A 57,011-nucleotide genomic window follows, 5' to 3' on the forward strand; every position below is an offset into this window, starting at 1 on the left:
TAATCAGGCTTTCTGCGCACCGACGAGTCAGAATCAGCATACCTTTCTCCTCACGCAATTCTTCAGGGACAACAGTCTGCAAAAAAAAGGCACCCGACCTACAACCGGAGCGATCGTAGCCCTACATGCCTGAGTATTGACCAGCGCGAGCAAAAGAACAGTTCAGGGCTCGCGCCATTCAAAAAATAAAGGGCGCGGTCAGACCGCGCCCTTCAGGTGACCGGATTACTCGCCCTGACGGGCGGGAGCGTCCAGTTCGAAAGCCGTGTGCAGGGCGCGCACGGCCAGTTCCAGGTACTTCTCTTCGATCACCACGGAAACCTTGATTTCCGAAGTCGAGATCATCTGGATGTTGATGCTTTCCTTGGCCAGGGATTCGAACATGCGGCTGGCCACGCCTGCGTGGGAACGCATGCCGACGCCGACGATCGAGACCTTGGCAATCTTGGTATCGCCTACGACTTCACGGGCACCGATCTCGCGAGCGGTGTTTTCCAGCACGGTCTGTGCGGCCTGGTAGTCGTTGCGGTGCACGGTGAAGGTGAAGTCAGTGGTGTTATCGTGCGCAACGTTCTGCACGATCATGTCGACTTCGATGTTCGCGGCACTGATCGGGCCGAGAATCTTGAACGCCACGCCCGGGGTGTCTGGCACGCCACGGATGGTCAGCTTGGCTTCATCGCGGTTGAAAGCGATGCCGGAGATGATCGGCTGTTCCATGGTTTCCTCTTCATCAATAGTAATGAGGGTGCCCGGACCCTCCTTGAAGCTGTGCAGTACGCGCAGCGGAACGTTGTACTTGCCGGCGAATTCCACCGCACGGATCTGCAGCACCTTGGAACCGAGGCTGGCCATTTCCAGCATCTCTTCGAAGGTGATCTTGTCCAGACGCTGAGCGACCGGCACCACACGCGGGTCAGTGGTGTACACACCATCGACGTCGGTGTAGATCTGGCACTCATCAGCCTTCAGCGCCGCAGCCAGTGCCACGCCCGTGGTGTCGGAACCGCCACGGCCGAGGGTGGTGATGTTGCCGTGCTCGTCGACGCCCTGGAAACCGGCGACAACCACCACGCGACCTGCTTTCAGATCACCGCGAATCTTCTGGTCATCAATCTGCAAGATACGCGCTTTATTGTGCGCACTGTCCGTCAGGATCCGCACCTGATTACCGGTATACGACACCGCTGGCACACCGCGCTTGATCAGCGCCATGGCCAACAGGGCAATCGTCACCTGCTCACCAGTGGAAACGATCACGTCCAGTTCACGCGGAACCGGCTGCACGTCACCACTGATTTGCTTGGCCAGATCGATCAGACGGTTGGTTTCGCCGCTCATTGCAGACAGCACAACCACCAGGTCATCGCCGGCATCGCGGAATTTCTTAACCTTGTCGGCGACCTGCTCGATTCTCTCGACAGTACCGACCGAGGTGCCTCCAAATTTCTGTACGATCAAAGCCATTTCAAAGCCGCCTCTGCCCATGAAGGGCGCCCAATAATCACTCGAACAGCCGCCGGGCCCGCCACTAGACTGCGGGCCCGACGGGCCGTCTTATAAACCCTGCTCGACGAATGGAACGGTCAGCGCCAGTGCGCCATCCAGTGCGCCGGCGTCGACACCGCCGCCCTGCGCCATGTCCGGACGACCACCGCCCTTCCCGCCCACTGCCGCAGCAGCCTGTTTCATCAAATCACCGGCTTTGAGTTGGCCAGTCAGGTCCTTGGTTACACCTGCAACCAGTACGACCTTTTCCTCATGGACACTGCCGAGCAGGATCACTGCGCGGCCGAGTTTGTTTTTCAGCTGATCGACCAGCGCCAGCAGCGCCTTGCCGTCCTGACCCTCCAGACGTGCAGCCAGAACCTTCACGCCTTTGACGTCCACTGCCGAGTTCGACAGATCGTCGCCCGCGGCGCTGGCAGCCTTGGCTTGCAACTGCTCGAGCTGTTTTTCCAGTGCGCGGTTGCGCTCCAGCACTGCCGACAGCTTGTCGATCAGGTTGTCGCGGCTGCCCTTGACCAGGCTGGCCGCTTCCTTGAGTTGTTCTTCAGCGGCGTTCAAGTAGGCCAGTGCCGCAGCACCGGTGACTGCCTCGATACGACGCACGCCCGATGCCACACCGCCTTCGCTGATGATTTTCAGCAGGCCGATGTCGCCGGTACGGTTGGCGTGGATACCGCCACACAGCTCGACGGAGAAATCGCCACCCATGCTCAGCACGCGCACGTTGTCACCGTACTTCTCGCCGAACAGCGCCATCGCGCCTTTCTGCTTGGCGGTCTCGATATCGGTTTCTTCGGTTTCAACTGCCGAGTTCTTGCGGATCTCGGCGTTGACGATGTCTTCCAGTGCCTTGATTTGCTCAGGCTTGATCGCTTCAAAGTGGCTGAAGTCGAATCGCAGACGCTGGCTGTCCACCAACGAACCTTTCTGCTGAACGTGCTCACCCAGGACCTGACGCAGGGCAGCGTGCAGCAAGTGAGTAGCAGAGTGGTTCAACGAAGTCGCATGACGCACGTCGGCATCGACGTGGGTTTCCACCGGAGCGCCGATGGTCAGGCTGCCCGAGTCCAGCACACCGTGGTGCAGGAATGCGCCGCCGGTCTTGGTGGTGTCGCGAACGTCGAAACGTGCGCTGCCTGCCTGAAGGAAACCGCAGTCGCCGATCTGGCCGCCGGATTCAGCGTAGAACGGCGTCTGGTTCAGAACGATCACCGCCTCTTCGCCTTCATTCAAGACGTCAACCGACTGGCCATCTTTATAGATAGCGACAATTTTCGCCGAACCGCTGGTGTCGGTGTAACCGGTGAACTCGGTGGCCACATCCACCTTGACCAGGGTGTTGTAGTCCAGACCGAACGAACTGGCCGAACGCGCACGAACGCGCTGGGCTTCCATTTCACGCTCGAAACCGACTTCATCGACAGTCAGGCCGCGCTCACGAGCGATGTCAGCGGTCAGGTCCATCGGGAAACCGTAGGTGTCGTAGAGTTTGAACACCACGTCGCCAGGCACCACGGTGCCTTTGAGTTCCAGCAGATCCTGCTCGAGAATCTTCAGGCCATGCTCCAGGGTCTTGGAGAACTGCTCTTCTTCGGCCTTGAGTACGCGCTCGATGTTGCTCTGCTGCTTCTTCAGTTCCGGGAAGGCTTCGCCCATCTCGGCGACCAGCGCGGCAACGATCTTGTAGAAGAAGCTGCCGGTGGCGCCCAGTTTGTTGCCATGACGGCAGGCGCGACGAATGATCCGGCGCAGCACATAGCCGCGACCTTCATTGGATGGCAGTACGCCGTCGGCGATCAGGAAGCCGCACGAACGAATGTGGTCGGAAACCACTTTCAGCGAAGACTGATCGCCATTTTCGCAACCGATGGCTTCGGCCGATGCCTTCAGCAGGTTCTTGAACAGGTCGATGTCATAGTTGGAATTGACGTGCTGCATCACCGCACTGATCCGCTCCAGGCCCATGCCGGTGTCGACCGACGGCGCTGGCAACGGATGCAACACGCCATCGGCGGTGCGGTTGAACTGCATGAAAACGTTGTTCCAGATCTCGATGTAACGGTCGCCGTCTTCTTCCGGCGAACCCGGTGGGCCGCCCCAGATGTGGTCGCCGTGATCGTAGAAAATCTCGGTGCATGGGCCGCACGGGCCGGTATCACCCATGGTCCAGAAGTTGTCGGACGCGTAAGGCGCGCCTTTGTTGTCGCCGATGCGGATCATGCGCTCGACCGGCACGCCGATTTGCTGGGTCCAGATGTCATACGCTTCGTCGTCAGAGGCGTACACGGTGACCCAGAGTTTTTCCTTCGGCAGCTTCAACACGCCGGTCAGGAAGGTCCAGGCGAAGGTAATCGCATCGTGCTTGAAATAGTCGCCGAAACTGAAGTTACCGAGCATTTCGAAGAATGTGTGGTGACGAGCGGTATAACCGACGTTTTCCAGGTCGCTGTTCTTGCCACCGGCACGCACGCACTTCTGGCTGCTGGTTGCGCGGGTGTACGCGCGCTTTTCCTGGCCCAGGAAGCAGTCCTTGAACTGGTTCATCCCCGCGTTGGTGAACAGCAGGGTTGGGTCGTTGCCCGGAATCAAAGAGCTGGAGGCTACACGGGTGTGGCCTTGCTCTTCGAAGAAGCGAAGGAAGGCTTCACGGATTTCTGCGCTTTTCATTAGGTTCTTCCACGGAGGCTGCGGCCAAAGGCCTGTACGAAACGTCAACAGACGAAACGACGGCAAAGGGCCGCATTATATCGGCCCTTCGCGCGGGGTACAGCGTGTTTATACGATAGTAACGGTCAATTGGACGGCTAACGCTGTCACTTGCGCGAAAACTCGACGAATGTCGCGATCACCTGCTCGATTTGCGAGCGATTGACGTCCATGTGCGTAACCATGCGCAGACGCGCAGCAGCGCTCAACTTGATCCCGCGCTCGGCGGCAAACGTCTTGAGTGCTTCGGCCTGGTCGCCCATTTGCACGTAAACCATGTTGGTCTGCACCGGTTCAACGCTGAACCCGGCTTCGCGCAAGCCTTCGGCCAGCAATTGCGCATTGGCGTGATCGTCCGCCAGGCGCTTTACGTTGTGCTCCAGCGCATACAGCCCCGCCGCCGCCAGCAATCCGGCCTGCCGCATGCCACCGCCGACCATCTTGCGCAGACGACGAGCCTTGCCGATCAACTCGGCTGAACCGCACAGCACCGAGCCCACCGGCGCACCGAGGCCTTTGGACAGGCACACCGACACCGAATCGAAATGCCGGGTGATCTCCCGGGCATCCACGCCCAGCTTGACCGCCGCGTTGTACAGCCGCGCGCCGTCCAGGTGCAGCGTCAGGCCACGATTCTGAGTGAACTGACGCGCCCGGGCCAGATACTCCAGCGGCAACACCTTGCCTTGCATGGTGTTTTCCAGCGCCAGCAGACGCGTGCGGGCGAAATGGAAGTCGTCCGGCTTGATCGCTGCGGCCACCTGCTCCAGATCCAGCGAACCATCGGCCTGCAACTCCAGCGGCTGCGGCTGGATCGAACCGAGCACCGCCGCGCCACCGCCCTCATACTTATAGGTGTGCGCCTGTTGGCCGACGATGTATTCGTCACCGCGCTCGCAATGGGCCATCAGGCCCAGCAGGTTGCTCATGGTGCCGGTGGGCACGAACAGCGCGTCGGCGAAACCCAGGCGCTTCGCCAGTTCCGCTTCCAGACGATTGACCGTCGGATCTTCGCCGTACACGTCATCACCGGTGGCGGCGGCAGTCATCGCCTCGAGCATGGCGGGAGTCGGTTGGGTGACGGTGTCGCTGCGAAGATCGATAACGCTCATGAACCTGGCCTCAGAGTCAGCAGGGGAAATCCCTTTACGAAGGTCAATTACTGCGGTTCTCGCACCGATTAATCAACCCTTCAGCGCAAAAAGGTCAGGTTACTTCTTGAGAACGCGACATCCATATGGGAGCGAGCCTGCTCGCGAAAGCGGTTTGTCAGTGACACATCTGCTGACTGACACATTGCTTTCGCGAGCAGGCTCGCTCCCACAGGTTCTGTGCAAGCCCTGAAAATATGTGATAAAAACGCTGCGCCGCCCGAGAAAGGGCGGCCAAAACGTTCTCAGGGCGGGGTGCAATTCCCCACCGGCGGTAATTGCGCGCAATGCGCATAGCCCGCGAGCGCTTGGCGACGACACGGCATTTGCGGTGCACGGCGGCAAGGTCAGCAGACCCGGTGTGATTCCGGGGCCGACGGTCATAGTCCGGATGAAGAGAGAACGGGATTAACGCCAAAGGGCCGTCCGCGCGATGTTGTGCGCGCGCGCACCCTTGAATCCCTTTCGATTCATAACGCCCTGTTTTTCACACAAACAGGAGTCAGAACATGCAACCCACCGCTATCGACAGCAAATCCAAACACCCTCACGGCGAGCGCGTCGCGTTCATTCAGGCCTGCTGGCACAAGGAAATCGTCGACCAGAGCCGTAAAGGCTTCGTCGCCGAAATGATTGCCTTGGGCTATCAGGAATCGGACATCGACATCTTCGAAGTCGGCGGCGCCTTTGAAATGCCTCTGCACGCCAAGTTGCTGGCCAAGACCGGTCGTTATGCCGGTATTGTCGCGGCAGCCCTGGTCGTGGACGGCGGCATCTACCGTCACGAGTTCGTCGCCCAGTCAGTGGTCAGTGGCCTGATGCAGGTGCAACTGGAAACCGAAGTGCCGGTGTTCTCGGTATCCCTGACCCCGCATCACTTCCATGCCGGTGACGAGCATCAGAAGTTCTTCTTCGAGCACTTTGTGCACAAGGGTCAGGAAGCGGCGCGCACTTGCGCGGATACGCTGCACAAGGTCCGCGCGCTGCGTCGCAGTGAGCCACGGGCTGTAGCGGTCTGACCCTATACGGATCGAGTGAGGCCCCAAACCTCACTCAAATCCAAATGTGGGAGCGGGCTTGCTCGCGAAAGCCGTGTGTCAGTACACAGATTCGTCACTGAAACACCGCTTTCGCGAGCAAGCCCGCTCCCACATCGGGTCTGAGACGTTCTCAGGATAAGTGTTCGTCAGTGCTCGGCACGATCAGGATGCCGGCGCGCAGGCCGTTCTTGACCTTCGGATTAGGGAAGATGATCCGCGCGCCCTCTTCCTCGATGACCCAGCGGGTATTGGCCAGATCTTCGGCCAGCAGATAACCCACATCCAATTCAGAAAAGTTCTCGATGTCCTGCGGCAGGTTCAGGCGGAAGGCATCGCTGTGCTTGATGATTTCCCGCGCGACGCTGAACAGCTGCAAGCCGTCCAGGCCTTCTTCAGCCATATCAGGCTCAGTGCCTTCGATGATCTGCTTCAGACGGGTTTCCAGCCGCGACACATCCACCCCTTGGTTCTGCCCGAACGGCCGCGCCTTGCCCAGCTCCAGTGTGAAGGCCTCGGCCCCCAGCTTGTCGTAGGTGTAGGCGCTGAACACGATCGAAGGTTTGTTCTGCAGCAGCACCGCCTCCATGCCGGCGGCACGCAAGCGCGCCAGTTCTCGGCGCGAATGCTGGCGACCTTCCTTCCACGGATACAAAGCGAACTGCTCGATCTTCGAGCCGCGAATCGCCGTGTGCAGGTCGTAGTGCAGACGCTGACGATCCGGCAGGTTGAAGAAGCTCGCTGCCAGGCGCTCCAGCTCACAGGCACGTATGGCTTCGGAACCGCTGGTTTGTTCATGACGGCCGTTGAACAGCCGATTGACGTCCTGCTCGACGAAGCGTTCGCCCTTGCGAATCGCCTCCGGGTTGCCGAACAGGAACAGAATGCGTGCACGCGGTTTCAGATCGCCGCGAGCGATGTCATGCAGCAGTCGATCGAGCAATTCGATCGGCGCTGTTTCATTGCCGTGGATGCCTGCCGAGAGCAGCAGATCCAGGCCATTGTCACGCGCTTCGGGTGGCCGGACTTCCAGCGCACCCTCGCTCAACCAGCGCATGCGCACGCCTTCGACAGTCAGTTGAGTCTTCTCCGCCGGTTCGCGGCCGGCGAGGGTCAGTTCAAGCAGTTTGCCGAGGGCGAGCATAGAGCGGTTTCCTTAGTGGTCGTGGTTGCAATCCGGGCCGTGCACGTGGTCTTCGTCGTCGCCGACGTCAGCCGGTTCCATTTCCAGTTGCAGACTTACCAGATTAGTTGCCAATGGGCGCAGCAGCAGGTTGGCGTACTCTTCGTCACCCTCTTCGACGTCCACGCCGATCAGCAACTGGCCGCGACCGTCCTGCTGGATCCACAGTTCTTTGCCTTGCCACATGACCGCGACGCGGGTGCAGGAAGTTTCCAGTTGCTTGCCGTCGGTGTCTTCAAGGATCAGCCGCAGGGAATCGCTCATGTCTTTTTTACGCTCTGTCAGGGAGAAAAGCCGCGCGTCGCGTTCAGGCGACGCGCTGGCCATCAATTGATCTGGAATGGATAAACCGAGCCCAGTTTAAGGATTTGCGTCAGTTCATCCAGTGCCGTCCGGCATTCAAGCAGCAATTGCGGGTCCGCCAGATCGGTTTCGCTCAGGCGGTCGCGGTAGTGCTTTTCAACCCATGCGGTCAATGAACCGTACAACGGTGCGGTCATGATAACCCCTGGGTTGACTGCCGCCAGCTCGGTTTCGTTGAGCGCGACGCGCAGTCGCAGGCATGCCGGGCCACCGCCGTTCTGCATGCTCTGCTTGAGGTCGAAGACTTTCACTTCACGGATCAGGCCGCCGGAGCTGGTCAGGCTTTGCAGGTAAGCCCACACGCGCTCGTTGGCCTGGCACTCTTGCGGCACGATCAGCAACATCGAGCCATCAGGGCGCGACAGCAACTGGCTGTTGAACAGGTAGGAGCGCACCGCGTCATCCACGGTGACCGCCGAACGCGGCACGCAGATCGACTGGAAGTTGCCGCCAACCTTGGCGAGCTTGCCTTGCAGCTCTGCCAGCATCTGTTCGGTGTCGAGGAACGCGTCCTCGTGATAGAACAGCGCCTCGCCGTTACCCACGGCAATCACGTCATTGTGGAACACGCCCTGATCGATCACGTTCGGATTCTGCTGGGCGTACACCACGCCGTCGTCACGCAGACCATGCAGACGCGCAACAGCTTGCGACGCTTCCAGAGTCTGGCGTGCCGGGTACTTTTGCGGCGCCGGGTAACGGGTGTCGAACGCGCTGCGACCGAACACGAAGAACTCGACACCGGCTTCGCCGTATTCACGGCAGAAACGCGTGTGGTTGGCCGCGCCTTCGTCGCCGAACTGCGCCACCGCCGGCAATGCGGCGTGATGGGCGAAGTGCTGTTGATTGGCGAACATCGCGCCGAGCACGCGACTGGTCGTCGGATGCTCGATGCTGCGGTGGTATTTGCAGTTGAGGTTGGCGGCGGTGAAATGCACGCGACCGTCAGCGGTGTCGGCACTCGGGCTGACCGTGGCGGCGTTGGCCACCCACATGCTCGACGCCGAGCAACTGGCAACCAACAACGGCAAGGCTTCTTTCGCAGCCCGCTCGATCACTTGCGCGTCGGTGCCACTGAAACCCAGACGGCGCAACGCGGCTACGTCCGGACGTTCCTGCGGCGCCAGTACGCCTTGCTGAAAGCCCATGTCCATCAGCGCTTTCATTTTCGCCAGGCCTTGCAGCGCCGCTTCCTTCGGGTTCGAGGATTGCTGGCTGTTGCTCTGGGACGCAACGTTGCCGTAGGACAGACCACCGTAGTTATGGGTCGGCCCCACTAGACCGTCAAAATTGACTTCATAGGATTTCATCAGCGAGGCTCCACGAGAATCTGTTGTTATAGGCTTCAAGTAACAATTCAGTCAGACCGAGGCGCGGCCTTCGCGAGCAGGCTCGCTCCCACAGGGAAATGCATTCCAGTGTGGGAGCGAGCCTGCTCGCGAATGGGCGTTACGCCATTTTCACGCCTGGGGTCAGAGCGGCTGGCAACACCAGGCTCGGCGTTTCCAGCGAGGCCACCGGGTACGCGCAGTAATCCGCCGCGTAGTAGGCGCTGGCGCGATGGTTGCCCGAACCCCCGACACCGCCGAACGGCGCGCTGCTCGCAGCACCGGTCAGCTGCTTGTTCCAGTTGACGATCCCGGCACGGCTTTCCAGCCAGAATTGCTGATAACGCGCCTCGGAATCGGACAGCAAACCAGCCGCCAGGCCATAAGCCGTGTCGTTGGCCTCACTGATCGCTGCGGCAAAATCGGCGTAGCGGATCACTTGCAGCAATGGACCGAACAATTCTTCGTCCGCACGCTCGGCCACTGCGGTCACATCGACAATGCCTGGGGTCAGCAAGGCCGATTGCGCTTGCGGCTGAGTCATTTCCAGCAACGACACAGCGCCGTTGGCCAACAGATGTTCCTGAGCTTCCATCAACGCTTTCGCCGCGCCGAGGGAAATCACCGACCCCATGAACGGTGCAGGCTGCTGATCGAACGCACCGACTTCAATCGTCGAACAGACTTCAACCAGTCGTTTGAGCAGGCTGTCGCCCCATGCGCCTTGCGGCACCAACAGACGACGGGCGCAGGTGCAACGTTGGCCGGCGGAGATGAAGGCCGACTGAATGATCGTGTACACCGCTGCGTCCAGATCAGCGACCTGATCGACTACCAGCGGGTTGTTGCCGCCCATTTCCAACGCAAGAATCTTGTCCGGACGCCCGGCGAACTGCTGATGCAGGTGATTGCCAGTACGGCTCGAACCGGTGAAGAACAGGCCGTCGATGCCCGGGTTCGCCGCCAGTGCGATACCGGTTTCGCGAGCGCCTTGCAGCAAGCTCAGAACGCCTGCCGGCAGACCGGCTTCGATCCAGCACTTGACCGTCAGTTCGGCGACTTTCGGGGTCAGTTCGCTTGGCTTGAACAGCACGCTGTTACCGGCCAGCAACGCCGGGACGATGTGCCCGTTCGGCAGGTGACCGGGGAAATTGTAAGGGCCGAACACCGCGACCACGCCGTGTGGCTTGTGGCGCAGCACAGCGGTGGCGTCGCCCAATGGGCCGCTCTTCTCGCCGGTACGTTCGCGGTAGCTCTGCACCGAGATCGCAATCTTGTTGACCATGCTGGTGACTTCGGTCGCGGCCTCCCACAGTGGCTTGCCGGTTTCCTCACCGATGGTGCGAGCCAGTTCGTCGCTGTGGTTTTTCAGCGCAGCGGCGAAGGCTTCAAGGACGCTGATGCGCTCGTCCAGCGAACGCCGCGCCCACCCCGGGAATGCCTGACGTGCAGCCTGCACAGCGGACTCGACCTGAGCAGCGGTAGCGCCCTCCCCCGACCACAGCACTTGCTGGGTTACCGGGTTCAGCGACTGAAAGGCTTCGCCTTGACCGGCCAGCCATTCACCTGCGATGTATAGCGAATTCATTATTTCGACTCCCGAGCAGCAGACAACGCCACGGCGCGCACTTGATCGCCAGCGTTGAGTTGAAGACGTTTGGCGGTCAGCGGATCGACCACCAGTGTGCCGGCGGCCAGACGGGCCGGCGCAGCCGTGATGCGGCAGTCTTCGCGCTTGCGGTTATGAATGATGAACGGCGTGGCGTCATCGCCCGGCGTACCGATGGCCAGCACCAGCGCTTCGCTGTCACGCACCGCACGGATCTTGCTGGTTTCGCATTCAATGGCAGGACCGGCGTCGAAGATGTCGACGTAGCCCTGATAGCTGAAACCTTCGCTCTTGAGCATCGCCAGCGCCGGCTCGGTGTCCGGGTGAACCTGGCCGATCACGTTGCGCGCGTCTTCCGAAAGGAAGCAGGTGTACAGCGGGAATTTCGGCATCAGTTCGGCGATGAACGCCTTGTTGCCAACCCCGGTCAGGTAGTCGGCCTGGCTGAATTCCATCTTGAAGAAATGCCGCCCCAGACTTTCCCAGAACGGCGAACGGCCAGCTTCGTCGGACACGCCGCGCATCTCGGCGATGATCTTGTTGCCGAACAGCTCAGGGAACTCGGCGATGAACAGCATGCGCGCCTTGGACAGCATGCGGCCATTGAGCCCCGTGCGGTAATCGGCATGCAGGAACAACGAGCACAGCTCGGAGTTGCCAGTCAGGTCGTTGGCGAGGAACAGCGTCGGGATCTCGCGATAGATGTTCAGCTCCTGCGAGGCGCTGACGGTCAGACCGACGCGAAAGTTGTACCACGGCTCACGCAGACCGACGGCACCGGCGATGGCGGAAATCCCCACCACACGGCCGTTGTCGTCTTCGAGCACGAACAGGTAGTCCGCATCGCCACGGCCGGCTTCGCCGCGAAAGGTCTTCTCGGCCCAGCCGACCCGATGGGTCAGGCGTTCTTCGTTGGCCGGCAAAGTGGTCAGGCCGGTGCCGGTGCTGCGGGCCAGGTCGATCAGCGCGGATAAATCGCTGCTGCGTACGGGACGAACAATCATGCTATCTCCTCAAACGGGCCGCCTTCGCCACCCGTGAAACTCGCTAAGGCGTTAAACCGCCACCAGGCGCACGCTGGCACCTTCACCGACGCCCAGGGCTTCGGCTGCTTCCAGATCAAGGGTCACCGGTTTACCCGGCGCGTAGTCCAGTTCCAGCAACACCGCGCGGTAGTCCTGCAACTGCGCGTTGGCCACCAGGTACTGGCGCCCGGCGCCTTTGACCGGCTCGCCGATCTTCACCGGCACCACACGGCTCTGGGCGATCGAACGGATCCCCGAAACGCGTGCGTGCAGGGTCGGGCCACCGTCGAAAATGTCGATGTAGTGATCGGTCTCGAAGCCTTCGCGCATCAGGATGTCGAAGGTGATCTGCGCACGCGGGTGCACCTGGCCCATCGCTTCCTGAGCGGAGTCCGGCAGCAGCGGCACGTAGATCGGGTAATGCGGCATCAGTTCGGCGAGAAACGTGCGGCTCTTCAGGCCACACAGGCGCTCGGCCTCGGCGTAGTTGAGGTCGAAGAAGTTGCGGCCGATCGCATCCCAGAATGGCGAGTCGCCGTTCTCGTCGCTGTAGCCGACGATCTCGGTCACCACCGAATCAGCGAAACGCTCCGGGTGACTGGCGACGAACAGCAAGCGCCCCCGGGAATTGAGCTCGGCCCAAGGCGACCCCACCAGTTCGCGCTGCACGTAGAAACTGGTCAGCAAACTGTTGCCGGTCAGGTCGTGGCACTGCGAGAGCACGTGGATCTTGTTGTGAATCTTCAACTCGCGGGAGGCGTGAACGAAGGTCTCGTTGCGGAAGCTGTAAAACGGCTCCGAGTAGCCGGCCGAGGCGACGATGGCCGAGCAGCCCACCAGCTTGCCGGTGGCAGTGTCTTCAAGGACGAAGAAGTAGCTCTCTTCACCGTTGAAGCTCACTTCGGCGGCAAACGAGGCTTCGCTCGCGGCGATCTTGTCGCTCAGACGTTCCACGTCATCCGGCAAGGAAGTGACACCAATCGGACTGTCCGCAGCCAGACGCTGTACCTCGCCCAGATCAGCCATTTGCGCAGGGCGCATCACCAGCATGGTGTCACTCCTTTCTCTTATAAAAATTTACTGAAGAAATAGCCGGGCTCGCGCTGCTTGAACAGAGATCAGTGTGGGAGCGGGCTTGCTCGCGTAAGCGCTGTATCAGTCAACATTTCCGTTGTCTGACCCACCGCTTTCGCGAGCAAGCCCGCCCCCACATTTAATCCAGCCCGGCATTAAAATTTTGATCGACGCCCGAAATCCACAGGCGTCGAAAGGTCTATCAGGCTTGCGTCAGTTTTGCTGCAGCGCGTTCGAAGCGGTCCAGACCAGCATCGATATCGGCGTCTTCCACCACCAGGCTCGGGGCGAAACGGATCACGTCCGGGCCAGCCTGCAGAATCATCAGGCCTTCTTTTTCAGCGGCGTTGAAGATGTCCTTGGCCTTGCCTTTCCAGGCGTCGCTCAGCACGCAACCGATCAACAGACCGAGGCCACGCACCTGAGTGAACAGGCCGTACTTCTCGCCAATCTGCTGCAGGCGGGTCTTGAACTTGTCGTGCTTGGCATTGACGCCGTTCAGCACCTCAGGGGTGTTGATCACGTCGATCACCGCTTCGGCTACTGCGCACGCCAGCGGGTTGCCGCCGTAAGTGGTGCCGTGGGTGCCGACGACCAGATGCTTGGCCAGCGCTTCGGTGGTCAGCATTGCAGCGATCGGGAAACCACCGCCCAGACTCTTGGCGCTGGTCAGGATGTCCGGGGTCACACCGTAATGCTGGTAGGCGAACAGATTGCCGGTACGGCCCATGCCGGTTTGCACTTCGTCGAACACCAGCAGCGCGTTGTGCGCGTCGCACAGTTCACGGGCACCTTGCAGGTAAGCCAGTTCGGCCGGCAGCACACCGCCCTCACCCTGGATCGGTTCCAGCACGACCGCGCAGGTCTTGTCGGAAACGGCAGCTTTCAGCGCAGCCAGGTCGTTGTAAGGCACGTGGGTGATGCCGGTGATTTTCGGGCCGAAACCGTCGGAGTACTTCGACTGGCCACCGACGTTGACGGTGAACAGGGTCCGGCCGTGGAAGCTGTTGAGCGCGGCGATGATTTCGTACTTCTCGCTGCCGAAACGATCGAACGCCACGCGACGGGCCAGCTTGAAGGCGGCCTCGTTGGCTTCGGCGCCGGAGTTGCAGAAGAACACGCGCTCGGCGAACGTGGCGTCGATCAGCTTGTGTGCCAGACGCAGGGCCGGCTCGTTGGTGAACACGTTGGAGACGTGCCACAGCTTGTTCGCTTGCTCGGTCAGCGCACCGACCAGCGCCGGATGCGCGTGGCCCAATACGTTGACGGCGATGCCGCCGGCGAAGTCGATCAGCTCGCGGCCGGCCTGGTCCCAGACGCGGGAACCGGCGCCACGCACCGGAATGAAAGCGGCAGGCGCGTAGTTGGGAACCATTACCTGGTCGAAATCGGCGCGTTGTACCGCAGCGTGCTCAACGGACATCGGAGTCTCCTGATGAGGGCCACCCGCCTGAAACTGGCGAGCGATGGGGGGATTGTAAGGACAGTTTTCAGCCCGGCCTTGCCGCCAAGCGACAACTTCTTATAGCGCAAACCCCGGATTTTCCCGGGTTTACGGCAATGCGACATATAGCGTCGCAAAGGCGCAGTTTAACTGGCGGCAAGGGATTGCGGCAGACCTGTTCCTTTGTAACTCATGTCGATTTACGGGGTGCGGTATATATGTACCGCACATCGTCGTTGATCCCGGGTTCTGCTAGAGGCCTTTCAAACACGACGACAAATTTGTACGCATGAATACCGAACCGACTACCACAGACATCCCCGACGTTTTCCGGCCGGATAGCCATTATCAGCATTTGCACAGTGCGATTGCGCCCTGGCTTCGCCAAGCCCTTCCCCACCGACGCGCCGAACTGAGCAAGGTGACGCCAACGTTGCCGGCGACACTCAGGCATGCCCCACCCCATCAACACGCGGCGCTGAACACCCTTGTCACAGCGCATGCCTTGAGCCAGAACCGAACGGATCGACTCCTGGCAAACCTGCGCAATCCTGCCGACTTCGCCGAGCCACTGCTGCAAGCCTTGATAAAAACGCGCTGCGGCCTGGAACTGGACGTTCGCCAAACCTGCCTGCGCCTCTATCTGCCTGATCATGTCCCCTGGTTGCGAATGAAATCGGGGGCGGCGCGCATCTGGACCCTCTCGCTGCTGGACGCAGCGCTGCACAACTTTGAAAACAGCGAAACCGAACAGGATGCGTTCGAACCCGCCTCGACCTACACCACCCCCGCCTCCCCCACCGGACAGTTCGATACGCTGCCGCAGATCCTGCAGAAAATGCCCATTGCGACATTTACCCGCCTGTGCCGGGAACTGGACATTGGCCAGCGCTATAAAGAGTATCTGGAAGACAATCTGGGCATCAGCAATCCGGTGGCGGCAGCCCTCCTGCAGCCTGCCCTCAAAGACAGCCAGCGAGCTGCGCTGACGGCAGCCTTGCACATGGCGCACATGCAGAACTTGTTGGCCGGCGATGCCCACCAACTGATTCTCGGCCTGCTCGACAATCTGCCGCATCTGCGTTTGCGCGGGCAAAACTGGGGGTGTCGTGAGCTGACCCTCATGAATGCCCGCCTGACCGGCATCCTGATGTTTGCACCGGAGCCGGAGCAGGCCCGAGAGGTCGTCAGTGTGGTGGTCTACCTGCCTGACGACCCGGCACACCCGATCAAACAATACCCCTCGTCTGCCGCTTTCGCCGAGGAGCTTGGCCGACGATTGCGCGATCCTGACTATCAGGCTTTTTTCAGCCGATTCATTGACCATCAGGAGCGCGGCCACTTCTTTGCCCAGTTGAATGATCAGCTCGCGCCCATCACCTGGCAGCCCGTGCAGCGAGGTGACCCCCGTCCGACCTGGCGAGAACAACCCAATCGGCGACCCGGCCTGCATTTGAGGTCGGCGGCCATCACTGGCGAGTTATGGACACACCTCTATCAGAGCAAGCTCAACAAGATCCTCAATGATGCGCGGGTGATCGCTGTGCCCACCGCCACGGTCGACCAGCGAGCCCGTTGGGCACTTTGGGACTCGTTCAGCGAAATCGCCTCCACACTCCTGAACATCGCCGCGTTCATCGCCCTGCCGTTCGTGCCCTTTCTGGGGGAATTGATGCTGGGTTACATGGCCTACCAACTGCTCGATGAAACCTTCGAAGGCATCATTGATTGGGCGGAGGGGGAGGCCAAAACGGCCTTCGGACATTTCATGGAAGTGGTTCAATCGGCGGTGCAACTGGGCACCTTCGCAGCAGGCGGGGTCATTGCGGCGGGTGAGTTTCGCGCACTGCTGCCTCGGGAAATCGTTCAGTTCATTGACCGCTTCAATTGGGTGAAACGACCGAGTGGCAAAACCCGTTACTGGAAACCCGATCTGAGCACCTACTCCGTTCTCGAACGCCCCGGCGAGTCAAAGCCCGACACACTCGGCCTGCACTCACACCAAGGCAAAACCCTGCTGGTACTGGACAACAAGTGCTATGTCGTCAGCAAAGATACCGTCACCAGCCAGCACCGTATTGATCATCCCAGCCGACCCGATGCGTACAAACCACTGCTCGAAACCAACGGCGCCGGGGCCTGGCTAACCGAACTCGACCAGCCGCTGAGCTGGGATCAAGCCACCGCGCTGCGCCGTATGGGGCCGGACATGGAGCGTTTTTCGGCCAGTGAACGCGAGCGCATGCTCACCATCAGCGGCTGTGACGCCAACGCTCTGCGCAAAATGCATGTGAACGCCGAGCAGGTACCACCGCTACTGGCCGACACACTCAAGCGCTTCAAGATCGACCGCGACATTCAAACCTTCATTGAGCAGATCGGCAGCGAAACGACGGATGACTACCTGAAGGCCGACCCGGTCCTGCAACTCCAGATACTCAAGGAAAACGGCTATTGGCCGGAAAACAAAAACCTGCAGTTGACCGACGGCAAGGCGCACATCCTTTGGCAAAGTCATCTACGCGACGCACCGGGCATACGGCTCGACACCACTCAACTGCACCAGGGCGACCTGCTCAAAACCTTTCTTCTGGCACTCTCGGACTCTGAAATCAGAGCGATGTCCGGCGAAGCGTTCGGCCATCCCTCTCTCGCGCTTGAAACCCGAACCCGCACCCTGCGTCGCACACTGGCAGAGCTTGCCGAGCGCAGGAGAGCGTCATTATTCGATGAGCGCTATCGCAAATTCGAACGTGGCGCCGACTCGCAGGTACGAGAAATCATGGGCGGCGATCGCAGCCTTCCGATCAGCGTCGCCGAAGCGATCCTCGACTCGACCAGCGCCCAGGAACGGCAACAACTGCAACGCTCCAAGCCGTCCAGACGCCTGGCCGAAATGATCCAGGAAGCCAGAATGCAAGTGCGCATGGCCCGCGCCTATGAAGGACTGGAGTTACAGTCGAGCGCCGGCAACCGCGACACGGAACGGCTGGCTCTGCACTCACTGCCACGATTACCCGGCTGGCCGGAGCAGCTGCGACTGGAGATCCGGCATTACGCCCATGAAGGGCCACTTCTCGACAGCATCGGCCCGAAAAATGCCCCGACCTGCAAGGTATTGGTCCTGACCGAGCTGGGTGAATATCAGGCGTTCGACCATGCAGGGCAGGAGCTCAGCGGTGCGGGCGGGCTTTACCCCAGCCTTCTACGGGCACTGCCGGACGCCGAGCGGCAGGCCTTGAATATTCGCATAGGCGAAGAACAGATACTCAAGCAGCGGATTCGCGACCACGCCTTGAACCGCGACGACCTGCGTTCGTTGCTGGCGCAACATCCAAACATCAAACCTGCTTACGACCCCACCTTCATGCGCTTGCTGGGCGGCACCGATGGCTATCGCCATATCCCCGTGAACACGCCTCCCCTGCAGTTTCATGCGCAACGATTGTTCCCCCAGCTGTCCGCTGAAGAACTGCTCGCCTTTGTCGAAAAACTGCAACGCCATCCGGACGGACCACGGGCAGAACTGAGCCGACTGTTTGCCGAGCACGACCAGCTCAGCAGCATTTTGAATCCCTGGACTGACGATATTCCAGAGATCGACCCCAATACCCGTACCAGACTTACCACCGAACAGTTCGCGATCCAGAGACAAAATCGTCGGTACCTGCGCCGAGAGATATACGATTGCTGGAGGCAGCAAGCAACCTATCCGGACCACTCTGAAAACACGATCGAGTTCAGGTTCTGGCGACCGATACTCGGCGAATTACCCCGCCTGAGCATCAACTTCAACCGGGTGGACTCCCTGATGATGGGTGGCCATAGCGAAACGCGAGGCGTGCATGAGTTCTTGAAGCACTTTTCTGGTCTGCGCCACCTCGATTTGCGTACCTTCAACCTGGGTTTCTTGCCCGAAGCCATCGACCAGTCACCACGACTCAGCGAACTGATTCTGAGCGACTGCGCAATCACCCTCACCGCCGAAAGCCTGATGAAACTGTCTGCACTAGATCAACTGACGACGCTGGACCTGTACAAGAATCCGCTCGGTTTGATGCCGCGACTCGAGCGCATGCCGCGGCTCCATTACGTCGACGTCTCGGCAACGGGGATTTCCGAATTCCCGACCGGCTTGCTGAATCACCCTCGCATTCGAACCGCGCTGCTCAATGACAACCGCCTCGAAGTACTCCCCACCACACTGTTCGAACTTCCCGGCAGCATCACCGAGGGCATTGATCTGGGGGGCAATCCGATTACCGCGTCAGACCATGAACGGATCAAAAGCCATTTCGCCCGGACTCGTCATGATTTTGGAGTTCTGGCCGACCAGGATGACCTCCTTCGCGTTCAAACGCTCTACACACAAATGGATCGAGAGCAGGCCAGTGAGTTCGTTTATCTGTTACCCGGGACATTGGCCGACGGCAAGGTTGAAATCACCCGCCTGGAAAACGAATACAGCGCCCTCAGAGACAGCCTTGCAGCCTGGACCGCGGATGTTCCCGCCATACATCCGATTAGCGGCCAGCCCTTTACCCCGCACCAACTGTCGAACGAACATTTGATCCGGGATGAATTTAGAAACCGTCTGGAACAGTGCTGGCGCCGGGAAAGCGATCCCGAAGATATCGATCCGCCGCAGGCGCCCATCTACGAGTTGAATCTGTCGGCAGGCATAACAGGCGAGTTGCCCGAATTGCCTGCCGACTTTGCTCATGTCACGCACCTGTACATGAGGAGCCGACGGGGCCGGACCTCGGGGGCCACGAGATTTCTGGAGCGCTTCCCCAACCTCAGGAACCTGACGATCTACGAGTACCAGCTCGGCAACATACCCGAAGCGATTTTCCGAATGGCTGACCTGACACACCTGGCGCTTTCAGGCTGCCACATCACCCTGACCGAGCAAACCGCCCTCGAACTCGCGCAAATGGAGCGCCTCGACCTTCTGGATTTGAGCGACAACCCGCTGGGGCGAACACCTGACATCAGCCAAATGACCGATCTCACCGTGCTGCTGCTGGACAGCACCGACATCAGTGAACTGCCCCACGGCCTGCTACAGCTCAAAAATCTGAGAGTCGCTAACCTGAACGACAATGCCATTGCCCATATCCCCAGCGACATTCTGGAATTGCCTCTGGAGTTCGCCGGAAAAATCAATCTGCGGGACAATCCGCTTGACGAGGAAAGCGTGCAGCGGCTGATCGCCTACTTCCGGCGGACCAATATCGACTTTGGTGTGATTGCGGTGATCGATAGTGCAGAAATGGAGGTGTCGACTTCCGAGGACTCTGAAGTCGACGAGTGATTCGCGTCAGGCTCAGCCGCGCTCGGGAGGGACAGAGGACAACTCGAACGGGCTGCTGCTGCGCCGCTGATTGCGATCTTCGCGCGGCGTGGCGCCGAAGAAGTTGCGGTAGGCGCTGGAGAAATGCGGCCCCGAAGAGAAACCGCAGGACAGGCCGATCTGGATGATCGACTTGCTGGTTTGCATCAACATCTGCCGGGCCTTGTTCAGGCGCAGTTCCAGGTAGTACTGGCTCGGCACACGGTTGAGGTATTGCTTGAAGATCCGCTCCAGCTGGCGACGGGACACGCACACGTGCTGGGCGATTTCGTCGGTGGTCAGCGGCTCTTCGATGTTGGCTTCCATCAGCAACACCGCCTGGGTGAGCTTCGGATGGCTGGAGCCGAGGCGGTTCTGCAGCGGAATGCGCTGACGCTCGCCCCCCTCGCGAATGCGCTCGACCACCAGTTCTTCGGAGACTGCACCGGCCAGTTCCGCGCCGTGATCACGGGCCAGCACCGCCAGCAGCAGGTCGAGGACCGACATGCCGCCACACGCGGTCAGGCGATCGCGATCCCAGTCGAACAGATGGCTGGTGGCGATGACTTTCGGGAAACGTTCAGCGAAATCGTCCTGCCAGCGCCAGTGCACGGCGGCGCGATAGCCGTCGAGCAAACCGAGTTGCGCCAGCGGATAGACACCGGCCGACAAACCACCGATCACGCAACCGGCACGTACCAGTTGCTTGAGCGCGCTGCTGAGCGCCGGGGCCAGGGTGGTCGGCGGCTCGTCAGCGAGCAGGAACAGTTTCTGGAAGTTTTCCAGCTTGCCGACCCAGGCCTCGCCGGGCAGTTGCCAGGCACCTGCGGCCGCCGTTTCTGTCACGGCTTCGGCCTGCAGGAACGACAGTTCGTAAACCACCTCCGGGTGTACCCGCTGAGCAACGCGCAAGGCCTCCTCCGCCAGCGCCAGCGTCAGAGCTTTAGTGCTGGGCCAAATCAGGAAACCAATTCGATGGGCAGTCATGGGCGGGCAATCCGAAACGAAGAACGGTGATGAAGGCATGGGCCAATGCTAGCCCGTAATCGAAGCTGTCGCAGATCCATTGTGGGAGCGGGCTTGCTCGCGAATGCGGTAGATCAGACACCAATGATGTCGACTGATACACCGCTTTCGCGAGCAAGCCCGCTCCCACAAGGGGGGATCGAGCCAGTCTTCAGGTCGCGAAGCATGACCTAATTTGGTGCATAACGGCAGCGATTACTTGAGGCTGCCCGACAGGAACTGCTGCAAACGCTCCGATTGCGGATTGACCAGCACTTCGCGCGGGTTGCCGCTTTCTTCCACGACACCTTTGTGCAGGAACACCAACTGGTTCGACACTTCACGGGCGAAGCCCATTTCGTGCGTCACCACCACCATGGTGCGACCTTCCTGAGCCAGCGCTTGCATCACTTTAAGCACGTCGCCGACCAGTTCCGGGTCGAGGGCCGAAGTCGGTTCATCGAACAGCATCACTTCCGGCTCCATCGCCAGCGCACGGGCAATCGCCACACGCTGCTGCTCGCCACCGGACATGTGCCCCGGGAACGCGTCTTTGCGATGCGCCACGCCGACCTTGTTCAGGTAGTGCTCGGCCTTCTCGCGCGCTTCGGCCTTGGACACGCCGAGTACGTGGACCGGCGCTTCCATGATGTTTTCCAGCGCAGTCATGTGCGACCACAGGTTGAAGTGCTGGAACACCATCGACAGGCGCGAACGCATGCGTTGCAGCTGCTTCGGATCAGCAGCTTTCAGCGCGCCGTCCTTGTTTGCCACCAGTTTCAGCTCTTCGTTGTTGAGCAGGATCTTGCCCGCGTGCGGCTGCTCGAGCAGGTTGATGCAGCGCAGGAAAGTACTTTTGCCGGAGCCACTGGAGCCGATGATGCTGATCACATCACCGGCTGCCGCTTTCAGGGACACGCCCTTGAGCACTTCGTGACTGCCATAGCGTTTATGCAGGTCTTGGACTTCAAGTTTGTACATGCGGTCGGTTCTCACAAAAACAGTCAGTCAGTCGTTGAGCAAGCGCCCGTGACGCAGCGCTTCGCGCCCCGCCACCTTGGCCAGCCAGAAACCGGGTTGGGCATAGCGCAGCCGTTCAATGGCAAACAGCACCCCGGAGGTACCAGCACACACCGTGCTGACCCGATCGGACACAGGATCGATCACTTCGAAAATCTCATCACCGGCTTCGACCCACTCGCCGGGTTTACGCAAAAAGCTCACCACACCGGGGTGCGGAGCCAACAGCAATTGAGTGCCCTCGAACGGCATGCCTTCACAGGCTTCATGTGCCGGTTTCGGCCACTCGCCAGTGATCAGGCCCTGCTCGGCAAGGAACGCCAGAATGCCTTCGGCCCACGCCACCGCGTCCGCGCGGTCGGTATTGGCCTGACCGCCCAGCTCGATGGTGGTCGCCAGGCACGCCAGCGGAATCTGCGCGTCCGGGAACTGCCGCGACAGGCGCAGCCACGGCAACGAGCACGCTTCATCGAACGAGCTGCCGCCGGAGTCTTCCGCCAGCAAGCCGACCTTCACATTCAGATGCGCGGCCAGCGAACGCCACTGCGGCCAGTGCTGCGGCAGCGCGTACATGTGCAGCGCGGCTTCAGCGTCGCAATGCAGATCGAGCACCACGTCAGCAGTGCAGGCGTGGCTCAGCAACACGCGCTGCATGCCTTGCAACTGACTGCTCGCCTCAGGCAATGCCGCCAGATGATCGGTCATGGCCTGACGGATCAGGCGAATATTGGCGTGCGGATCGTCACCGAGGCTGTCGGCCAATGCCGTCGCAACCGGCGCGCTCAGCTCGACGAAATCGCGGTTGAAATTCTTGCCGCTGCCCGCCTCGAAACGCCCCTGATGATTGCCTTGCAGCAATTGGCCGAGGCCCAGCGGGTTGGCAACCGGCACCAGCTCGATCACACCGTTGAGCAGGCCTTGGGCTTCGAGTTCGCCAAGGCGCTTCTTCAGCTCCCAGGCGGTGCGCATGCCGGGCAATTCGTCAGCGTGCAGGCTGGCTTGAATGTAAGCCTTGCGCTCGCCGCTACCGAACCGAAACACCGAGATCTTGCGCTCGCTGCCCAAGTGGCTCCACGGCAATACGTGGTCGATGCGTTCCATATCAGTGCTTCCGCGGGGCCAGGTAGCTCAGCCAGCGACGCTCGGCCAGCTTGAACAGCTTCACCAGAATGAAGGTCAGGCACAGGTAGAACACGCCGGCGGTGATGTACGCCTCGAACGGCAGGTAATACTGCGCGTTGACGGTGCGGGCCGCGCCGGTAATGTCGATCAGGGTCACGATGGACGCCAGACTGGTGGTCTGCAGCATCATGATCACTTCGTTGCTGTACTGCGGCAGTGCACGGCGCAGGGCCGATGGCAGCAGGATGCGCTTGTACAGTTTGAAGCGCGACATGCCCATGGCCTTGGCCGCTTCGATCTCGCCGTTTGGCGTGGCCTTGAGGCTACCGGCGATGATTTCGGCGGTGTAGGCGCTGGTGTTGATCGCGAATGCCAGGCACGCACAGAACGTTGCGCTGGACAGCCACGGCCACAAGAAGCTTTCACGTACCGCTTCGAACTGGGCCAGACCGTAGTAGATCAAAAACAGCTGCACCAGCATTGGCGTGCCGCGGATCACGTAGGTGTAGAGCCAGGCAGCGCCGTTGACGATCGGGTTCTTGGAGACGCGCATCAGGCCCAGCGGCAGTGCCGCCAGCAGACCGAACAACAGCGACAGCGCGAGCAGTTTGAGGGTGGTCAGCAGCCCGCCGAGGTACAGCGGCATGGCCTCCCAAATGACGTTGTAGTCGAAGATCATAGATCAGCCGCCCTTACGCCTACCGAGTAGCGCTTCTCAAGGTGACGCAGCGCCAGCAATGAGACGCTGGTGATCACCAGGTACATCGCCGCCACTGCGAGGAAGAAGGTGAAAGGCTCACGAGTGGCATCCGCCGCCTGCTTGGCCTTGAACATCATGTCTTGCAGACCGACCACCGAAATCAGCGCGGTGGCCTTGGTCAGCACCAGCCAGTTGTTGGTGAAGCCGGGAATCGCCAGACGAATCATCTGCGGCACCATCACCCGGAAGAACACCTGAAAACTGCTCATGCCGTACGCCATGCCGGCTTCGGCCTGACCTTTAGGAATCGCCATGAAGGCGCCACGGAAGGTTTCCGACAGGTACGCACCGAAGATGAAACCGAGGGTGCCGATACCGGCGGCCAGCGGGTTCAGGTCGATGTAGTCGTCATAGCCGAGCATCGGGGCCACAAGGTTGAGCAAGTCCTGACCGCCGTAGAAGATCAGCAGGATCAACACCAGGTCGGGAATCCCGCGGATCACCGTGGAGTACAGATCGCCCAGCCACGCTAGCCAACGAATCGGCGACAGGCGCAACGCGACCCCGATCAGCCCGAGAACGATGGCCAGGGCCATGGACGACAAGGCGAGCTGAAGAGTCAGCCATGCGCCATCGAGGATGACAGCCCCGTAGCCTTTCAACATGATTCAGGTCCTCGAAAGTTGGGATGAAAAAATGGCGCAAACCGCAGAGATCCTGTTGCTTGCGCCATTTCTGACTTGTCGCAGAGACGTGTTACTTGCCGTAGATATCGAAGGCGAAGTATTTGTCCTGGATAGCTTTGTATTTGCCGTTTTCGCGGATGGCCGCGATGGCGGAGTTGATCTTGTCTTTCAGCGCGTCGCCTTTGCGCACAGCGATGCCTACGCCGTCGCCGAAGTATTTGACGTCGGTGAACTGCGGACCCACGAAGGCGAAGCCTTTGCCGGAATCAGTGTTCAGGAAGCCGTCCTGCAGCAGGGTGGCGTCAGCCACGGTACCGTCGAGGCGACCGGCGGCCACGTCGAGGTAGATTTCGTTCTGCGAGCCGTATGGCTTGATCTCGGCACCCAGCGGGGCCAGGACTTCGCGGGCGAAGCGCTCGTGGATCGAACCACGTTGCACGCCGATGTTCTTGCCCTTGAGCTCAGACAGGTTGTCGCTGACAACAGTGCCTTGCTTCATGACCAGACGGGCCGGAGTGTTGTAGTACTTGTTGGTGAAGTCCACGGACTTCTTGCGGTCTTCAGTGATCGACATGGACGACAGGATCGCGTCGATCTTGCGCACTTTGAGTGCCGGGATCAGACCGTCGAACTCTTGCTCGACCCACACGCACTTGACCTGCATCTGCTCGCACAGGGCGTTGCCGATGTCGTAGTCGAAACCGACGATGCTGCCATCCGGCGCTTTGGAAGCGAACGGAGGGTAAGCCGCTTCGATACCGATCTTCAGAGGTTTTTCATCAGCGAAGGAATTCAGCGACAGCACGGACAGTGCCAGGGCGCCAAGCAGCACAAGTTTCTTCATCTTGGGACTCCATCGGTAAAGGGCAAAAACGGCAGAGTGAGCGACAGCCCAATATGCGAATGGGTGAATCGGGAAAGCGGCGCAGCATCGGTGGGAAATTTCCCATTGAAACCACCAGGGGTTTCAACGTCAGCCACGATGAGCGAGTGATCGGCATTCTAACGACAGGCCCGAAGCCGATATTTCTTCAATGCGACAACTAATTACAGATGCACAGAGAAACCCGCTTGAGCACATTGACAGCCTTGCAAATTCATGCAAGAGCGAAAGACAGTGAACCGATCTATGCTGCAAATTGCGGGCCTATTATTCGCAAACCCTTCTAATCCGGCAAGCGCAGCGTTGTGTCTTATTTTTCACCGGGGGTTTTGAGGCTCTAAAACGGGGCGTTGCGTTTCCCTTCGCCCCGCCGCGGGGCGGGCGGTTACACATTTGGTTACTCGGATGAGGGCGGGTAACAGCGGGAAAGGCCTTGCGCGAGAAATCGATATTTATTGGCTGGGTCGGTTTGGGTTCCGACAGCGGACTGCACCGGCGCCTGACAGATCGCCTTCGCGAGCAAGCCCGCTCCCACCGTTTTGATCGCGGCCCTTCCGATAAAATGCGATCTCCACTGTGGGAGCGGGCTTGCTCGCGAAGAGGCCAGCACAGCCACCACAAACCACCAGACACAAAAAAGCCCCACCCGGCAAATCACCGAACGGGGCTTCTACGAATCTAACGCTTACGCCACATTCATCGTCTTGTGCGTATCAATCAAATGCTGCACCACACCCGGATCCGCCAGGGTGGAGATATCGCCCAACCCCTCATATTCAGCGGTAGCAATCTTGCGCAGAATCCGGCGCATGATCTTGCCCGAACGGGTCTTCGGCAGCCCCGGCGCCCACTGGATCACGTCCGGCGAAGCAATCGGGCCGATCTCTTTGCGCACCCAGTTCTTCAGTTCCAGGCGCAGTTGCTCGCTCGGCTCTTCGCCGTTTTTCAGAGTGACGTAGACATAAATGCCCTGCCCCTTGATGTCGTGCGGCACACCGACCACCGCCGCTTCGGCGACTTTCGGGTGGGCGACCATCGCGCTTTCGATCTCGGCTGTCCCCATACGGTGGCCGGAGACGTTGAGCACGTCGTCCACGCGCCCGGTGATCCAGTAGTAACCATCAGCGTCACGACGCGCACCGTCACCGGTGAAGTACATGCCGCGGAAGGTCTTGAAGTAGGTATCGACGAAGCGGTCGTGGTCGCCGTACAGCGTACGCGCCTGACCTGGCCACGAATCGAGAATCACCAGATTGCCTTCAGCCTCGCCCTCGATGATGTTGCCGAGGTTGTCGACCAGCGCCGGCACCACACCAAAGAACGGGCGCGCTGCCGAACCGGGCTTGAGCGCGTGAGCACCCGGCAACGGGCTCATCATGTTGCCGCCGGTCTCGGTCTGCCACCAGGTATCGACGATCGGGCAACGCGATTTGCCGACATTTTTGTAGTACCAGTCCCAGGCTTCCGGGTTGATCGGCTCACCCACCGAACCGAGCAGACGCAGGCTGCTGCCATCGGCACCTTCAACGGCGGCTTGCCCCGAGGCCATCATCGCGCGGATTGCGGTCGGTGCGGTGTAGAGAATGTTGACCTTGTGCTTGTCGACAATCTTCGCCACCCGGGTGATGTCCGGATAGTTCGGCACGCCTTCGAACAGCACGGTGGTCGCACCGTTGGCCAGCGGGCCGTAGACGATGTAGCTGTGGCCGGTGACCCAGCCGACGTCGGCGGTGCACCAGTAGATTTCGCCCGGGCGGTAGTCGAACACGCGCTCGTGGGTCATCGCCGCATACAGCAGATAACCGCCGGTGGTGTGCTGCACGCCCTTCGGCTTGCCGGTCGAGCCGGAGGTATAGAGGATGAACAACGCTTCTTCAGCGCCCATCTCTTTCGGTGCACACACGGTGCCCGCCACTTTCATCAGGTCTTCGTACCAGATGTCGCGATGCTGGTTCCACTTGATGTCGCCGCCGGTGCGTTTGCACACGATGACTTTCTGAATACTGCTGGTTTCCGGGTTGGTCAGCGCGTCGTCGACGTTGGCCTTCAGCGGGATCTTCTTGCCGGCGCGCACGCCTTCGTCAGCGGTGATCACCACTTTCGATTTGCAGTCGATGATCCGACCCGCCAAGGCTTCCGGCGAGAAGCCGCCGAACACCACCGAGTGAATCGCGCCGATCCGGGTGCAGGCCAGCATGGCGACCACGGCTTCGGGGATCATCGGCATATAGATAGTCACCACATCGCCACGGTGCACGTCCTGACCACGCAGGGCGTTGGCCAGTTTGCAGACTTGTTCGTGCAGTTCGCGGTAAGTGATGTTGCGGCTGTCAGCCGGGTCGTCGCCTTCCCAGATGATCGCGACTTGATCGCCGCGCTCGGCCAGATGACGGTCGAGGCAGTTGTAGGAAACGTTCAGAGTGCCGTCGGCGAACCATTTGATATCGACATGGTGATCGTCGAAGGAAGTCTGCTTCACCGTGGTGAAAGGCTTGATCCAGTCGAGGCGCTTGGCTTGCTCGCGCCAGAAGCCGTCAGGGTTGACAACCGACTGCTGGTACATGGCTTTGTAGGTCGCCTCGTCAGTCAGCGTATTGGCCAGAACCTCGGGACGAACGGGATACAGAGAAGCCGCACTCATCTTTCTTACCTCGGTGGAATAGTTGTTTTTGTATGACCCCGTTGTAGCCGGGCCGGCCCCATAGAACCATTCGACGATGGTAGTAACAAGCCCCTACAAAATATCCACCTACCCCGCACCCAGGCCCTAAGCCGATCCCCCAAACACCACAGAACCCCTGTGGGAGCTTGCCTGCAAGCGATTCAGACAACTCGGCCCCACAGACAAAACACCCGGTTATCAATCTCCATCTCAAGGGATTGTTACCAAAACTGCGAAAAGTGTTTATCAAAACCCCACCTGTTTACCCCCACCCCACCTCCCTAAAATCCACCTCGCCGACAAGGCAAACCGATTAACAACGTTACAGCCCCCACGAAGGCCGTTAATCCAGCTCTCAAGTAATAACTGCAAACGATGAAGTTCCACACGCAACCCTAAAAAGGTTGCGTGCCCCCACTCGACCTCAAAAAGGTAAATCTGAAATGAAAGCTTTATTGGTTCTGGCCCTCAGCAGTCTGTGCGCAACCGCCATGGCAGACGAGGTCCCGACTGATGTCGCACAGCAACAACCGGCTATCGAGGAATACACTTACTCGACCCACCTGGACATCGCCAACGTCGTTTCCATGAGCGAAGTTCCAAACGTCTGCGAAGTTGTTCCGATGAAAATGGAATACGACGATTCCAAGGGTCAGCGCCACATCCTGCGTTACAGCGTCATGGGTAACGGCTGCACCAATTGATGATTGAGACTGCACCGAATCGGATCACTCAGCGCCTCATTTGAGGGTCGATTCCAGCCCGGCTTCGGTCGGGCTCAGTTGTGTCTGGAGTCGCTCAAAAGGGTTGCAAAACACAAGATATAGTGAAAAACCCGGTTTTTTGCTCATTTCTTGAGCAACCAAAGCCTCGCAAAAAAATTAATGAAAAAAAATTCTCGCGGGCCAACCCCAGCGAAAGCCCTGTAAACCCTCGCTCCGATCGAAATCACCCGGCCGATCGAACGCCCTGCGGTGTTTCGCCCTCCCCCACGCCCGTGTTTTTTTCCCTATAATGCCGCCCTAATCGGGTCAGCAATATTCCCTTACAGGGATCAAAGCCATTCTGAAGCCCCGCAGCAGCGTCAACGCTGATCTGCGCCCGTCAGAGGCTCTCGGAAACCCGTACAAAATTCTGTTTTATTGCCTGCCTTAGCTGCTGCAAAAAACGATTCCTTAAGATCCAACGCGGTCTGTACGACCGTGTGAAAAACCATCCAATCAGGTTTCACACGGGGCGACAGGCCCTCACGCAGGAGACGACACGTCATGCTGAGCTGGGACGAATTCGACAAAGAAGACAGTGAAGTAGCAGCAGTGAAAGGCGCCAACGCCGGCCACGCTACTGAAGCCAACATGGACCGCCTGGACAACGCCGGCGGCGCCGCAGCGCTGGAAGCCCGCGCCGTCACCGCATCTGACTCGGCCGCCGTGGCCCGCGCCAAGGCTGCACTGAACACTCTCGACGTCGCCGAAGGCCTCGCCGAACTCGAAGGCGCCTCCGCCCGTGTCGCCGTTGACGAAAAGCGCATGATCAACTGCCGCGCCGACCTCAACCAACTCGTGCCATTCAAGTACGACTGGGCCTGGCAGAAGTATCTGGACGGTTGCGCAAACCACTGGATGCCGCAAGAAGTCAACATGACCGCCGACATCGCCCTCTGGAAAGACCCGGAAGGCCTGACCGACGACGAGCGCCGCATCGTCATGCGCAACCTCGGCTTCTTCTCCACCGCCGACTCCCTGGTTGCCAACAACCTGGTCCTGGCCGTGTACCGCCTGATCACCAACCCGGAGTGCCGCCAGTACATCCTGCGCCAGGCTTTCGAAGAGGCGATCCACACCCACGCCTACCAGTACTGCATCGAATCGCTGGCCATGGATGAAGGCGAAATCTTCAACATGTACCACGAGATCCCATCGGTCGCGAAAAAAGCCACCTGGGGCCTGAAATACACCCGCTCGATCTCCGATCCGAAGTTCGAAACCGGCACCGTCGAAACCGACAAAGAACTGCTGCGCAACCTGATCGCCTACTACTGCGTTCTGGAAGGCATCTTCTTCTACTGCGGCTTCACCCAGATCCTCTCCATGGGCCGTCGCAACAAAATGACCGGCGTCGCCGAGCAGTTCCAGTACATCCTGCGCGACGAATCCATGCACCTGAACTTCGGCATCGACGTGATCAACCAGATCAAAATCGAAAACCCACACTTGTGGGATGCCGAGATGAAGGAAGAAGCGACCCAGATGATTCTGCAGGGTACGCAGCTGGAGATTGAATACGCGCGTGACACCATGCCTCGTGGGGTATTGGGCATGAACGCGGCGATGATGGAGGACTACCTGAAGTTCATCGCTAACCGTCGTCTGTCGCAGATTGGTTTGAAGGAAGAGTATCCAGGGACGACTAACCCGTTCCCTTGGATGAGCGAGATTATGGACTTGAAGAAAGAGAAGAATTTCTTTGAGACGAGAGTGATTGAGTATCAGACTGGTGGGGCGTTGAGCTGGGATTGATCTTTAAACGCTAAACCCACTGAGTCGAAAGAAAAGGCCCGGAACGCGTAATGCGCCCCGGGCCTTTTGGTCTCTGAAAAGTAGCGTTCCTACACATAGATAACCAATTTAGGCGGCGTCGAGCAAGATGCCCCCCCTAAAACAGGCTGTCCGGGGATTGATGAAAGAGCATGCGTTATGGTGCACAATGGCACAATTTTTACCCTGGTCCCGAGCATATGACTCGCTTCGCCATCGGCCCGACTAGAGAAACTTTCAGGATTCAGGTCGGGCGGATTGAGGACTTCCACTACCAAGTACCAGTTGCTCCAGATACAAATCACTTTTGGTTGGTTAGGATCAACGGCATGGCAATACCACGCTTCTTGGGCGCGGCGTACCAGGGACCACTGCAATTGCTTCTTCGCCTGTCTTCGCGACAAGGATCTGATTCATGAGTAAAGATGTCATTCTTCGTAAACTAGCTCGCCTGCAAACCTCTGAGAAACCACGCGTACTGGATCTTTTTTCCGGCTGTGGCGGAATTTCGCTAGGCTTCGAGTCCGCAGGCTTCGAAATGCGAGGGTCCGTTGAGTTTGACCCTGATGCTGCTAGATCGCATGGACTGAACTTCCATGGCGGAGCAGAGGCTCATAGCCAGCCAATTGACATCACAAAGACCTCTCCAGCCGAATTGTGTCTTAAGCTCGATTTGGGCAACGTTGCCGATGCTTTCGATATCGTTGTAGGTGGCCCTCCGTGCCAAGCATTTGCTCGAGTGGGCAGATCCAAACTCCGCGAGATCGAAGAGCATCCCGAAGCATTCATTCATGATCCGCGTGCTCAGCTTTACAAAAGATATTTGGAATACGTGGACGCATTCCAGCCACTTGCTGTGCTTATGGAAAATGTGCCCGACATCCTGAACCATGGCGGTCAGAACATCGCCGAGGAGACATGTGAGGTCCTGGAGGCTAAGGGCTATGTCTGCGGTTATACCCTGCTCAATGCCGCTTTTTATGGCGTCCCTCAGATGCGGGAGCGTATGTTCCTGATTGCATATCGACGAGAGCTAGAGGTGGAGGTTTCGTTTCCCTCCCCCAGTCATTGGCTGATATTGCCACCTGGATACGAAGGCACTCGATCTGTCGCACTCAAGTCATTGCGTAGTTTGGCCGATCATGCGCATTCCTATATAGAGCCTCCAGTTGCAACGCCCGATCTCCCCCCGGCGGTCACGGCGGAAGACGCACTAAGCGATCTACCATCAATCAATGCTAGGGAGTTGCTTGCTGCTGGAAAAATTACTCGTGGCGCACGCCGCTTTGATAATCCTGTCAGCTACAGCGCAAGAAAACCTACTGCATATGTAAAACTGATGCGTACTTGGCTAGGTCACGAGTCCCCAAAAAACGGTTTGACAGACCATGTCATACGCTATCTCCCGCGAGACTATGAGCTGTTTGCTCGCATGAACCCCGGAGATCAATATCCGGAGGCTTATGCACATGCCATGGATATGTTCCAGGAGCGCTTAGCGGTAGCTCGCGCCAGCGGAGAAACTATCGCTGATGACTCCTCAGAGTACAAAGCTCTGAAGGATTCGATCGTTCCGCCATATGATGCAAGCAAATTTCCAAATAAATGGCGAAAAATGTGGCGTGACCAACCAGCACGTACACTTCTGGCCCATCTGGGTAAGGACGGCTACAGCCACATTCATTACGACAGCAAGCAGGCAAGGACCATTTCGGTGCGCGAGGCTGCACGCTTGCAATCTTTCCCTGATGGTTTTCGCTTCAGTGGAACTATGAATCCCGCATTCAAACAGATCGGCAATGCCGTTCCACCTTTGTTGGCCAAAGCTCTAGCCACTCACATGATGCAAACAATCAAACAGGCAATCACACAAAAGGATATGGCAGATGAGCCTCGTCGAGCGGCAACAGCAGTTTCTTGAAGCCGCCCAAAAAAACTTCGGGACCTCAAAGTCAGTTCGCCCACGAGAACTGTTTGGCGTCTCAAACAGTGCCAAGATTGTTGAGGGGGGGATTCAGCTTGGTGTAGTGAATCTGGACAACGTCAAAGAAGATACCGAAGCTCTGATATTTGGCTGCGTTCTCCGATTCCCGCCGGAAGACGAAGTTTACTTCGCTGTCCTAGTTCGCAAAGACAAAATCAATTTCCTCGAGCGCTTGGCGGAGATGAAGCGTCTAGGTGCTGCTGCAAAGATCGCCGGAGAGGATTCGGAATTTACACTGGAAGCTGCTGCCGAAAACGATGGGCAATCGGAACTCCCTGGAACCACAATCAAGTACAGCGCCAGGAATAATCTCGTGCCGATCTATTTAGCTAGAGACGGGCGGCTGTGGCTACGCAACGCCAAATTCTGGGATAGTCTTGCGTTCGACCTATCACCTTTCGGACCTTCTACTGAACCGGATAAGATAGTTGTTGCATTGTATCCGCCAACAGCTTCCGCAAGGCGAAGCTTGCTAGCTCGCGAATTCATCGGATGGCTAGGCAGCTTGGTCGGTAGGGAAAAAATTCACGAGATTCCCGTCTGGACTGATACGGCTACGCTTAGTCCAGAGATGCTGCGCATGCCCTCAAGCCTTCCCATTGCGAAAATCGAGGAAGCCATCAAGGCTTTGGGAGGCCATTATCCGAACGGAGAGGTTAGGCGGTTTCATGCGGCACTAAATTTTCTTGATCATAAGCACTTTGTGATTCTTTCTGGACTTTCAGGCACAGGAAAAACGCAGCTAGCATTGAAATACGCGCGAGCTGTTCATGGTCTGACGTCGAATACAACCGCTGATCCACTGCTTTTCGAATGCCCGGTACGTCCAGAATGGACAGACCCGACAGGGCTCACTGGTTATTACGACGTATTAACGAACCGCTACGTTGTGCCGACTTTTCTGGAGGCAGTACTCGTCGCTACAGCACACCGAGAATCTCCGGTATTTGTAATTCTTGACGAAATGAATCTCGCTCGGATTGAGTACTATCTCTCCGACATATTGTCAGCAATTGAAACCCAAGGTGCTTTGCAACTGCACTCAAACGGCGTCCCGTTGGAGGGTACCACTGGCGCGTCTGTCCGCGCGGAAATCCCCTTACCTTCTAACCTCTTCATCATCGGCACAATTAACATTGATGAGACAACCAACCCTGTCAGCGATAAAGTTCTTGATCGGGCATCAGTGATCGATATGTCTGCAGTAGATGTATCTGGCTTCATGACTTCACTTACGGAGCGTTACCCCGAACTGCAGAATGCGAAGAGTAACTCCGAAGAGAAACTCACGGAAATCCACAAGCTCTTGGAGCACTACGGCCTAGGGTTTGGTTACCGGATAATTGAAGAGTTTGTTCGGTATCACGCATTCGACGCCGAACACTTGCAAAACCCTACCGATAGCGTGACAGACCATTTATTGGTACAAAAAATTCTGGTCAAACTTCGAGGCTCTGAACGCCAGCGCCCACTACTAAATGCTCTAGATAAAGCCTGCAATGGCCTCCCTAGCGCACAGAAATATGTACGTAGGCTGATGAGTGATCTGGATGAATTCGGCTCTTTCCAGGCGATGCGCTGACAATGTCAACGCTACACATTCAAAGCGAAAGTGGAGGCCCTACTTGGCAGGTATGGCCAACACAGGAAGTAATTCCTAGCGGTTCAATCAAGGAGGCGTCTTCTTATCTATTTGAACTACGAGATAGCGATAATGCCCTTGATGCGGACCTTCTGATCGACGGCATACCCGTCGAGGCTTTACGCTCTCGCCAGCCACGCGTTGCACGCTGGCGATGGATGCCTGGATTCCATGCCGGTGCTGTGGAGGTAACTCTGCACCTCCCTGGCATGGGAGTGCGTCGCTTCGATATCACCACGGACCCTGATCTTCGCAAACTTACCCGTGATGATTTTGACACTATGGTGCGACAGGTTTTGGAAGATACCTTTGCCCTATTCTCACTAAGTGCTTTTCGTAAGGGCATAGCTCACCAGCCAGGCGGTAAACCGCCACCGTTAGCCCGCCTAGAGTTCCTTCGCTCCCGGGCCTTAGAAATTACGCAAACGATTGAGGCGATCAAGCGTTCTCCAAGGCATTTCCTTCGCGCGGAACAGATAACGTTACCCTTTCATCGTGCTGTGCGAGCCACCGGACCAGAAATCATAAAATCATTTCGTGCCGGGCTTATCCGAACCGAGACTAACAGGCCATCCCGATTGCCTACTGCACTTGGTGGACGTTTGCCTGCAAAAATCACGGTGCGACAACGGCGCAATAGTGTTGATATTCCGGAGCACCGGCAGATCAAAGCATGCCTGAAGTCTTGGGCAGCTTGGTTATCTGGCGTTGCAGATGTGCTTGCCAAGACCAATCGTAGCGGCGATTCAGATACAGTTTCTCAGACTGGAAATTGGGCCATACGCACACGGCGGATTGCACGCCTGCTAAACGAAGCAGCAGACTCAGGTTTCATGAGAGAGGTCACTGACAGTCCGCAAATACTGCAGATGTCTTCGCTATTTCGCAATGATCCCGTTTACCACCGTTTTTACCGACTCTGGCAAGATATGAACCTGGGACTCGCCGCTATATTTGGCGATTTCTTACAAATGCCGTTGGCGAGAACATACGAGTTATACGAACTTTGGTGTTTTTTGCGCTTACTTCGCGCAGCTATTGAAGAGTACGGCTCGAGCGGTATGGACCTGACTAATCTGTTTGTAACTGATGCTGCCGGTGGCGTAACGATATCAGCAGGTGCCGTTATCGTCTCAGTCAGTTCCGATAAGGTACTGTGTTTCCAGCGTCAATACCGCGAATATTGGGTGGACCCTAACGGCAACGGTAGCTTCAGCCGGGTCATGGTGCCAGATGTGGTTCTGGCAGGGAGCGGTTTTGGCTCACCCGGCAAGCAGGTCATTGTCCTGGACGCGAAGTACCGTATTAACGACGGTCTAAATGACGCATTGAATTCAATTCACATGTATCGCGACGCCCTGGTGCAAGAGACTAACAGCGGAGATATTGAGGGTATTGTTACAGCGGCCTACTTGCTAACACCGCATGCTCCAACACTCAACACCGACTTTAAGAATACGCCTGTACCGGGTAGGCTTTTCCATCCTCAGTACCGGGAAAAGTTTCGCTTCGGCGCTATTACACTACGCCCGGAAATGAGCATCAACGATCTGCGGAACAGCTTAAGAATCATCGTAGCAGATGCAATAAGTGAAAGCTGATGGTTGATGTACTAAGTCCAGAGCAGCGGAGGCTCAATATGAGCAGGATCCGTGGCAGGGATACTAAGCCTGAAATGCTCATTCGAAGAGGGCTCCATGCGCAAGGGTTTCGATATCGATTACAGGATCGAAAACTACCCGGCCGACCAGACCTTGTTTTCCCACGTCATCATGCGGTGATCTTTGTCCATGGGTGTTTCTGGCACGGGCATAAGTGCTCATTATTTAAGCTTCCAGTAACACGTCAGGAATTTTGGACCACAAAAATTGCGAGCAATCGTTCCAGAGATAAGCGAACGATGCAAGCTCTGCTTAACCTCGGATGGCGGGTCGCGAATGTATGGGAGTGCAGTATCAGAGGAAAAAACAAACTAACTACCGAAGAAGTTATTACAAGATGCCAGAAATTTATTCTCTCAGGCGAAGTCACTCTGCTCGATATTTCAGGAGCGGCAAGAGCAAATGAAAAAAACAACTAACACACCCGACGAAGCTTCGATAAATCTTGCAACCCTTAACGACCTCAAACTCCTAGCATTACGGGCAGAAATCGACCGAGAGGCAAGAAGTCGCGGCTTGAGTTTTAATGTCGGTGAAGTCGGCGAAAAACTAGCTATCGATTTATTTAAGGAACGCCCTGATCTACCTGTCCTGGTTCATGCTCCTCGAGGGACAAAAAATATAGACGCGATTTCCCGAGAAGGAAATCGCTACTCTATCAAAACACTTCAGAGAGCGAAAAAAACCGGAACAATTTACCCAGATCAATTAAATAATGAGCGGCAACTCTTCGAGTTCATCCTCATCGTTATGATTCGAGAAGACTTCACCTTAGAGCGCATCATTGAGCTCGACTGGCAACAATTCTGCGCCGTCCGAAGCTGGGATATCAGAATGAATGCTTGGTACGTTGGGCGCTCAAACCGAGCACTCAGCGTTGGTCGCCAGATCTACCCTAGACCTGCAGGTCAACAGTCAGTACCAGAGTCGTCAACACAATAGGAAAAATCCAACCCACTTCAGTACGGGAATGCCTGACTATCCAACCTTCATGATGGAGGTGAATCGCTGTACCCGCCGTTCAAATCCCGTGCTTCCAGGTCAGGAGGCATGTCATGTCTGAACCACTTCTCCCGACTCGTTTCACCCGCAACAAAACCCACCTGCATGGCATGCACTTCTGGTTGAGAACCAGGCGTGGTTCTGCGTCCAGGAGCTGGGCCGGTTGATGGGCAAACATCTTGATGAGCGCCAGCTGCGCAAACTCGACGCTGATCAGTGGCAGATGATGTGCGTGGAGACCTATGGCGAAGCTGAGGAACACCTGACGGTGAGTGAGTCCGGTGTTCTATCACTACTGTTCTGAGTATCGGCAGCTTCGTGAATGCCTGAAACATCAGGTTGTGCCAGCTCTGCGTGATGCTCGTCCTGCGTGCTCGGTTGAGCGTCCGACGTTGAGTGTTTTGAGTTAGCCGCAGATGTCGCGGAGCACTCTGCACTGGCAGCATGAGCCGTGGATTCGGTTGCGGGATATGCCTTGTTTTCTCGCGGATGATCCGTTTAATCGCCAGGAATCCTGGTGGCGCAGGGCTTCGCGATTACTGCATGGTTGCTGATGGTTTCAAGATCCGCTGCTTTAGGTTCAAGCAGCGGATCTTTGTGGTTCTGAATGCTTGGAGGACAGCTTCGCAGTCCATCGAGGACAAGTCCTCTCATCACAATCAGGATGTGTTGGAGCAATTTGTATATCTGGGATTGTTGACTCCTCCCATTCTGCAAGCTGCTGCAGCCCCCAAAAAATCAAACAGCGAAAACTCCTAACCTAATCCAAGACCCGTCCTACAGCCTCAATGCATCACCTTCGTTAACGTCGCCCGGCTTCTTTCCGGTGTGACCGACAAATGAACGAAAGGATGATCAGTGGCTGGCAAAACGGATATTCCCCGGGTCAGGAACCCACCTTCTGGCGATGGGCATCACGTCACCTACCGGTTCATGAACGCGACCGAACTGGCTGAGCGCGACGCCAGGCAAAGCGCTTATGAGGCCATGCTGGCCCGGCAGGATGCGTTTGAGCGCAGCCGGCAGATCGTTGTCAAAAAAGACGAGGCGGTTCGGGCCGGATGCGTGTTCGCGAAGTCTTGCAAGCTGCCGGACGCGATCATTGATTACTCGAATCCCTCCGGGATGGTGCCGACCGACAGCCTGAGGGATTACGGCGAATTCGCTTTGCTCGGTACCCGTGAGGTCGATGACGCCGGGCTGCGGAACCTGCAAACCATCAGCGGCAATACCGTTTCACTCGGCCTCCGGCGCCTTGCTCTTCGAAGCCCGACACTCGTCACGCCAACACTAGGTCTAGGTGCCACCATCGGCGCTACCGGTGCCGCACTCATAACCGGCATGGTCGCTTTGCTCTGGACGCCCAGCCTGGGTGACAGCGCTCTCTACACCGAGGAACAATTGCGCGCCCTCAAGCAAGCCCGCACCCGTGTTCGCCTGCGCATCGAGCAACAAACCGACGGTGCTCTCAAAGGTTATGCCTTCTACACCGGCAAGAATCGCGACTGGGAAATGGTCGATGTCGTGAAACTGGAAACACGGGACAGCCAGTACGTCGCGAATCTGGGTGAAGGCGTCGAGCTGATCTGGACACCCGCCGTAGACGGCGCCGACATTCTCGGCATTCCTGCTCTCGAAGCCGCCCCACAGGCCCCGCATATCTGGGTTTATCCGCCAACGAAAGCGGCGAACGACATCCTTGTAAATCCAGTTTATCCGCCGGAGTACAAGGATTTCATTCTGGTGTTTCCGGAGAGTTCGGGGGTAAGGCCGGTTTATATTGTGGTGAGTGTTCCTGATCACAAATATCATCCGGCACCGACCGGACTTGCAGCGTTCCCGGATGCGCTCAAGACAGATCGTAAGACCTCCGTTAAAGGAGGTGGCGGGCTTAGAAAGCGGTGGAAAACCAGAAAAGGAGTGATTTTTGAATGGGACTCACAACACGGGACTGTCGAGATGTATGACAAACGAGGTCGCCATCTCGGCGAGTATGACCCAGCAACTGGCGCGCAAACCAAACCAGCGGACGGCACAAGGACAGTAGAACCATGATCTATCTAATCGAGGCATTTGATAAAGAAAGTGGTTTCCTGGCTTTTGAAGAGGAACTCCCAAGTGCCTCAGATCAGGCTATAAAAACCATCATGGGATGGACGGTGGAGCAGGAAGGTTGGGAGGGATACGATCTCTCACACGAACAGCTTGGAGCCCTGGAAAAACTACTGGGGAAAGAAATTTATAACCCTGCATATAAATTCCAGCTCAGCTGCAATGTGTAAAGGATGGTTCTTACACCGGTGAGCAGAACAAACCGGCCTCTCCAAAGAGAAGGATAGAACCATGACTCATGTGATTTATGCGTTTGATCGATCAACCCAATCTCTGGTTTTCGAGGTGCCTATCTCGGCAGAGGATATCGAGCAGCTGCAAGTCATCATGAAATGGAATGACGCAGAAGACGAACTCTACGGTTACGATCTTGATTATCAGCAGCTAGCACAATTGGAAACGTTAACCGGAAGATCCTTCTACGACCCTCAATACGATTACCAACTGGCTAGCTACGGAAATTGAAATGTAGTCATCTATACCGTCATGCGAGGTTGCTGCCGGGATCAACGATTGAGTTGACGCCACCAATCGCCAGCAGGCTGGCTCCTACAGGTTTTGCATCATCCTGAAAACAATCAGTGCAACTCGCCCCGCCCCCCGCTATTAATACCCCTCCCCCACTCAAGGATCCGAGCCCCACCATGAAATTCGATCTCGCCTACTGCCTCAGCCTCGACGACAAACTGTCGATCTATGACGTTCGCGATCTCAATTTCGATGAGACGGTGGCGTTCGATTCGGCCAAGGAACACTTCCAGTGCCCCAACGATGCCTGTCGCTCAGCGTTCGAAGCTTCCAATGAGTTGGGCACGTTCAACGCCAAGAATGTGAACTACGTTCGAACGCCGCACTTCAAGAATCTGCCCACGACGCAGCATGTGGCGGGTTGTCCATATGTGAGTTTGAAGACTTCCGCGTCGGGGATTGAGACGGCGGATGGTGAGGTGGATGACGGGCGGGAGGAGCATTTTCCGTCGGAGTTGTTGCTGGCGCGGCGTGAATATGTGCGCAAGCCTGCTGCGCCTGCGGGGGCGGCGGATGTGTTGCGGGATGATCCGGTGCGGGTGGCGCAGGTGAGTTCCAAGGAGTCGCCGGGGCGTGAGACGGCGCCGGACAAGACCAGTGTGTTTGCGCATCCGGTGGAGTGTTTTGTGTCGAACTTCGCCGACAAGGAGTTGCTCAAGCGTATGCCGCTGAAGATCGGCGAGCACACGGCGCCTTATGGGTCGTTCTTCAAGAAAATCGAGTATCTGACGGACAACAAGGGGCTGATTTACTGGGGCAAGATCAAGGAGATCAAGGATTACACCCAGAGTTTTCGCATCGATTTCGAGCACAAGGTCTGGTTCAAGCAGGCGGATGAGGCGAAGAAGAAGCCGTATTCGGTGAACGTGTACTTGAGCAAGAAGTTGATCGACAACTACCGCAAGCGCAAGGCGTTTCTGGAAGAGATCAAGCACGCGATCGACAGTGACAAGGAGTTGTTCTGTTTCTTCTATGGCGTGACGCCGGAGTTGAAGCAGGTGCCGAGCAAGAAGAACCCCGAACAGACGTTCGGGGTGTTCAGTGCCAACATCGAGAACCTGGATCACTTCATTGTGCGGGAAGCGCCGGGGTTGGCGTGACGCTTAGCCTTTGGGCAATTGCAGTTTCGCTTCACCACGGTGCTGGTTGACCAGCGAGTACGGCAGCACCGACCAATCAGGGTCGTCGCAGTTACGTTGGTAACGGGCGAAGTAAGCCCCCAGGTAAATGCCCTTCGGCGTGAAGTGCCAGTTGGAATAACCCCAGACACTTTCATCGGTGTAATCGCAGCTGCCGTCGTCTTCGGCGGGCTTCTTCATTTCTTCGGGGTACAGCGTGGTGAACTGTTTGACCAGCCAAGGCGCCATGACTTTCATCTGATCGTATTCGGTGGCCGCGCTATTGGGTTCACCAATCCACAGTACATCTTTTAGTTTCAACAACTCGCCAGTGTGGACATCCAGGTTGATCGGCGAGCTGCCGAAGTCCGGATGGGCACCGCCGCAGCTGTAACCGGTGGAGATGTCCAGGCTGACCACGTCGGGCGAGAGAAACTCAGGGGCGGCACCTTGATCGAACTCGGCGTATTCCCCACCATCCATCATGCAGCGGTGATAGTCGATAACCTCCGTCCAGAGTCGTCCGAGCAAGTGGTCGTTGATGCGCTGCTGCTCTTCTTGCGTGTAGCCGGACTCGACACTGAACAACAATATCTTCGACTCAGGCTCCGTCCACCATTGCAGGTCGTAGCCCATGAAGTTTTCTTTCTTCCCCGGTTTGAGCTTGAGCCCCTGTAAGCGCAAATACTCGTAGGGTTCGCTCTTTGGCAAAGTGGCAATAAAGGGCAACGTCGTTGCAGTTGGCGCGGGAAGTTTGGCTTCGGTCAGTTGCACCGGCAGCTTCTTGCCCTTGGGATTTTGCCATTCCCCCTGCCAACCGTTGGCGGTGGACTTAAGTTTCAAAGTCGGCAGCGGCTTGTCATCGCCATAACGGTTGTTACCTTCAACAAGGTTCAACGTGCTGTCTTGCTGCGAGCCGCTGAGTTCCAGGTCGCGGTGATACTTCTCATAGAAGTAGCGGCCGGTGACTTCGTCCTGCTGCGTGGTGTTGAGCTCCAGCACAATCGGCATCTTGCCCAACGTACCGGTGAACACACGCCGGCCATCTTCGGCATGGGCGGTGGAAATCAGTGTGAACAGCGCCGCAGCGTATGGCGCCAGGCGCAGCAGTCCCTTGAGCATGGATCGATCCCTGAGTGAGTCGGAGGTTGCGCCGTTATGTATAGATCGGCGCAGGTCAGTTTCGCGGCGGATTATGGCGGGGACTTTCTCAGGAATCGAGTGCGACACCAAAAACTTCAGCGCTGCAGCGATTCTTCAAAAGCACTAATCTCCTGTTTCGCCTTTCTGCGCCGTTTTAAAGCGGCGCGAATGTCTGCTTCATCCACTGAGCAATACTGACGCAACCAGTGAGCAATCATTTCTTTATCCGGCCAGAAACACTCTTTTTGGCCTTTACTTCTGGGCGTGTCGTTCATCTGCGCATCGAAGCCAATGGCGGCCCGTTCGCCCTGCGGTAAACACCCCCACTCCGCTGCACAATTCTGAAAAAACCAGGCAATCTCATCGATGTGTTTTTGCGCACTGCGATGGCTACGTCGATAAAACCTGTGTTCGCGACGGGCCTCCTCCACTCGCTGCGGCATGATGCCAGCATCGACCCAGTTCATGAGGTCGTGATTGATCGCATCGCGCATTAATCCTTCACGCCAACGGTCAGCAAACCAGGCAACAAAACCTTCAGTGTCAGCCTTCTTGGCATCGGCAAAGATCATGCAATAACGAGTTTCCACGTGGATGACGAACAGTACATGCTTACGCTGCACGGTTATGGCGTGTACCAGCCACTGCTCGACGAAAGGGGCGTGCTCATCATCCTCAATAACTGATGACGGTGGTTCAGGATCTACCGGCGTGAGCTTTTTGCCTTTATGCACATGGCTAAAGAACTTACTGGCGGCCTCGGTACAATTGAAGATCAACATCTGGGCTCTCAGCTAAATACGGGTCAATGACACTCAGAAGTCATATTTGCGTTCTTCGGCCCATTCAATTTCATAAGGCTGGCGAACGGCGCCTGAAATACGATCCCGCATATCTTCACTGAGCGCTGACAATTCCGCGTCGGTCAGCAAGTCATGCGCGACCATCAACATCAGAGGCAGCATTACGTTTGAGCGACTCATCCGACCATCGAATACCGCTGCCATATCCTTGTCTCGACTTCGAATCATGCGATAGAGCGTCAGGTAGCGGGCGTGCGCTGACAGCGTACTGTTTTGAGCGACGATCTGGGTCTCCGCCAGTACGCCTTGGCAAAATCGATCCAGCGCCAACTTGCGCAGCTCCTTGAATGTCTTCCAGTCACTTTCCAAGATCGCCATATTTCCTCCGCGAAGCAATTTTGAGTGGAGCCGGGGAAGGCCTCATCTTATAGACATGCCCAGCAAAACAAGAATCAGCAATCCAATATAGACCCAAGCATGCACCCGATCAGGTATCCGCCCGATCCACGGCGTGGCCAATCGAATCCCGACCAACGACCCCAACGTCAGCACCGCAAACGCTAGCAAATCCACATACCCGACAAACCACGCCCCCAGATTCGTCTCGCTGAAACCGGCCAGCGCCATGTAAGTCAGTGTCCCGGCCACTGCCACCGGCACGCTTAACGGGTTCGCCATGGACGTGGCCTGGGACATGCTCAGCCCGCAACGGCGCAGGAGCGGCACGGTCATGACGCTGCCTCCTACGCCGAGGAACGTGGCGATGGCGCCGATGCCTACACCGCCGCCGGACGTTTCTGTATTTCCGAGTCGACGTGGGATGACGCCTTCCGTGCGTGTGAGGAATCCGCGTCTGATCAAGCAATCGATGATGGTCACGCCAAGGTAGGCGATGAAGGCGTAGCGAATGATGTCACCGCTGACCCACACCGCTGCCATCGCGCCGATGATCGCGCCCAGGGCGATGAAGCCTCCTAACGGCCACAGATAATGGCGGATCAGGTTGCCGGCACGGCGGTGTTTGTCGGTGGCGATCAGGGCGTTGACGATCATCACGCACGTCGAGGTGGCGACGGCGATGTGCATCGCTGATTGGCTGATGGGGTCGTCGGTGCCGTGGCTGGCGGTGAGCATGCGATAAAGCAGCGGCACGACGACAAAGCCGCCGCCGAAACCGAAGAGCACGGCGGTAATGCCGGTCAGGCAGCCGAAGAGAGTCAGCAGGAGGTAGAGCATGGCGCGTCTTCCGGTGGTGGGAAGCTATCGACGATAGAGCGACATGGCTTGGCCTGCTTCAGCAACTCAGCCAATAATGTTCGCGTTCACGCCAACGACCGGGAAACGCTCGATGCGCAATGTCTCAATCAATCTGCTGGATGACACGCCGCGCCCGGTGGTGGCGATCGGTACGGATTATTCCCACGGCCATCTGTTGCCATTTCATACGCATCGACGGGCGCAATTGCTATACGGCGCGACCGGGGTGATGCAGGTTCGCACCCATGACGGTAATTGGGTGGTGCCGCCGCAGCGGGCGGTATGGATTCCGCCGGGGGTGGCGCATGAGGTGTTGATGCTGGGGGTGAGCACGCGCAGCTTGTACATCGAGCCGGGGACGGTGGATTTGGGGCAGCGTTGCCAAGTGATCAGCGTTTCGCCGTTGATGCGGCACTTGTTGATGGAAGCGGTAGAAGTGCCGCTGACCTATGAACTCGCCGGGCGCGACGGCGTGCTGATCGACTTGCTGCTGCATGAACTGGCGCGCAGTGCGCCCCTGCCCTTGCACATTCCGCTGCCGACTGACGGAAAGCTCCTGTCTTTGTGTCAGACCTTTCTGCATCAACCGAACGCCCATCAATCGCCGCAACACTGGGCCGAGCAGTTGCACATAAGCTTGCGCACCTTCAACAGACTGTTTCGGCAACAGACCGGGCTGAGCTTCAGCCAATGGCGGCAGCAGGCCTGCGTGGTGCTGGCACTGGCACGTCTGGCAGCCGGTGAAGCGGTGACGCGGATCGCCCTGGACTTCGGCTACGAAAGCCCGGCGGCGTTCTCGACGATGTTTCGGCGCATCCTCGGGCAGGCACCGTCCGTCTGGTTGGAGGCGGCGAACTAGGGCAAATCAAAAAATGCGTTTGATCCCGGCCGAAAACAACTGTACAAAAACACAGTACATTTTCAATCAGCACTCTTGAGCCCGGAGCACACCATGGCCTCTCTTGCGATGAACCACATCCTCGAACGCATTGCCCTTTTCCAGTTCACCCCGACGCACTGCGTCCAGGCCCGAGCGATGCTGGGCTGGAGCGTGGAACAGCTGTCGCGCGAAGCGGAGGTTGCCGTGGACAACATTCAGCGGTTTGAAGCGCAGCAGGACGTTTCGGATGCGGCGCGGCTGGCGCTGGCTTATCGGTTTGAGGCGCAGGGGCTGGTGTTCTTTCCCGGGTTTGCGCCGGGGCGATCGGTGAGTGCCATGAACTCAGCGTCGGAGCCACTGGGGCATCAGTGAAGCCAAGATGATGGAGTGCCTCTCCCATCTTGGACGAGACGTGCAGATCGTTGTGAAAGCGGCCCCCCGATCACGGAAGGAGGGCCGAATTGAAGTGGTGTTCGCTTAACCTGAAATTCGTTAAGCGTTCTGCACCACCCCTTCACTCTCCCCTTCAACCGCCAACCACCACGCTTCACCACGTTGCGGCTGCATCAGGTTGAACGCCTCCCCCATCTGCGGCGTAGTAATCGAAACACTGCGCTCCCACGCCAGCGACAGAATCCGGTCAAACGGTTCATGCCAGGCGTGCATCGCCAGGTCGAAGGTGCCGTTGTGGATCGGGAATAGCCAGCGGCCCTTGAGGTCGATGTGGGCTTGCAGGGTTTCTTCCGGTTGCATGTGCACGTGTGGCCATTCGACATTGTACGCGCCGGTTTCCATCAGGGTCAGGTCGAACGGGCCGTACTGTTCGCCAATGCGCTTGAAGCCGTCGAAGTAACCGCTGTCGCCGCTGAAGAAGATCCGCGTGTCACCGTCGATCATCACCCACGAGGCCCACAGGGTGCTGTTGCCGTCGAACAGGCCACGACCGGAGAAGTGCTGCGACGGCGTGGCGACGAAGCGGATGCCGGCGATTTCGGTACCTTGCCACCAGTCGTACTGGCGGACTTTGCTGGCGTCGATGCCCCATTTGATCAAGGTGTCGCCGACGCCCAGTGGGGTCAGGAAGTAGTTGGTCTTGGCGGCCAGTTTAAGCACCGCTTCATAATCGAGGTGGTCGTAGTGATTGTGCGACAGGATCACCGCTTCAATCGGCGGTAGCTGGTCGATGCTGATCGGCGGCTGGTGGAAGCGTTTCGGGCCGGCCCATTGCACCGGTGAAGCGCGCTCGGCGAAGACCGGATCGGTGATCCAGAACTTGTCGCGCATCTTCAGCAGCAAGGTCGAGTGCCCGAGGCGGTAGACGCTGTGGTTCGGCGCTGCCAGCAGGTCTTCACGCGTCAACGGTTGCACCGGGATCGCGGCGGCCGGTCGGGTATTGCGCGGCTTGTGGAAGATCATGTTCCACATGATCCGCAGCATCTTGCGAAAACCTTCGCGTTGCACCGGGGCATGGTTACGGAATAGCCCTTGATCCTGGCGAGAGGCTTCAGGCGTGGAAGTTTGATCCGCAGAGAGCACTGGATTGGCCATGACTGAATGACTCCAGAAAAACCGCGCAATTCACGGTTTTTCACGGTGGGACGATAAATGGCCAAGGCACGCACGCATCAGCCGAACTTTCTGGTTTTTAGGTTGCGAGGATTAACGCAACATTACACTGGTCGGTGTAGTTTCTAGGTTGCATCAAACGCGGCGACAAGTAAACTGCCAAGTGTAATTTCACCTTTTTTCTGCCGAAGCGTACTTATGACAGCTCCAAAGCGCCTTACCGACCGCAAACGCGAAGCCATCATCCAGGCGGCGATTGCCGAATTCCGTGCCAACGGTTTCGAGATCACCAGCATGGACAAGATCGCGGCCACCGCCGGGGTGTCGAAGCGCACGGTGTATAACCACTTCCCGAGCAAGGAAGAGCTGTTCGCCGAAATTCTCAACCAACTCTGGGCACGCATCACCGCCGAGCAGGCCGTGACCTATCGCGCGGATCAGCCGCTGCGCGAGCAACTGCAGCAGATGCTGTTGGCTAAATTGCAGATGATGGCCGATGACAATTTCCTCGGTCTGGCCCGGGTGGCGATTGCCGCCACCATCCATTCCCCGGAGCGCGCGCAGGACATGGTGGCGCGCATGGGCGAACGGGAAGAAGGCCTGACAGTGTGGATTCGCGCTGCTCAGGCGGATGGCCGGCTGAAAGCCGTTGACGCGGAGTTCGCCGCACAGCAGTTGCAAGGACTGCTGAAGTCGTTCGGTTTCTGGCCACAGATTTCCATGGGCCAGCCACCACTGGATGCGGCAACCCGGAAAGCCGTGGCCGAGTCGGCACTGGAGATGTTTCTGGCGCGATACCAGCGCTAAACCGCCTCTCTCCTGCGCCCGCCACGATTAAATGGCTCGAAAGGACACTGATCATTCCCGCTGGAATAAATGACAATGTGCGCAATTGACCGACGGACGGTCGACCTGAAATAAATACTGCAAAGTATTTCAGGATGAATCTGGCGCAGGACATCATGGAAAACCAACGCGGCAAAGGCTTGTCATTCGCCAGACGCATCTATCTGCCAAGGGCCATCGGTCTGGGCGTCGGCTTTTTCAGCGTCGCGGCAGCGCTGTATCCGCTGCACATGCCGTCCTGGCTCTGGGCGCTGCTGGTGTTCAACGGTTTTGTCTGGCCACATCTGGCTTATCAGGTGTCAACGCACTCGACCTTCCCCTACCACGCCGAACGTCGCAACCTGTTGTACGACTCGTTATGCGGTGGCTTCTGGACTGCGTGTTTTCAGTTCAACCCGCTGACCACCGTGACCATTCTGTCGATGATGACCATGAACAACGTCGCCGCCGGTGGACGTCGACTGTTCCTGTTCGGCGCCCTCGCCCAACTCGCCGGCGTACTGCTGGGCTGGGCAGTCTTCGGGTTCAAGTTCAGCCTGACCATGACGCAGATCCAGGTCTGGGCCTGCCTGCCGATGCTCACCCTGTATCCACTGGCGCTGGGTCTGGTCTCTTATCAACTGGCGATCAAACTTGCCCAGCACAAACGTGCGTTGAGCGCCCTCAGCCGTACCGACAGCCTCACCGGCCTGCTCAACCATGGCGCGTGGAAAGATCTGCTGCACAGCAAGTTCGAGCACTGCCAGCAGCGCCACACCCTGGATATTCTGGCGCTGATCGACATTGATCACTTCAAGTCCATCAACGACAACTACGGACACATCATCGGCGACGCGGTGCTGCGGCATCTGTCCCGCGCGCTCAAGCAACTGGCCGAAGGTGAACCGGCGGGCCGCTATGGGGGGGACGAGTTCTGCGTGATCCTGCCCGATCAGCCCCTGCACAAGGCCGAGGCACGGATGGAGCAACTGCGTCTGGCGTTGCATCAGTACCGTCATCCCGATGTGCCGGAACTGCGGGTCAGCCTGAGTATTGGCCTGGCGCGTTTTCAGCCGGCCTACAGCGATGCCGTCGCCTGGCTGGATGACGCCGACAAGGCGCTCTATACCGCCAAACACACGGGGCGCAACACGATCAGCGTGGCGCTGGGCCGTCCGAGCTCAAACGACGCCAGCCAATTCAGCCTTTGAAAAAACTGTAAACATGTTGGCTCGCACTTTCTTGTACAAGAACAATTAGTTTGTATAAGATCTGCTCGTCAGCCTGGATGCTGGCATTTTGAAGTCAACGGCCAATGCCTACCCTGCATTGGCTCTGGCAGCGCGGAAACAGGGACACAAACCTCGTCTTTCCCTACTTCCAGGTACTGCTCACATGTTTTTCAATCGCCACCAGTCCGCCCTCAATGACCTTCAACACACCATCACCCAACAGAACGGCTTGCTTGAAGCCATCAACCGCTCCATGGCGGTGATCGAGTTCGATCTGGACGGCGTGGTGCTAAGTGCCAATGACAATTTCCTCAGGACCACCGGCTACCGCGCCGAACAGGTGATTGGCCAGCCTCACCGGTGTTTCTGCACCCCGGCATTTGGCCGCAGCGCGCAATACACCGAGCTGTGGTCGCGCCTGAAAAACGGCCAGTTCCAGTCCGGGACCTTCGAGCGGGTCAACAGTCAAGGCCAGCCGATCTGGCTGGAAGCCAGCTATAACCCGATCAAGGATGCATCGGGGCGGGTGGTCAAAGTGGTCAAGTACGCCATGGACGTGACGATCAAGGTGCAGCAGGAAAGCGAAGCCAACGCCAAGCTTCAGGCGATCGATCGGGCGATGGCGGTGATCGAATTCAACCTCGACGGCAGTATTCTCACGGCCAACCAGAATTTTCTGACGCGCATGGGTTACACCCTTGCTGAATTGAAGGGTAAACATCACCGGTTGTTCTGCCGCCCGGAACTGGTCAACAGCAGCGCCTACGAGGATTTCTGGCGGCGGCTGAATCAGGGGGAGCTGTTTCAAGGCCAGTTCGAACGCGTCGACAAACGCGGCCAGACCGTGTGGCTGGAGGCCAACTACAACCCGGTGTACGACGCCTCCGGACGCCTGTGCAAAGTGGTGAAATTCGCAACGGACGTCAGCGCCCGTGTCGAGCAGCACGAACAGGATGCACGCAGCGCCAGCGCGGCTTATCACATCTCCGTCGAGACCCGGAAAGTCGCCGAGCAAGGCACCCAGGTGATCCAGCAAGCGGCCAGCGAAATGCGTGAAATCGCTGACGACATCGCCCAGTCTTCTACGTTGATCGCGCAGCTCGGCGAACGCTCGGAGCAGATCACGGCGATCGTCAACACGATCCGCGCAATTGCCGACCAGACCAACCTGTTGGCGCTCAACGCGGCGATCGAGGCGGCGCGCGCCGGCGATCAGGGGCGCGGGTTTGCGGTGGTGGCGGACGAGGTGCGGCAACTGGCGGCGCGCACCAGCGGCTCGACGGCGGAGATTTCCAGCATGATCGGTCTGATCCAGAGCGAAACCCGCCAGGCGATCAAGAGCATGGAAGGCACCCGTGGCCGGGCGGCACAAGGCGTTGAACTGGCGGATCAGGCCGGCAGTGTGATTCTGCAGATCCGCGATGGCGCCAGCGAAGCGGTGCAGGCGGTGAGCATGTTTGCCAATGAGCGTGCACCTGGGTGATCGCTGTGTCGGGGTGTTAGACCGCGTCGCGGCCTTCGCGAGCAAGCCCGCTCAAACAGGGCAACGCACTCCAATGTAGGCGCGGGCTTGTTCGCGAAGGGGCCGCCAGCCTCGGCACAGGGCTATAGTGATCAATAGCCCTGAAGCCTGCCGAGTCCATCATGACCACAGAAAAACCCGAAACACCCGCCACTGCCCCCGTCGATCACCTGCGCTTCCATCGTCCCCACGCTCACCTGAACACCACGTTCGGCGACGACAAGTTCGCCCTGCGCGCCGAGGCATTCGCGCGATTCTTCGGCACGCCGACGTTTCTTGGCGCGCAAACCCTGATCGTACTGTTGTGGGTTTTACTCAACGTGACGGGCATCACCACGTTCGACGTGTACCCGTTCATTCTGCTGAACCTCGCGTTCAGCCTGCAATCGGCCTACGCCGCGCCGTTGATCCTGCTGGCACAAACTCGCCAGGCTGCGCGGGACAAGGCGCAAGCGGACGCCGACGCGCAACACCGTGAAGCGCTGGCGACGGCCAACAGCGAGCGCCAAGCGCAAGCGGCGAAGAACACCACGCAACTGCTTGAACTGTTGGAGCAGAACACCCGCCTCACCGAAATGACCAAGAGCCTGACCGAACGCATCGAGGGTTTGACGCGCGAGTTGCACGAGCACATGTGCCAGACCCGACAGCCCTGATCAGGGCAAACGCAGCGCCCGCCCCAGCTCGTCGAACAGCGTGACCACCGAGCGCAACGCCCGGCAGTCCGGGCGGGTCAGCAACCACAGCGCGGTGTCATAGCCGTGCAGCGGTTCGCTGAGGGCCTGCACCCCTTCGGTGATCAGAAAGTCCGGCAACGCCGCCACGCCGAGTCCGCCGCGCACCAGCTCGGTAACCGAGAGCATGCTGTTGCAGCGATAAGCCGGGATCACGCCGGGCAACTGCTGCCGGCGCCAGGCGACGGTCGGGTGATCCGGCAGAAACTCGTCCGGGGCGATCCAGGTCAGCGCCGCCAGATCCGTCGCATCAACGCTTTGCAGATAACGCGCACTGGCACAGACCCGATAGGAAATCTTCGCCAGTTGGCGTCCGACCAGATGCTCGGGCGGCGTGCGCGTCAGGCGCAGGGCGATGTCGGCATCGCGTCGGCTGAGGTTGGCGAAATCGTTGGAGGTGCTGAGTTCGATGGTCAGCGCCGGGTAGTTCGGCATGAACTGCGCCAGCGCCGGTAACAGCAGCCCTTGCAGCACCGAATCGGTACAGGTCAGGCGCACCGTGCCGCTGACCACTTCCCCACCCTGCTCGACACCGATCCGCGCCGCTTCCAGTGCCTGCTCGGCGCACTCGGCCTGCTCGGCCAGCGACTGCGCGAGCGTGGTCGGCAGGTAACCGGTGCGGCTCTTTTCGAACAACTGCTGACCCAGCGCCGACTCCAGACGCCGCACCGCGCGAAACACCGTCGACACGTCTACCCTGAGCAACTGCGAAGCCCGGGCCAGAGAGCCGCCGCGCACCAGAGCGAGAATCAACGTCAGATCCGGGTAGTCGAGTCGATAGTGCGTCGCTGCATTGATCACTTGGGGAAACGCCAATATTGAGTGCGTGAACGCCAATCTATAGTGAGCCCCATCAATCAACAACAGGCAATCACTGTGGCGAGGGAGCTGCCTCCCTCGCCACAAAAACACGCCGTATTATTCAATAAAGGAAATCCCATGGACGCCATTTCCATCGCCCTGATCGGCGATTACGACCCGCAAGTCACCGCCCACCAGGCGATCCCCGTCGCACTCGGGATGATCGCCGAGCAGACTGGCCGCGATGTGCAATTCCAATGGTTGCCCACCGAACACATCCACGCCGACACCGCGCTGGATCACTTCGACGGTTTCTGGTGTGTCCCGGCCAGTCCCTACAAAAGCGAAGCAGGCGCCTTGCGCGCGATTCGTTTTGCCCGCGAACAACAGCGCCCTTTCCTCGGCACCTGCGGTGGCTTTCAGCATGCGGTGCTGGAGTTTTCGCGCAATGTGCTGGGCTGGGCCGATGCCGAACATGGCGAGACGTCACCCGATTCGGAGCGAGCGGTGCTCACGCCGCTAACCTGTTCACTGGTGGAAGCGGTGGACAGTATTCATCTGGTCGCAGGTTCGTTGATCGCCAAAGCGTACGAAACGTCCGAGATTCATGAAGGCTATCACTGCCGGTTTGGCGTGAATCCGCAGTTTCAACAAGCGTTGCTGACCCATCGGCTACGCGCTGTCGGCCACGACTCGGCGGGCGACTTGCGCGCAATCGAATTGACCGACCATGTATTTTTTGTCGCCACGTTGTTCCAGCCGGAACGTGCGGCGCTCAAGGGTCAGGTGCCGCCGCTGGTGCGGGCGTTCGTCGAAGCCTGCGTGGAGCCGCGCCAATGAGACCGGACCCGACCTGTTTTGCGGTGATTTTCACCTCGACCCGCACCGAGGGTGACAACGGCTACGCGGCGGCGTCGGAGCGCATGATGGAGCTGGTCAGCCAGCAACCGGGATTTCTCGCAATTGATTCGATTCGCGGGGAAGACGGAGTCGGGATCACCATTTCGTATTGGGAGAGTGAAGCGGCGATTCTGGCCTGGCGCGAGCATCCCGAGCACCGGGTGATTCAGGCGCGTGGGCGGGCCGAGTGGTATTCGAAATTTCAGACGCGGGTGTGTCGGGTGGAGCGGGAGTATCGGTTCGGGCAGTGATGACTGCGGCGTACCGACTGGCCTCTTCGCGAGCAGGCTCGCTCCCACAGGTACGGCGTTTGGGCTGTGAGTCTGGTGGGGCTTGCACTGGCCTCTTCGCGAGCAAGCCCGCTCCCACAGGTACGGCGTTTGGGCTGTGAGTCTGGTGGGACTTGCACTGGCCTCTTCGCGAGCAGGCTCGCTCCCACAGGTACGGCGTTTGGGCTGTGAGTCTGGTGGGGTTGGCACTGGCCTCTCGCGAGTTGGCTCGCTCGCACAGGTAGAGCACAATTTGTGGGAGCGGGCTTGCTCGCGAAGAGGCCGCAGCAGCCACTACATAACTTCAGCCCTTCACCAGACTGCGCACCGCCACAATCTCCGGCACCTCAACCTTGCTCATGTACACCCGCAGCGGCTCGCTGATGTTGATCCGATCATCGATGTTCTGATCCAGCAGCAACTGAATCAGCTCACGCTTCAAGGTCATGGTCGCCTCAGAGGCCGCAGCCCAGACAAACTCGCTGGTGGGAATAATGCCGTCATCGGCCACGTCCATGCCGAACGAATCTTCGCTGAAACGCACGATGTACTGACCGGTCTTGCGGTTGAGGCCGACAAAGCCCTTGAGGTCGTCGGCCGCCTGGCAGATGAGTTGGGAAGTGATGCGCATGGTAAACCTCACGAAAAATCATCGATGGTTTACACGCAGGGCAAAACAATCGGCGCGCCCTCTGCCGGGGCGTCTGCCAGGGGCAAGCGTACTGCAAACAGCGCCACAAAAGTGCAGGAAAAATCGCTTTTAATACGTTTATGTCGGTCTGGCGATAGCACGCAATCGATTCAGTTGTTAAAAGGTACGTCTTTGAAAATGCCCTGCGAAAGGAACTCGAACATGCCCGCCAATTTCACCAAAAGCGCCCTCATGCTGAGCCTGATGCTCGGTCTCGGTCAGGCCCACGCCGCCGCCCAGACCAACATCGATGCGCTGGCCGCCGCTCACGGCATCCCGCATCCGGCGGTGATCGCCCACCGTGGCGCGTCCTTCGATGCACCGGAATCCACCGCCGCCTCCTACAAACTGGCCCGCGACCTCGGCGCCGATTACCTGGAAATGGACTTGCAGCGCAGCAAGGACGGTGTGCTGTTCGCCCTGCACGATAACAACCTGCAACGCACCACCGACGTCGCGACCAAATTCCCGGAGCGCAAGGACAGCCCGGCCACGGCCTTCACCATGGCCGAGCTGAAAACCCTCGACGCCGGCAGCTGGTACAACAAGACTTACCCGGATCGCGCGCGTCCGACCTACGCCGGGCTGAAAATCCTGACCCTGGACGAAATCATCGACATCGCCCAGGCCAACCCGAAACACAAGCCGGGCCTGTACATCGAAACCAAAGAACCGCAGCTGTTCCCCGGGATCGAGCACGACCTGAAAGAGAAGCTGCAGGATCGCGGCTGGCTGAGCCCGGCCGGTTCGAAACTGGCGAAGAGTGAGCTGGGCGTCGGCCAGGGCAAAGGCAAGGTGATCCTGCAGACCTTCGAGAAGAACAGCCTCGTACTGCTGCAAAAGGAAATGCCGCAGGTGCCGAAGATCCTGCTGCTGTGGGTCGGCGAAGGCAGCATCGAGCCGAAATCGGCAGTGACCTTTGCCGAGTCCGGCGAAAAAGACAAGAACGTGTTCTACGGCAAGCAGGAGCCGAAGTCCGAAGCCGAGTTCAAACAGTGGGTTGATTTCGCCAAGGCTCAGGGCGCCATCGGCACCGGCCCTTCGGCCAGGCTGACCAAGGGCGGCGACCAGAGCTATTCGGATCTGGTACAGCCGTGGATGAACCAGTACACCCACGATCAGGGCATGCTGGTGCACGTGTATACCGTCGATGAGCCGGTGGACTTCGAGAAAGTCATGGCGGCGGGTGTCGATGGCATCTTCACCAACCGCGCCAGCGAATTGTTGAAGTTCTACAAGCGCCCGGCCAGTGCCAGTGTTGATCAGGTGTTGAAGAACAACGGGTTCTGATCGGTCAAGCGGGTGGTCCGCATCGCGAGCAGGCTCACTCCTACAAGAGCCCTGCACGCGATGCGGGGTTTTAAGGGTGAATTAAGTTGCAGTGGTTAACCTGAGCCCACTTCAACGAACAACCCAAGGAATGACCCGATGAAAACTTTGACTGCCCTGTTTACCGCCGCTGCCCTGACACTGACCGCCGGCCTGGCCCAGGCTGACGTCCGCGTCGACCAGATCCCGCAACTGGTGAAGGAAGGCAAGATCAAGTCGCTGGAGTCGATGAACGCCGAGGCGCTGAAACTGCACCCGGGTGCGACCATCACCGACACCGATCTGGACAACCACTTCAACGGTTACGAGTACGAAGTCGAGCTGAAAACCGCCGATGGCAAAGAGTTCGACGTGGACTTCGATGCCACCACCGGCAAGGTCCTGAGCAACAAGCAAGACACCTGATACACCGCCGAAAAAGCCGCACGATCAAAGGATCGTGCGGCTTTTTTGCGTCTGGCCTCAGGCTAATCGCTTCAGCCGCGTAATCAATGCGCGCCAAGGCCCCGGCAGCCCGCTAGTATGGGCGCAGATCGATCAACGACAGCAGACGAGAGCGATGGGCATGGGGCAGACAGCGGCAGCAGACATCGCGACAATCGGCCGGATCAGCGCGGTTCCGGCGATCCTTCAGGTGATCCGCGAACTGACGGGCCTGCGTTTTGCCGCGGTGGCGCGGGTTACCGAGGATTCGTGGACCACCTGCGCGGTGCTCGATCAATTGGCGTTCGGCTTGCAGGTCGGCGGTGAACTGGACGTGGTCACCACGCTGTGCCACGAAATCCGTCAGTCGCATGTCTCGGTGGTGATCGACAAGGCCAGCGAAGACCCGCTCTACCGCGAGCATCACACCCCGCGCCTGTACAAATTCGAGAGCTACATTTCGGTCCCGGTGTTTCGCACCGACGGACGTTTCTTCGGCACCATCTGCGCCCTCGACCCGATTCCTGCGCAACTGAAATCCAGCACGATTCAAAGCACCATGGAGTCTTTCGCGCGGATGCTCGCGCTGCAGATCGAAGCCGAAGAAAACCTGCAACGCACCGAAACCGAGTTGCAGGCCGAACGGGAAAACAGTGAGCTGCGCGAACAGTTCATCGCCGTGCTCGGCCACGATTTGCGCAACCCGCTATTTGCCATCAGCGCCGGTGCCGAAATGCTCTTGCGCAAGCACCCGGACCCGGCCATCGACGTGCGCGTGCGCAACATTCTTGGCAGTGCGCAACGGGCGACGCGGCTGGTGGATGACGTGCTTGATTTCGCTCGCGGACGGTTGGGCAATGGCATTCCGGTGGATATCCAGCGCTGCGCGGACCTGACCGAAGCGGTGCAGCAGGTGGTGACAGAGATCCGCAACGTGCACCCGGAACGCACGATCAGCGCGTCCATTGGCGACTTGCAGGGTGTGCATTGTGACCGTGCCCGGATTGCCCAACTGCTGTCGAACTTGCTGGCCAATGCCGTGGCCCATGGCGACCCGGCGGGCGACATCGAAGTCATCGCTCAAGTCGAGCACGGTGCGTTGATGCTGGCGGTGAAAAACCAAGGGCATATTCCCGAAGCGATCCTGCCGCATCTGTTCCAGCCCTATTCACGCCCGGTCGGCAGCACGCCCCAGGCCGGCCTCGGTCTAGGTCTGTATATCGCCAGCCAGATTGCCCAGTCCCACGGCGGGCGCCTGCATGTCGCGTCCACCGCTCAAAGCGGCACGCTGTTCACCTTCAGCCTGCCCACCCCCTGAGACACACCACAGTTCCCTGCAGGCTCACTCCTACAAGGGGAACGTGATGTTCAGGCCGAAGTGCTGACCAGTGAGCCCGAGCTGCTCGAACCCGACTGCTGCAACGCCTGCAACAACGCCGCCGTCGCCGTCTGCAACGAAGCCGACGTGCTGGATATCTGCGACTCGGCGGACGCCACATCAGCTGCCTTGGCATCAGCGTCTTCCTGCTTGGCCTGGGCCGCCTGCAAAGCCTGTTGCTGTTCCTGCAGTTGCTTTTGCAGCTCGGCAATCTGCTTGCGCAGTTCTTTCACCGAATCCGATTCATCGCTGCTGTCGGAACTGCTGTCGCCCGCCGGCGCAGCGCCCCCACCGGCAGCGACTTTGCCGGTATCCGCGCTGACGCCGTTGCTGGCCGTGGCGGTGGTGCTGGAGGCGTCCTCGGTAGCGTCGCTGATTTTGGTTTTGCTGGTGGTGGTGCTGAGGGTCTGGTTGATTGAAACAGAGGTGATGCTGACCATGGGAAGGCTCCGATGCCGGTTATGAATAATCGGCCATCGGCGGCGCTCGCCCTGATTTGAGATCGACTGTGTACCGACTCGGTAACCGAATCGGTACACCCAGGCTCGATCAGGCGCTCAGGCGCGCGGTGACCTCATTGAGTTGCCCGGACAGGCCATGCAGGTTCTGGCTGGCGCTTTCGGTGCGCTGCACGCTGTTGAGGTTGGTGCTGGCAATCGAGGTGATCTCGGTCAGGTTGCGCGAGATGTCTTCGGCCACCGAGGTCTGCTCTTCGGCAGCGGTGGCGATCTGGCGGTTCATGTCGCGGATCGCTTCCACCGCATGGGTGATGCGCTCAAGCATGGCGCCGGCCTGGGTCACTTGCTCGACGCTTTCATCGCTGCGCGCCTGA

51 protein-coding genes, 4 pseudogenes and 1 riboswitch (2 of these 56 only partly in view) are annotated in these 57,011 nt (G+C 58.4%); of the genes and pseudogenes, 28 read left to right on the top strand and 27 right to left on the bottom strand.

Going from position 1 to position 57,011, the window contains the following annotated elements:
- The 4 genes from csrA to ltaE all read right to left on the bottom strand — a co-directional run.
- Positions 1–40, bottom strand: the start of a protein-coding gene (gene csrA, locus AC1UK9_RS21040; protein ID WP_002554426.1) for a carbon storage regulator CsrA. It extends 149 nt beyond the left edge of the window; only the first 40 of its 189 coding nucleotides appear in the window; the start codon lies at positions 38–40; the stop codon falls past the left edge of the window.
- 185 nt (positions 41–225) lie between these two features.
- Positions 226–1,467 (bottom strand): aspartate kinase, encoded by a 1,242-nt coding sequence (locus AC1UK9_RS21045; RefSeq protein WP_025112914.1) that lies wholly within the window; start codon positions 1,465–1,467, stop codon positions 226–228.
- Between the two features lie 90 nt (positions 1,468–1,557).
- Positions 1,558–4,176: an alanine--tRNA ligase gene (gene alaS / locus AC1UK9_RS21050; protein ID WP_473013314.1), complete on the bottom strand. Its 2,619-nt coding sequence runs from the start codon at positions 4,174–4,176 to the stop codon at positions 1,558–1,560.
- A 146-nt stretch (positions 4,177–4,322) separates the two neighbouring features.
- Positions 4,323–5,327 carry a low-specificity L-threonine aldolase gene (gene ltaE, locus AC1UK9_RS21055; RefSeq protein ID WP_482578423.1) on the bottom strand — a complete coding sequence of 335 codons (1,005 nt, stop codon included), beginning with the start codon at positions 5,325–5,327 and terminating at the stop codon, positions 4,323–4,325.
- A gap of 276 nt (positions 5,328–5,603) precedes the next feature.
- Positions 5,604–5,774: riboswitch (FMN riboswitch) on the top strand.
- 101 nt (positions 5,775–5,875) lie between these two features.
- Here ltaE and AC1UK9_RS21060 point away from each other — a divergent pair.
- Positions 5,876–6,385 carry a 6,7-dimethyl-8-ribityllumazine synthase gene (locus tag AC1UK9_RS21060; RefSeq protein WP_473013316.1) on the top strand — a complete coding sequence of 170 codons (510 nt, stop codon included), beginning with the start codon at positions 5,876–5,878 and terminating at the stop codon, positions 6,383–6,385.
- A 151-nt stretch (positions 6,386–6,536) separates the two neighbouring features.
- Here AC1UK9_RS21060 and astE read toward each other — a convergent pair whose 3' ends face one another.
- The 7 genes from astE to AC1UK9_RS21095 all read right to left on the bottom strand — a co-directional run bounded on the left by astE (position 6,537) and on the right by AC1UK9_RS21095 (position 14,408).
- Positions 6,537–7,547 (bottom strand): succinylglutamate desuccinylase, encoded by a 1,011-nt coding sequence (astE, locus tag AC1UK9_RS21065; RefSeq protein WP_473013317.1) that lies wholly within the window; start codon positions 7,545–7,547, stop codon positions 6,537–6,539.
- A gap of 12 nt (positions 7,548–7,559) precedes the next feature.
- Positions 7,560–7,850, bottom strand: a complete 291-nt coding sequence (locus AC1UK9_RS21070; protein ID WP_025112909.1) for a hypothetical protein — start codon at positions 7,848–7,850, stop codon at positions 7,560–7,562.
- Between the two features lie 62 nt (positions 7,851–7,912).
- On the bottom strand, positions 7,913–9,259 hold the full coding sequence (astB, locus tag AC1UK9_RS21075; protein ID WP_473013318.1) for an N-succinylarginine dihydrolase: 1,347 nt from the start codon (positions 9,257–9,259) through the stop codon (positions 7,913–7,915).
- 139 nt (positions 9,260–9,398) lie between these two features.
- A complete protein-coding gene (gene astD / locus AC1UK9_RS21080; protein WP_482580510.1) occupies positions 9,399–10,868 on the bottom strand; it encodes a succinylglutamate-semialdehyde dehydrogenase in 1,470 nt (489 codons plus the stop codon).
- On the bottom strand, positions 10,865–11,890 hold the full coding sequence (astA, locus tag AC1UK9_RS21085) for an arginine N-succinyltransferase (protein WP_025112906.1): 1,026 nt from the start codon (positions 11,888–11,890) through the stop codon (positions 10,865–10,867). The genes astD and astA overlap by 4 nt, the downstream gene beginning before the upstream one ends.
- 51 nt (positions 11,891–11,941) lie before the next feature.
- Positions 11,942–12,961 carry an arginine/ornithine succinyltransferase subunit alpha gene (gene aruF, locus AC1UK9_RS21090; protein WP_025112905.1) on the bottom strand — a complete coding sequence of 340 codons (1,020 nt, stop codon included), beginning with the start codon at positions 12,959–12,961 and terminating at the stop codon, positions 11,942–11,944.
- 226 nt (positions 12,962–13,187) lie between these two features.
- Positions 13,188–14,408 (bottom strand): aspartate aminotransferase family protein, encoded by a 1,221-nt coding sequence (locus AC1UK9_RS21095; protein ID WP_025112904.1) that lies wholly within the window; start codon positions 14,406–14,408, stop codon positions 13,188–13,190.
- 310 nt (positions 14,409–14,718) lie between these two features.
- Between AC1UK9_RS21095 and AC1UK9_RS21100 the strand changes: the two genes are divergently transcribed.
- Positions 14,719–19,746, top strand: a complete 5,028-nt coding sequence (locus AC1UK9_RS21100) for a dermonecrotic toxin domain-containing protein (protein WP_482578426.1) — start codon at positions 14,719–14,721, stop codon at positions 19,744–19,746.
- 12 nt (positions 19,747–19,758) lie between these two features.
- Here AC1UK9_RS21100 and argR read toward each other — a convergent pair whose 3' ends face one another.
- The 7 genes from argR to acs form a co-directional block, all read right to left on the bottom strand.
- Positions 19,759–20,751, bottom strand: a complete 993-nt coding sequence (argR, locus tag AC1UK9_RS21105; RefSeq protein ID WP_482578427.1) for a transcriptional regulator ArgR — start codon at positions 20,749–20,751, stop codon at positions 19,759–19,761.
- 234 nt (positions 20,752–20,985) lie between these two features.
- A complete protein-coding gene (locus AC1UK9_RS21110) occupies positions 20,986–21,750 on the bottom strand; it encodes an ABC transporter ATP-binding protein (protein ID WP_003227281.1) in 765 nt (254 codons plus the stop codon).
- A gap of 27 nt (positions 21,751–21,777) precedes the next feature.
- Positions 21,778–22,890, bottom strand: a complete 1,113-nt coding sequence (locus AC1UK9_RS21115) for a M14 family metallopeptidase (protein ID WP_482578428.1) — start codon at positions 22,888–22,890, stop codon at positions 21,778–21,780.
- Position 22,891: 1 nt separating this feature from the next.
- Positions 22,892–23,590, bottom strand: a complete 699-nt coding sequence (locus AC1UK9_RS21120) for an ABC transporter permease (protein ID WP_003227285.1) — start codon at positions 23,588–23,590, stop codon at positions 22,892–22,894.
- Positions 23,587–24,276 carry an ABC transporter permease gene (locus tag AC1UK9_RS21125; RefSeq protein WP_482578429.1) on the bottom strand — a complete coding sequence of 230 codons (690 nt, stop codon included), beginning with the start codon at positions 24,274–24,276 and terminating at the stop codon, positions 23,587–23,589. The genes AC1UK9_RS21120 and AC1UK9_RS21125 overlap by 4 nt, the downstream gene beginning before the upstream one ends.
- A gap of 91 nt (positions 24,277–24,367) precedes the next feature.
- Positions 24,368–25,141 (bottom strand): ABC transporter substrate-binding protein, encoded by a 774-nt coding sequence (locus tag AC1UK9_RS21130; protein WP_025112900.1) that lies wholly within the window; start codon positions 25,139–25,141, stop codon positions 24,368–24,370.
- A gap of 724 nt (positions 25,142–25,865) precedes the next feature.
- Positions 25,866–27,821 (bottom strand): acetate--CoA ligase, encoded by a 1,956-nt coding sequence (acs, locus tag AC1UK9_RS21135; protein ID WP_025112899.1) that lies wholly within the window; start codon positions 27,819–27,821, stop codon positions 25,866–25,868.
- 464 nt (positions 27,822–28,285) lie between these two features.
- Between acs and AC1UK9_RS21140 the strand changes: the two genes are divergently transcribed.
- The 13 genes and pseudogenes from AC1UK9_RS21140 to AC1UK9_RS21200 all read left to right on the top strand — a co-directional run bounded on the left by AC1UK9_RS21140 (position 28,286) and on the right by AC1UK9_RS21200 (position 40,408).
- Positions 28,286–28,546, top strand: a complete 261-nt coding sequence (locus AC1UK9_RS21140) for a DUF2790 domain-containing protein (RefSeq protein WP_003227290.1) — start codon at positions 28,286–28,288, stop codon at positions 28,544–28,546.
- Between the two features lie 564 nt (positions 28,547–29,110).
- Positions 29,111–30,361 (top strand): ribonucleotide-diphosphate reductase subunit beta, encoded by a 1,251-nt coding sequence (locus AC1UK9_RS21145; RefSeq protein ID WP_025112897.1) that lies wholly within the window; start codon positions 29,111–29,113, stop codon positions 30,359–30,361.
- A gap of 433 nt (positions 30,362–30,794) precedes the next feature.
- On the top strand, positions 30,795–32,300 hold the full coding sequence (locus AC1UK9_RS21150; protein ID WP_482578430.1) for a DNA cytosine methyltransferase: 1,506 nt from the start codon (positions 30,795–30,797) through the stop codon (positions 32,298–32,300).
- Positions 32,266–33,945 (top strand): McrB family protein, encoded by a 1,680-nt coding sequence (locus AC1UK9_RS21155; RefSeq protein WP_482578431.1) that lies wholly within the window; start codon positions 32,266–32,268, stop codon positions 33,943–33,945. Before AC1UK9_RS21150 ends, AC1UK9_RS21155 begins: the two co-directional genes overlap by 35 nt.
- 2 nt (positions 33,946–33,947) lie before the next feature.
- The gene (locus AC1UK9_RS21160; protein ID WP_482578432.1) at positions 33,948–35,606 is read left to right on the top strand and encodes a DUF2357 domain-containing protein; all 1,659 of its coding nucleotides are present in this window, start codon (positions 33,948–33,950) and stop codon (positions 35,604–35,606) included.
- A gap of 38 nt (positions 35,607–35,644) precedes the next feature.
- On the top strand, positions 35,645–36,085 hold the full coding sequence (locus AC1UK9_RS21165; protein WP_482578433.1) for a very short patch repair endonuclease: 441 nt from the start codon (positions 35,645–35,647) through the stop codon (positions 36,083–36,085).
- On the top strand, positions 36,069–36,608 hold the full coding sequence (locus AC1UK9_RS21170; protein WP_482578434.1) for a hypothetical protein: 540 nt from the start codon (positions 36,069–36,071) through the stop codon (positions 36,606–36,608). Before AC1UK9_RS21165 ends, AC1UK9_RS21170 begins: the two co-directional genes overlap by 17 nt.
- Positions 36,609–36,721: 113 nt before the next feature.
- Positions 36,722–37,222: pseudogene (locus AC1UK9_RS21175) on the top strand (BRO-N domain-containing protein).
- Entirely contained in the window at positions 37,113–37,427 is a 315-nt protein-coding gene (locus AC1UK9_RS21180; protein ID WP_482580534.1) for a hypothetical protein, read from the top strand. The pseudogene AC1UK9_RS21175 and the gene AC1UK9_RS21180 overlap by 110 nt, the downstream one beginning before the upstream one ends.
- 99 nt (positions 37,428–37,526) lie before the next feature.
- Positions 37,527–38,723, top strand: coding sequence for a colicin E3/pyocin S6 family cytotoxin (locus AC1UK9_RS21185; RefSeq protein WP_482578435.1), 1,197 nt, complete (start codon positions 37,527–37,529; stop codon positions 38,721–38,723).
- The gene (locus tag AC1UK9_RS21190; RefSeq protein ID WP_025112894.1) at positions 38,720–38,950 is read left to right on the top strand and encodes a DUF7683 domain-containing protein; all 231 of its coding nucleotides are present in this window, start codon (positions 38,720–38,722) and stop codon (positions 38,948–38,950) included. The genes AC1UK9_RS21185 and AC1UK9_RS21190 overlap by 4 nt, the downstream gene beginning before the upstream one ends.
- Positions 38,951–39,011: 61 nt before the next feature.
- Complete coding sequence (locus AC1UK9_RS21195; protein ID WP_025112893.1) at positions 39,012–39,245, top strand: DUF7683 domain-containing protein; 234 nt, start codon at positions 39,012–39,014, stop codon at positions 39,243–39,245.
- Between the two features lie 179 nt (positions 39,246–39,424).
- On the top strand, positions 39,425–40,408 hold the full coding sequence (locus AC1UK9_RS21200) for a hypothetical protein (protein WP_482578437.1): 984 nt from the start codon (positions 39,425–39,427) through the stop codon (positions 40,406–40,408).
- Positions 40,409–40,411: 3 nt separating this feature from the next.
- On the opposite strand, the gene AC1UK9_RS21205 is transcribed toward AC1UK9_RS21200, so the two are convergent.
- The 4 genes from AC1UK9_RS21205 to AC1UK9_RS21220 all read right to left on the bottom strand — a co-directional run bounded on the left by AC1UK9_RS21205 (position 40,412) and on the right by AC1UK9_RS21220 (position 43,608).
- Positions 40,412–41,548: a hypothetical protein gene (locus tag AC1UK9_RS21205; protein ID WP_482578438.1), complete on the bottom strand. Its 1,137-nt coding sequence runs from the start codon at positions 41,546–41,548 to the stop codon at positions 40,412–40,414.
- Between the two features lie 116 nt (positions 41,549–41,664).
- Positions 41,665–42,351: a DUF6933 domain-containing protein gene (locus AC1UK9_RS21210; protein WP_482578439.1), complete on the bottom strand. Its 687-nt coding sequence runs from the start codon at positions 42,349–42,351 to the stop codon at positions 41,665–41,667.
- 33 nt (positions 42,352–42,384) lie between these two features.
- Positions 42,385–42,750 carry a hypothetical protein gene (locus AC1UK9_RS21215; RefSeq protein ID WP_482578440.1) on the bottom strand — a complete coding sequence of 122 codons (366 nt, stop codon included), beginning with the start codon at positions 42,748–42,750 and terminating at the stop codon, positions 42,385–42,387.
- Positions 42,751–42,792: 42 nt separating this feature from the next.
- Positions 42,793–43,608: a sulfite exporter TauE/SafE family protein gene (locus AC1UK9_RS21220; RefSeq protein ID WP_482578441.1), complete on the bottom strand. Its 816-nt coding sequence runs from the start codon at positions 43,606–43,608 to the stop codon at positions 42,793–42,795.
- A 112-nt stretch (positions 43,609–43,720) separates the two neighbouring features.
- Here AC1UK9_RS21220 and AC1UK9_RS21225 point away from each other — a divergent pair, with 112 nt between their 5' ends.
- From AC1UK9_RS21225 to AC1UK9_RS21235, 3 genes and pseudogenes are all read left to right on the top strand, one after another.
- Entirely contained in the window at positions 43,721–44,488 is a 768-nt protein-coding gene (locus AC1UK9_RS21225; protein WP_482578442.1) for an AraC family transcriptional regulator, read from the top strand.
- Between the two features lie 93 nt (positions 44,489–44,581).
- Positions 44,582–44,881: a helix-turn-helix domain-containing protein gene (locus AC1UK9_RS21230; protein ID WP_482578443.1), complete on the top strand. Its 300-nt coding sequence runs from the start codon at positions 44,582–44,584 to the stop codon at positions 44,879–44,881.
- Positions 44,871–44,990 (top strand): annotated as a pseudogene (locus AC1UK9_RS21235) (transcriptional regulator); the annotation flags it as partial. The gene AC1UK9_RS21230 and the pseudogene AC1UK9_RS21235, both read left to right, overlap by 11 nt.
- 11 nt (positions 44,991–45,001) lie before the next feature.
- On the opposite strand, the gene AC1UK9_RS21240 reads toward AC1UK9_RS21235, so the two are convergent.
- Complete coding sequence (locus tag AC1UK9_RS21240; protein ID WP_482578444.1) at positions 45,002–46,057, bottom strand: MBL fold metallo-hydrolase; 1,056 nt, start codon at positions 46,055–46,057, stop codon at positions 45,002–45,004.
- 216 nt (positions 46,058–46,273) lie between these two features.
- Between AC1UK9_RS21240 and AC1UK9_RS21245 the strand changes: the two genes are divergently transcribed.
- From AC1UK9_RS21245 to AC1UK9_RS21265, 5 genes and pseudogenes are all read left to right on the top strand, one after another.
- Positions 46,274–46,882 carry a TetR/AcrR family transcriptional regulator gene (locus AC1UK9_RS21245; protein WP_025112884.1) on the top strand — a complete coding sequence of 203 codons (609 nt, stop codon included), beginning with the start codon at positions 46,274–46,276 and terminating at the stop codon, positions 46,880–46,882.
- A 134-nt stretch (positions 46,883–47,016) separates the two neighbouring features.
- Positions 47,017–48,111: a diguanylate cyclase gene (locus AC1UK9_RS21250; RefSeq protein ID WP_482578445.1), complete on the top strand. Its 1,095-nt coding sequence runs from the start codon at positions 47,017–47,019 to the stop codon at positions 48,109–48,111.
- Positions 48,112–48,385: 274 nt separating this feature from the next.
- Positions 48,386–49,021: pseudogene (locus AC1UK9_RS21255) on the top strand (PAS domain-containing protein); the annotation flags it as partial.
- 156 nt (positions 49,022–49,177) lie between these two features.
- Positions 49,178–49,615 (top strand): annotated as a pseudogene (locus tag AC1UK9_RS21260) (methyl-accepting chemotaxis protein); the annotation flags it as partial.
- A 161-nt stretch (positions 49,616–49,776) separates the two neighbouring features.
- Positions 49,777–50,310 (top strand): DUF1003 domain-containing protein, encoded by a 534-nt coding sequence (locus AC1UK9_RS21265; protein ID WP_025112881.1) that lies wholly within the window; start codon positions 49,777–49,779, stop codon positions 50,308–50,310.
- Here the strand turns inward: AC1UK9_RS21265 and AC1UK9_RS21270 are convergent, their stop codons facing one another.
- Positions 50,311–51,252 carry a LysR family transcriptional regulator gene (locus AC1UK9_RS21270; RefSeq protein WP_025112880.1) on the bottom strand — a complete coding sequence of 314 codons (942 nt, stop codon included), beginning with the start codon at positions 51,250–51,252 and terminating at the stop codon, positions 50,311–50,313.
- A gap of 75 nt (positions 51,253–51,327) precedes the next feature.
- On the opposite strand from AC1UK9_RS21270, the gene AC1UK9_RS21275 reads away from it, so the two are divergent.
- Together AC1UK9_RS21275 and AC1UK9_RS21280 are read left to right on the top strand one after the other, a co-directional pair.
- Positions 51,328–52,029, top strand: coding sequence for a CTP synthase C-terminal region-related (seleno)protein (locus tag AC1UK9_RS21275; RefSeq protein ID WP_482578446.1), 702 nt, complete (start codon positions 51,328–51,330; stop codon positions 52,027–52,029).
- Positions 52,026–52,340, top strand: a complete 315-nt coding sequence (locus tag AC1UK9_RS21280; protein ID WP_025112878.1) for an antibiotic biosynthesis monooxygenase family protein — start codon at positions 52,026–52,028, stop codon at positions 52,338–52,340. Before AC1UK9_RS21275 ends, AC1UK9_RS21280 begins: the two co-directional genes overlap by 4 nt.
- 322 nt (positions 52,341–52,662) lie before the next feature.
- On the opposite strand, the gene AC1UK9_RS21285 is transcribed toward AC1UK9_RS21280, so the two are convergent.
- Positions 52,663–52,989 (bottom strand): DUF2025 family protein, encoded by a 327-nt coding sequence (locus tag AC1UK9_RS21285; RefSeq protein ID WP_482578447.1) that lies wholly within the window; start codon positions 52,987–52,989, stop codon positions 52,663–52,665.
- A 222-nt stretch (positions 52,990–53,211) separates the two neighbouring features.
- Here AC1UK9_RS21285 and AC1UK9_RS21290 point away from each other — a divergent pair, with 222 nt between their 5' ends.
- The 3 genes from AC1UK9_RS21290 (at position 53,212) to AC1UK9_RS21300 (ending at position 56,119) form a co-directional block, all read left to right on the top strand.
- Positions 53,212–54,339 (top strand): glycerophosphodiester phosphodiesterase, encoded by a 1,128-nt coding sequence (locus AC1UK9_RS21290; RefSeq protein WP_482578448.1) that lies wholly within the window; start codon positions 53,212–53,214, stop codon positions 54,337–54,339.
- A 138-nt stretch (positions 54,340–54,477) separates the two neighbouring features.
- Positions 54,478–54,783 carry a PepSY domain-containing protein gene (locus AC1UK9_RS21295; protein ID WP_007963131.1) on the top strand — a complete coding sequence of 102 codons (306 nt, stop codon included), beginning with the start codon at positions 54,478–54,480 and terminating at the stop codon, positions 54,781–54,783.
- Positions 54,784–54,943: 160 nt separating this feature from the next.
- Positions 54,944–56,119: a GAF domain-containing sensor histidine kinase gene (locus AC1UK9_RS21300; protein WP_473013339.1), complete on the top strand. Its 1,176-nt coding sequence runs from the start codon at positions 54,944–54,946 to the stop codon at positions 56,117–56,119.
- A gap of 50 nt (positions 56,120–56,169) precedes the next feature.
- Here the strand turns inward: AC1UK9_RS21300 and AC1UK9_RS21305 are convergent, their stop codons facing one another.
- Complete coding sequence (locus AC1UK9_RS21305; protein ID WP_482578450.1) at positions 56,170–56,619, bottom strand: hypothetical protein; 450 nt, start codon at positions 56,617–56,619, stop codon at positions 56,170–56,172.
- A gap of 109 nt (positions 56,620–56,728) precedes the next feature.
- Positions 56,729–57,011, bottom strand: partial view of a methyl-accepting chemotaxis protein gene (locus AC1UK9_RS21310; RefSeq protein WP_482578451.1) — the final stretch only. 1,340 nt of this gene lie beyond the right edge of the window; only the last 283 of its 1,623 coding nucleotides appear in the window; its start codon lies off the right edge, out of view; the stop codon is at positions 56,729–56,731.

The organism is Pseudomonas sp. AK-TSAG1-1 (assembly GCF_056821665.1).

Bases quoted from the DNA above. Each gene is read 5' to 3' on its own strand.
- AC1UK9_RS21045 (WP_025112914.1), bottom strand. From the start codon at position 1,467: ATGGCTTTGATCGTACAGAAATTTGGAGGCACCTCGGTCGGTACTGTC.
- alaS (WP_473013314.1), bottom strand. From the start codon at position 4,176: ATGAAAAGCGCAGAAATCCGTGAAGCCTTCCTTCGCTTCTTCGAAGAG.
- ltaE (WP_482578423.1), bottom strand. From the start codon at position 5,327: ATGAGCGTTATCGATCTTCGCAGCGACACCGTCACCCAACCGACTCCC.
- AC1UK9_RS21060 (WP_473013316.1), top strand. From the start codon at position 5,876: ATGCAACCCACCGCTATCGACAGCAAATCCAAACACCCTCACGGCGAG.
- astE (WP_473013317.1), bottom strand. From the start codon at position 7,547: ATGCTCGCCCTCGGCAAACTGCTTGAACTGACCCTCGCCGGCCGCGAA.
- AC1UK9_RS21070 (WP_025112909.1), bottom strand. From the start codon at position 7,850: ATGAGCGATTCCCTGCGGCTGATCCTTGAAGACACCGACGGCAAGCAA.
- astB (WP_473013318.1), bottom strand. From the start codon at position 9,259: ATGAAATCCTATGAAGTCAATTTTGACGGTCTAGTGGGGCCGACCCAT.
- astA (WP_025112906.1), bottom strand. From the start codon at position 11,890: ATGATTGTTCGTCCCGTACGCAGCAGCGATTTATCCGCGCTGATCGAC.
- aruF (WP_025112905.1), bottom strand. From the start codon at position 12,961: ATGCTGGTGATGCGCCCTGCGCAAATGGCTGATCTGGGCGAGGTACAG.
- AC1UK9_RS21095 (WP_025112904.1), bottom strand. From the start codon at position 14,408: ATGTCCGTTGAGCACGCTGCGGTACAACGCGCCGATTTCGACCAGGTA.
- AC1UK9_RS21100 (WP_482578426.1), top strand. From the start codon at position 14,719: ATGAATACCGAACCGACTACCACAGACATCCCCGACGTTTTCCGGCCG.
- argR (WP_482578427.1), bottom strand. From the start codon at position 20,751: ATGACTGCCCATCGAATTGGTTTCCTGATTTGGCCCAGCACTAAAGCT.
- AC1UK9_RS21110 (WP_003227281.1), bottom strand. From the start codon at position 21,750: ATGTACAAACTTGAAGTCCAAGACCTGCATAAACGCTATGGCAGTCAC.
- AC1UK9_RS21115 (WP_482578428.1), bottom strand. From the start codon at position 22,890: ATGGAACGCATCGACCACGTATTGCCGTGGAGCCACTTGGGCAGCGAG.
- AC1UK9_RS21120 (WP_003227285.1), bottom strand. From the start codon at position 23,590: ATGATCTTCGACTACAACGTCATTTGGGAGGCCATGCCGCTGTACCTC.
- AC1UK9_RS21125 (WP_482578429.1), bottom strand. From the start codon at position 24,276: ATGTTGAAAGGCTACGGGGCTGTCATCCTCGATGGCGCATGGCTGACT.
- AC1UK9_RS21130 (WP_025112900.1), bottom strand. From the start codon at position 25,141: ATGAAGAAACTTGTGCTGCTTGGCGCCCTGGCACTGTCCGTGCTGTCG.
- acs (WP_025112899.1), bottom strand. From the start codon at position 27,821: ATGAGTGCGGCTTCTCTGTATCCCGTTCGTCCCGAGGTTCTGGCCAAT.
- AC1UK9_RS21140 (WP_003227290.1), top strand. From the start codon at position 28,286: ATGAAAGCTTTATTGGTTCTGGCCCTCAGCAGTCTGTGCGCAACCGCC.
- AC1UK9_RS21145 (WP_025112897.1), top strand. From the start codon at position 29,111: ATGCTGAGCTGGGACGAATTCGACAAAGAAGACAGTGAAGTAGCAGCA.
- AC1UK9_RS21150 (WP_482578430.1), top strand. From the start codon at position 30,795: ATGAGTAAAGATGTCATTCTTCGTAAACTAGCTCGCCTGCAAACCTCT.
- AC1UK9_RS21155 (WP_482578431.1), top strand. From the start codon at position 32,266: ATGAGCCTCGTCGAGCGGCAACAGCAGTTTCTTGAAGCCGCCCAAAAA.
- AC1UK9_RS21160 (WP_482578432.1), top strand. From the start codon at position 33,948: ATGTCAACGCTACACATTCAAAGCGAAAGTGGAGGCCCTACTTGGCAG.
- AC1UK9_RS21165 (WP_482578433.1), top strand. From the start codon at position 35,645: ATGAGCAGGATCCGTGGCAGGGATACTAAGCCTGAAATGCTCATTCGA.
- AC1UK9_RS21170 (WP_482578434.1), top strand. From the start codon at position 36,069: ATGAAAAAAACAACTAACACACCCGACGAAGCTTCGATAAATCTTGCA.
- AC1UK9_RS21180 (WP_482580534.1), top strand. From the start codon at position 37,113: ATGAGCCGTGGATTCGGTTGCGGGATATGCCTTGTTTTCTCGCGGATG.
- AC1UK9_RS21190 (WP_025112894.1), top strand. From the start codon at position 38,720: ATGATCTATCTAATCGAGGCATTTGATAAAGAAAGTGGTTTCCTGGCT.
- AC1UK9_RS21195 (WP_025112893.1), top strand. From the start codon at position 39,012: ATGACTCATGTGATTTATGCGTTTGATCGATCAACCCAATCTCTGGTT.
- AC1UK9_RS21200 (WP_482578437.1), top strand. From the start codon at position 39,425: ATGAAATTCGATCTCGCCTACTGCCTCAGCCTCGACGACAAACTGTCG.
- AC1UK9_RS21205 (WP_482578438.1), bottom strand. From the start codon at position 41,548: ATGCTCAAGGGACTGCTGCGCCTGGCGCCATACGCTGCGGCGCTGTTC.
- AC1UK9_RS21210 (WP_482578439.1), bottom strand. From the start codon at position 42,351: ATGTTGATCTTCAATTGTACCGAGGCCGCCAGTAAGTTCTTTAGCCAT.
- AC1UK9_RS21215 (WP_482578440.1), bottom strand. From the start codon at position 42,750: ATGGCGATCTTGGAAAGTGACTGGAAGACATTCAAGGAGCTGCGCAAG.
- AC1UK9_RS21220 (WP_482578441.1), bottom strand. From the start codon at position 43,608: ATGCTCTACCTCCTGCTGACTCTCTTCGGCTGCCTGACCGGCATTACC.
- AC1UK9_RS21225 (WP_482578442.1), top strand. From the start codon at position 43,721: ATGCGCAATGTCTCAATCAATCTGCTGGATGACACGCCGCGCCCGGTG.
- AC1UK9_RS21230 (WP_482578443.1), top strand. From the start codon at position 44,582: ATGGCCTCTCTTGCGATGAACCACATCCTCGAACGCATTGCCCTTTTC.
- AC1UK9_RS21240 (WP_482578444.1), bottom strand. From the start codon at position 46,057: ATGGCCAATCCAGTGCTCTCTGCGGATCAAACTTCCACGCCTGAAGCC.
- AC1UK9_RS21245 (WP_025112884.1), top strand. From the start codon at position 46,274: ATGACAGCTCCAAAGCGCCTTACCGACCGCAAACGCGAAGCCATCATC.
- AC1UK9_RS21250 (WP_482578445.1), top strand. From the start codon at position 47,017: ATGAATCTGGCGCAGGACATCATGGAAAACCAACGCGGCAAAGGCTTG.
- AC1UK9_RS21265 (WP_025112881.1), top strand. From the start codon at position 49,777: ATGACCACAGAAAAACCCGAAACACCCGCCACTGCCCCCGTCGATCAC.
- AC1UK9_RS21275 (WP_482578446.1), top strand. From the start codon at position 51,328: ATGGACGCCATTTCCATCGCCCTGATCGGCGATTACGACCCGCAAGTC.
- AC1UK9_RS21280 (WP_025112878.1), top strand. From the start codon at position 52,026: ATGAGACCGGACCCGACCTGTTTTGCGGTGATTTTCACCTCGACCCGC.
- AC1UK9_RS21285 (WP_482578447.1), bottom strand. From the start codon at position 52,989: ATGCGCATCACTTCCCAACTCATCTGCCAGGCGGCCGACGACCTCAAG.
- AC1UK9_RS21290 (WP_482578448.1), top strand. From the start codon at position 53,212: ATGCCCGCCAATTTCACCAAAAGCGCCCTCATGCTGAGCCTGATGCTC.
- AC1UK9_RS21295 (WP_007963131.1), top strand. From the start codon at position 54,478: ATGAAAACTTTGACTGCCCTGTTTACCGCCGCTGCCCTGACACTGACC.
- AC1UK9_RS21300 (WP_473013339.1), top strand. From the start codon at position 54,944: ATGGGGCAGACAGCGGCAGCAGACATCGCGACAATCGGCCGGATCAGC.
- AC1UK9_RS21305 (WP_482578450.1), bottom strand. From the start codon at position 56,619: ATGGTCAGCATCACCTCTGTTTCAATCAACCAGACCCTCAGCACCACC.